The sequence below is a fragment of the Vibrio sp. ES.051 genome (genome assembly GCF_002563795.1).
Lineage (GTDB): Bacteria > Pseudomonadota > Gammaproteobacteria > Enterobacterales > Vibrionaceae > Vibrio.
In genome coordinates, this window is record NZ_PDJL01000003.1 from 807263 (window position 1) to 864933 (window position 57671).

Annotated in this window: 57 protein-coding genes, 1 tRNA gene and 3 pseudogenes (2 of these 61 running past the window's edge); 21 read left to right on the top strand and 40 right to left on the bottom strand. The window is 44.3% G+C overall.

The window, feature by feature from the left end:
- The 12 genes from ATG66_RS04320 to yhfZ all read right to left on the bottom strand — a co-directional run.
- Nucleotides 1-662 carry the 5' portion of an alpha/beta hydrolase gene (locus tag ATG66_RS04320; RefSeq protein WP_098414132.1) on the bottom strand. Its footprint begins 217 nt before the window's first position, so only the first 662 of its 879 coding nucleotides appear in the window; it begins with the start codon at nucleotides 660-662; the stop codon falls past the left edge of the window.
- A gap of 31 nt (nucleotides 663-693) precedes the next feature.
- On the bottom strand, nucleotides 694-2415 hold the full coding sequence (locus ATG66_RS04325; RefSeq protein ID WP_441351605.1) for a TonB-dependent receptor domain-containing protein: 1722 nt from the start codon (nucleotides 2413-2415) through the stop codon (nucleotides 694-696).
- Between the two features lie 19 nt (nucleotides 2416-2434).
- A complete protein-coding gene (istB, locus tag ATG66_RS04330; RefSeq protein ID WP_098414133.1) occupies nucleotides 2435-3196 on the bottom strand; it encodes an IS21-like element helper ATPase IstB in 762 nt (253 codons plus the stop codon).
- Entirely contained in the window at nucleotides 3186-4700 is a 1515-nt protein-coding gene (istA, locus tag ATG66_RS04335) for an IS21 family transposase (protein WP_143699666.1), read from the bottom strand. The genes istB and istA overlap by 11 nt, the downstream gene beginning before the upstream one ends.
- Before the next feature lie 67 nt (nucleotides 4701-4767).
- Nucleotides 4768-4971: a hypothetical protein gene (locus tag ATG66_RS04340; protein WP_257145714.1), complete on the bottom strand. Its 204-nt coding sequence runs from the start codon at nucleotides 4969-4971 to the stop codon at nucleotides 4768-4770.
- A 71-nt stretch (nucleotides 4972-5042) separates the two neighbouring features.
- The gene (locus tag ATG66_RS04345; RefSeq protein WP_098414134.1) at nucleotides 5043-6275 is read right to left on the bottom strand and encodes a phosphopentomutase; all 1233 of its coding nucleotides are present in this window, start codon (nucleotides 6273-6275) and stop codon (nucleotides 5043-5045) included.
- On the bottom strand, nucleotides 6268-7410 hold the full coding sequence (locus ATG66_RS04350) for an alanine racemase (RefSeq protein WP_098414135.1): 1143 nt from the start codon (nucleotides 7408-7410) through the stop codon (nucleotides 6268-6270). The genes ATG66_RS04345 and ATG66_RS04350 overlap by 8 nt, the downstream gene beginning before the upstream one ends.
- Before the next feature lie 149 nt (nucleotides 7411-7559).
- Nucleotides 7560-8864: a YhfT family protein gene (locus ATG66_RS04355; RefSeq protein WP_098414136.1), complete on the bottom strand. Its 1305-nt coding sequence runs from the start codon at nucleotides 8862-8864 to the stop codon at nucleotides 7560-7562.
- A gap of 2 nt (nucleotides 8865-8866) precedes the next feature.
- Nucleotides 8867-9226, bottom strand: coding sequence for a DUF2620 domain-containing protein (locus tag ATG66_RS04360; RefSeq protein WP_098414137.1), 360 nt, complete (start codon nucleotides 9224-9226; stop codon nucleotides 8867-8869).
- Between the two features lie 11 nt (nucleotides 9227-9237).
- The gene (locus tag ATG66_RS04365) at nucleotides 9238-10125 is read right to left on the bottom strand and encodes a phosphotriesterase-related protein (RefSeq protein ID WP_098414138.1); all 888 of its coding nucleotides are present in this window, start codon (nucleotides 10123-10125) and stop codon (nucleotides 9238-9240) included.
- 22 nt (nucleotides 10126-10147) lie between these two features.
- Nucleotides 10148-10501, bottom strand: coding sequence for a hypothetical protein (locus tag ATG66_RS04370; protein ID WP_098414139.1), 354 nt, complete (start codon nucleotides 10499-10501; stop codon nucleotides 10148-10150).
- A gap of 22 nt (nucleotides 10502-10523) precedes the next feature.
- Entirely contained in the window at nucleotides 10524-11420 is an 897-nt protein-coding gene (yhfZ, locus tag ATG66_RS04375; protein ID WP_179885587.1) for a GntR family transcriptional regulator YhfZ, read from the bottom strand.
- 291 nt (nucleotides 11421-11711) lie between these two features.
- Here yhfZ and ATG66_RS04380 point away from each other — a divergent pair, with 291 nt between their 5' ends.
- From ATG66_RS04380 to ATG66_RS04400, 5 genes and pseudogenes are all read left to right on the top strand, one after another.
- Nucleotides 11712-12023, top strand: coding sequence for a PTS sugar transporter subunit IIB (locus ATG66_RS04380; RefSeq protein ID WP_098414141.1), 312 nt, complete (start codon nucleotides 11712-11714; stop codon nucleotides 12021-12023).
- 12 nt (nucleotides 12024-12035) lie between these two features.
- On the top strand, nucleotides 12036-13367 hold the full coding sequence (locus ATG66_RS04385; RefSeq protein WP_098414142.1) for a PTS sugar transporter subunit IIC: 1332 nt from the start codon (nucleotides 12036-12038) through the stop codon (nucleotides 13365-13367).
- An 8-nt stretch (nucleotides 13368-13375) separates the two neighbouring features.
- Nucleotides 13376-13711: a PTS lactose/cellobiose transporter subunit IIA gene (locus tag ATG66_RS04390; RefSeq protein WP_098414143.1), complete on the top strand. Its 336-nt coding sequence runs from the start codon at nucleotides 13376-13378 to the stop codon at nucleotides 13709-13711.
- A 5-nt stretch (nucleotides 13712-13716) separates the two neighbouring features.
- Complete coding sequence (locus ATG66_RS04395) at nucleotides 13717-14607, top strand: DUF7916 family protein (protein ID WP_098414144.1); 891 nt, start codon at nucleotides 13717-13719, stop codon at nucleotides 14605-14607.
- A gap of 197 nt (nucleotides 14608-14804) precedes the next feature.
- Nucleotides 14805-15010, top strand: a pseudogene (locus ATG66_RS04400) (ATP-binding protein); the annotation flags it as partial.
- 266 nt (nucleotides 15011-15276) lie between these two features.
- On the opposite strand, the gene ATG66_RS20455 reads toward ATG66_RS04400, so the two are convergent.
- From ATG66_RS20455 to ATG66_RS04410, 3 genes are all read right to left on the bottom strand, one after another.
- Nucleotides 15277-15504, bottom strand: coding sequence for a hypothetical protein (locus ATG66_RS20455; protein WP_218925170.1), 228 nt, complete (start codon nucleotides 15502-15504; stop codon nucleotides 15277-15279).
- Between the two features lie 14 nt (nucleotides 15505-15518).
- A complete protein-coding gene (locus ATG66_RS20460; protein WP_143699670.1) occupies nucleotides 15519-15716 on the bottom strand; it encodes a hypothetical protein in 198 nt (65 codons plus the stop codon).
- 260 nt (nucleotides 15717-15976) lie between these two features.
- Nucleotides 15977-16192 carry a DUF3820 family protein gene (locus ATG66_RS04410; RefSeq protein WP_098414145.1) on the bottom strand — a complete coding sequence of 72 codons (216 nt, stop codon included), beginning with the start codon at nucleotides 16190-16192 and terminating at the stop codon, nucleotides 15977-15979.
- Nucleotides 16193-16322: 130 nt separating this feature from the next.
- Here ATG66_RS04410 and ATG66_RS04415 point away from each other — a divergent pair, with 130 nt between their 5' ends.
- Nucleotides 16323-16631, top strand: coding sequence for a cysteine-rich CWC family protein (locus ATG66_RS04415; RefSeq protein WP_098414516.1), 309 nt, complete (start codon nucleotides 16323-16325; stop codon nucleotides 16629-16631).
- Nucleotides 16632-16705: 74 nt separating this feature from the next.
- Here ATG66_RS04415 and ATG66_RS04420 read toward each other — a convergent pair whose 3' ends face one another.
- Nucleotides 16706-17044, bottom strand: coding sequence for a 4a-hydroxytetrahydrobiopterin dehydratase (locus tag ATG66_RS04420; protein ID WP_098414146.1), 339 nt, complete (start codon nucleotides 17042-17044; stop codon nucleotides 16706-16708).
- Nucleotides 17034-17828 carry a phenylalanine 4-monooxygenase gene (phhA, locus tag ATG66_RS04425; RefSeq protein ID WP_098414147.1) on the bottom strand — a complete coding sequence of 265 codons (795 nt, stop codon included), beginning with the start codon at nucleotides 17826-17828 and terminating at the stop codon, nucleotides 17034-17036. Before phhA ends, ATG66_RS04420 begins: the two co-directional genes overlap by 11 nt.
- Nucleotides 17829-18048: 220 nt before the next feature.
- On the opposite strand from phhA, the gene ATG66_RS04430 reads away from it, so the two are divergent.
- The gene (locus ATG66_RS04430; RefSeq protein WP_098414148.1) at nucleotides 18049-20028 is read left to right on the top strand and encodes an acetoacetate--CoA ligase; all 1980 of its coding nucleotides are present in this window, start codon (nucleotides 18049-18051) and stop codon (nucleotides 20026-20028) included.
- On the opposite strand, the gene cyoE is transcribed toward ATG66_RS04430, so the two are convergent.
- The 4 genes and pseudogenes from cyoE to ATG66_RS04450 all read right to left on the bottom strand — a co-directional run bounded on the left by cyoE (nucleotide 20017) and on the right by ATG66_RS04450 (nucleotide 23318).
- Entirely contained in the window at nucleotides 20017-20925 is a 909-nt protein-coding gene (gene cyoE, locus ATG66_RS04435; RefSeq protein WP_098414149.1) for a heme o synthase, read from the bottom strand. The genes ATG66_RS04430 and cyoE overlap by 12 nt on opposite strands.
- Nucleotides 20918-21937, bottom strand: coding sequence for a COX15/CtaA family protein (locus ATG66_RS04440; RefSeq protein WP_098414150.1), 1020 nt, complete (start codon nucleotides 21935-21937; stop codon nucleotides 20918-20920). The genes cyoE and ATG66_RS04440 overlap by 8 nt, the downstream gene beginning before the upstream one ends.
- A gap of 12 nt (nucleotides 21938-21949) precedes the next feature.
- Nucleotides 21950-22486, bottom strand: a complete 537-nt coding sequence (locus ATG66_RS04445) for a cytochrome oxidase biogenesis cluster protein (RefSeq protein ID WP_098414151.1) — start codon at nucleotides 22484-22486, stop codon at nucleotides 21950-21952.
- Nucleotides 22483-23318 (bottom strand): annotated as a pseudogene (locus ATG66_RS04450) (SURF1 family protein). Before ATG66_RS04450 ends, ATG66_RS04445 begins: the two are co-directional and overlap by 4 nt.
- On the opposite strand from ATG66_RS04450, the gene ATG66_RS04455 reads away from it, so the two are divergent.
- Nucleotides 23266-23502: a DUF2909 family protein gene (locus tag ATG66_RS04455; protein WP_179885589.1), complete on the top strand. Its 237-nt coding sequence runs from the start codon at nucleotides 23266-23268 to the stop codon at nucleotides 23500-23502. The pseudogene ATG66_RS04450 and the gene ATG66_RS04455 overlap by 53 nt on opposite strands.
- A 24-nt stretch (nucleotides 23503-23526) precedes the next feature.
- Here the strand turns inward: ATG66_RS04455 and ATG66_RS04460 are convergent, their stop codons facing one another.
- The 4 genes from ATG66_RS04460 to coxB are packed head-to-tail and all read right to left on the bottom strand — an operon-like array spanning nucleotide 23527 to nucleotide 27815.
- Nucleotides 23527-24411, bottom strand: coding sequence for a cytochrome c oxidase subunit 3 (locus tag ATG66_RS04460; protein WP_098414152.1), 885 nt, complete (start codon nucleotides 24409-24411; stop codon nucleotides 23527-23529).
- A 46-nt stretch (nucleotides 24412-24457) separates the two neighbouring features.
- A complete protein-coding gene (locus ATG66_RS04465) occupies nucleotides 24458-24997 on the bottom strand; it encodes a cytochrome c oxidase assembly protein (protein ID WP_098414518.1) in 540 nt (179 codons plus the stop codon).
- A gap of 20 nt (nucleotides 24998-25017) precedes the next feature.
- Complete coding sequence (ctaD, locus tag ATG66_RS04470; protein WP_098414153.1) at nucleotides 25018-26655, bottom strand: cytochrome c oxidase subunit I; 1638 nt, start codon at nucleotides 26653-26655, stop codon at nucleotides 25018-25020.
- Nucleotides 26652-27815, bottom strand: coding sequence for a cytochrome c oxidase subunit II (coxB, locus tag ATG66_RS04475; RefSeq protein WP_098414154.1), 1164 nt, complete (start codon nucleotides 27813-27815; stop codon nucleotides 26652-26654). The genes ctaD and coxB overlap by 4 nt, the downstream gene beginning before the upstream one ends.
- Before the next feature lie 328 nt (nucleotides 27816-28143).
- Here coxB and ATG66_RS04480 point away from each other — a divergent pair, with 328 nt between their 5' ends.
- Entirely contained in the window at nucleotides 28144-29838 is a 1695-nt protein-coding gene (locus ATG66_RS04480; protein WP_098414155.1) for a phospho-sugar mutase, read from the top strand.
- 98 nt (nucleotides 29839-29936) lie between these two features.
- Here ATG66_RS04480 and ATG66_RS04485 read toward each other — a convergent pair whose 3' ends face one another.
- Together ATG66_RS04485 and ATG66_RS04490 are read right to left on the bottom strand one after the other, a co-directional pair.
- The gene (locus tag ATG66_RS04485; protein ID WP_098414156.1) at nucleotides 29937-30359 is read right to left on the bottom strand and encodes a GNAT family N-acetyltransferase; all 423 of its coding nucleotides are present in this window, start codon (nucleotides 30357-30359) and stop codon (nucleotides 29937-29939) included.
- A 79-nt stretch (nucleotides 30360-30438) separates the two neighbouring features.
- Entirely contained in the window at nucleotides 30439-31071 is a 633-nt protein-coding gene (locus ATG66_RS04490; protein ID WP_098414157.1) for a LysE family translocator, read from the bottom strand.
- A gap of 229 nt (nucleotides 31072-31300) precedes the next feature.
- On the opposite strand from ATG66_RS04490, the pseudogene ATG66_RS04495 reads away from it, so the two are divergent.
- The 3 genes and pseudogenes from ATG66_RS04495 to ATG66_RS04505 form a co-directional block, all read left to right on the top strand.
- Nucleotides 31301-31456: pseudogene (locus tag ATG66_RS04495) on the top strand (AraC family ligand binding domain-containing protein); the annotation flags it as partial.
- 68 nt (nucleotides 31457-31524) lie between these two features.
- On the top strand, nucleotides 31525-32235 hold the full coding sequence (locus ATG66_RS04500) for an AzlC family ABC transporter permease (RefSeq protein ID WP_098414158.1): 711 nt from the start codon (nucleotides 31525-31527) through the stop codon (nucleotides 32233-32235).
- Nucleotides 32235-32546 (top strand): AzlD domain-containing protein, encoded by a 312-nt coding sequence (locus tag ATG66_RS04505; RefSeq protein ID WP_098414159.1) that lies wholly within the window; start codon nucleotides 32235-32237, stop codon nucleotides 32544-32546. Before ATG66_RS04500 ends, ATG66_RS04505 begins: the two co-directional genes overlap by 1 nt.
- Here ATG66_RS04505 and ATG66_RS04510 read toward each other — a convergent pair.
- Nucleotides 32543-33157: a fumarylacetoacetate hydrolase family protein gene (locus tag ATG66_RS04510; RefSeq protein ID WP_098414160.1), complete on the bottom strand. Its 615-nt coding sequence runs from the start codon at nucleotides 33155-33157 to the stop codon at nucleotides 32543-32545. The genes ATG66_RS04505 and ATG66_RS04510 overlap by 4 nt on opposite strands.
- A 333-nt stretch (nucleotides 33158-33490) precedes the next feature.
- Here ATG66_RS04510 and ATG66_RS04515 point away from each other — a divergent pair, with 333 nt between their 5' ends.
- Nucleotides 33491-34462, top strand: a complete 972-nt coding sequence (locus tag ATG66_RS04515) for a porin (protein WP_098414161.1) — start codon at nucleotides 33491-33493, stop codon at nucleotides 34460-34462.
- Nucleotides 34463-34864: 402 nt separating this feature from the next.
- Here ATG66_RS04515 and ATG66_RS04520 read toward each other — a convergent pair whose 3' ends face one another.
- Nucleotides 34865-36721, bottom strand: a complete 1857-nt coding sequence (locus ATG66_RS04520) for a DEAD/DEAH box helicase (protein WP_098414162.1) — start codon at nucleotides 36719-36721, stop codon at nucleotides 34865-34867.
- Between the two features lie 410 nt (nucleotides 36722-37131).
- Here ATG66_RS04520 and rnb point away from each other — a divergent pair, with 410 nt between their 5' ends.
- Both rnb and ATG66_RS04530 read left to right on the top strand, forming a co-directional pair.
- A complete protein-coding gene (gene rnb / locus ATG66_RS04525) occupies nucleotides 37132-39111 on the top strand; it encodes an exoribonuclease II (RefSeq protein WP_098414163.1) in 1980 nt (659 codons plus the stop codon).
- 94 nt (nucleotides 39112-39205) lie between these two features.
- Nucleotides 39206-40015: a helix-turn-helix transcriptional regulator gene (locus ATG66_RS04530; RefSeq protein WP_098414164.1), complete on the top strand. Its 810-nt coding sequence runs from the start codon at nucleotides 39206-39208 to the stop codon at nucleotides 40013-40015.
- A 44-nt stretch (nucleotides 40016-40059) separates the two neighbouring features.
- On the opposite strand, the gene ATG66_RS04535 is transcribed toward ATG66_RS04530, so the two are convergent.
- Nucleotides 40060-40413 carry a DUF3024 domain-containing protein gene (locus ATG66_RS04535; RefSeq protein WP_098414165.1) on the bottom strand — a complete coding sequence of 118 codons (354 nt, stop codon included), beginning with the start codon at nucleotides 40411-40413 and terminating at the stop codon, nucleotides 40060-40062.
- Nucleotides 40414-40654: 241 nt separating this feature from the next.
- Here ATG66_RS04535 and ATG66_RS04540 point away from each other — a divergent pair, with 241 nt between their 5' ends.
- Nucleotides 40655-41482, top strand: a complete 828-nt coding sequence (locus tag ATG66_RS04540; RefSeq protein ID WP_098414166.1) for a phosphate ABC transporter substrate-binding protein — start codon at nucleotides 40655-40657, stop codon at nucleotides 41480-41482.
- Between the two features lie 62 nt (nucleotides 41483-41544).
- Here ATG66_RS04540 and ATG66_RS04545 read toward each other — a convergent pair whose 3' ends face one another.
- The gene (locus tag ATG66_RS04545; protein WP_098414167.1) at nucleotides 41545-42225 is read right to left on the bottom strand and encodes a MaoC family dehydratase; all 681 of its coding nucleotides are present in this window, start codon (nucleotides 42223-42225) and stop codon (nucleotides 41545-41547) included.
- 330 nt (nucleotides 42226-42555) lie between these two features.
- Between ATG66_RS04545 and ATG66_RS04550 the strand changes: the two genes are divergently transcribed.
- Nucleotides 42556-42646: transfer RNA gene (locus ATG66_RS04550), tRNA-Ser, on the top strand.
- Nucleotides 42647-43208: 562 nt separating this feature from the next.
- On the opposite strand, the gene ATG66_RS04555 is transcribed toward ATG66_RS04550, so the two are convergent.
- The 6 genes from ATG66_RS04555 to ATG66_RS04585 all read right to left on the bottom strand — a co-directional run bounded on the left by ATG66_RS04555 (nucleotide 43209) and on the right by ATG66_RS04585 (nucleotide 50167).
- On the bottom strand, nucleotides 43209-43826 hold the full coding sequence (locus ATG66_RS04555; RefSeq protein ID WP_098414168.1) for a hypothetical protein: 618 nt from the start codon (nucleotides 43824-43826) through the stop codon (nucleotides 43209-43211).
- A 706-nt stretch (nucleotides 43827-44532) separates the two neighbouring features.
- The gene (locus tag ATG66_RS04565) at nucleotides 44533-45576 is read right to left on the bottom strand and encodes a GMP reductase (protein ID WP_098414169.1); all 1044 of its coding nucleotides are present in this window, start codon (nucleotides 45574-45576) and stop codon (nucleotides 44533-44535) included.
- Nucleotides 45577-46010: 434 nt separating this feature from the next.
- The gene (locus tag ATG66_RS04570) at nucleotides 46011-47552 is read right to left on the bottom strand and encodes an NAD(P)H-hydrate dehydratase (RefSeq protein WP_098414170.1); all 1542 of its coding nucleotides are present in this window, start codon (nucleotides 47550-47552) and stop codon (nucleotides 46011-46013) included.
- 89 nt (nucleotides 47553-47641) lie between these two features.
- The gene (locus ATG66_RS04575; RefSeq protein ID WP_098414171.1) at nucleotides 47642-48079 is read right to left on the bottom strand and encodes a PAS domain-containing protein; all 438 of its coding nucleotides are present in this window, start codon (nucleotides 48077-48079) and stop codon (nucleotides 47642-47644) included.
- Entirely contained in the window at nucleotides 48079-49083 is a 1005-nt protein-coding gene (locus tag ATG66_RS04580) for a response regulator (RefSeq protein ID WP_098414172.1), read from the bottom strand. The genes ATG66_RS04575 and ATG66_RS04580 overlap by 1 nt, the downstream gene beginning before the upstream one ends.
- A 175-nt stretch (nucleotides 49084-49258) precedes the next feature.
- Nucleotides 49259-50167 (bottom strand): aldo/keto reductase, encoded by a 909-nt coding sequence (locus ATG66_RS04585; RefSeq protein ID WP_098414173.1) that lies wholly within the window; start codon nucleotides 50165-50167, stop codon nucleotides 49259-49261.
- A gap of 94 nt (nucleotides 50168-50261) precedes the next feature.
- Here ATG66_RS04585 and ATG66_RS04590 point away from each other — a divergent pair, with 94 nt between their 5' ends.
- Nucleotides 50262-50669: a helix-turn-helix transcriptional regulator gene (locus ATG66_RS04590; protein ID WP_098414174.1), complete on the top strand. Its 408-nt coding sequence runs from the start codon at nucleotides 50262-50264 to the stop codon at nucleotides 50667-50669.
- On the opposite strand, the gene ATG66_RS04595 is transcribed toward ATG66_RS04590, so the two are convergent.
- Nucleotides 50656-51240: a hypothetical protein gene (locus ATG66_RS04595; protein WP_098414175.1), complete on the bottom strand. Its 585-nt coding sequence runs from the start codon at nucleotides 51238-51240 to the stop codon at nucleotides 50656-50658. The two genes, ATG66_RS04590 and ATG66_RS04595, sit on opposite strands and share 14 nt — an antisense overlap.
- Nucleotides 51241-51731: 491 nt before the next feature.
- Here ATG66_RS04595 and clcA point away from each other — a divergent pair, with 491 nt between their 5' ends.
- The gene (gene clcA / locus ATG66_RS04600) at nucleotides 51732-53135 is read left to right on the top strand and encodes a H(+)/Cl(-) exchange transporter ClcA (RefSeq protein WP_098414176.1); all 1404 of its coding nucleotides are present in this window, start codon (nucleotides 51732-51734) and stop codon (nucleotides 53133-53135) included.
- Nucleotides 53136-53404: 269 nt separating this feature from the next.
- Nucleotides 53405-54352, top strand: a complete 948-nt coding sequence (locus ATG66_RS04605; protein ID WP_179885590.1) for a TDT family transporter — start codon at nucleotides 53405-53407, stop codon at nucleotides 54350-54352.
- A gap of 48 nt (nucleotides 54353-54400) precedes the next feature.
- On the opposite strand, the gene ATG66_RS04610 is transcribed toward ATG66_RS04605, so the two are convergent.
- Nucleotides 54401-55639 carry an NRAMP family divalent metal transporter gene (locus tag ATG66_RS04610; protein WP_098414178.1) on the bottom strand — a complete coding sequence of 413 codons (1239 nt, stop codon included), beginning with the start codon at nucleotides 55637-55639 and terminating at the stop codon, nucleotides 54401-54403.
- Nucleotides 55640-55906: 267 nt separating this feature from the next.
- Nucleotides 55907-56560, bottom strand: a complete 654-nt coding sequence (gene folE / locus ATG66_RS04615; RefSeq protein WP_098414179.1) for a GTP cyclohydrolase I FolE — start codon at nucleotides 56558-56560, stop codon at nucleotides 55907-55909.
- Between the two features lie 290 nt (nucleotides 56561-56850).
- Between folE and moeA the strand changes: the two genes are divergently transcribed.
- Nucleotides 56851-57671, top strand: partial view of a molybdopterin molybdotransferase MoeA gene (moeA, locus tag ATG66_RS04620; protein WP_098414180.1) — the 5' portion only. Its footprint extends 415 nt past the window's final position; the window shows 821 of its 1236 coding nt (coding positions 1-821); its start codon is at nucleotides 56851-56853; its stop codon lies off the right edge, out of view.

Consider the following 57671-nt stretch of genomic DNA (forward strand, 5'->3'; position numbering starts at 1 on the left):
ACATAGGTTGTCGTAGATGCTTGCTTGGCAATGCTTGGAATATGACTTGGAATATCACCTAAAAAGCGAGACACCGACGATTTCTTATTGGTTTTCTTGCCGCCTTTATTACCTAACTCAAGTAAATCAGTTGGGCCGAAAAAACTCACCACGGCAGAAACCATATATTTCGGAGGATCATAGAAATCCACTTGATTGTATGCCGAGTTAGTTGCACCAATAAAGCCCGCTAAATGGCCACCTGCAGAGCGTCCCATCATCACCAAATTATCAGCTTTGATACCTAGCTTTTCAGCATTATCGTGCAAATAGTTCAGTGCATCATTGATGTCTTGTACTGGTTGAGGAAAGATCGCTTCTCCACTTAAACGATAATCGACCGACGCTAGCGCATAACCTTCATTCAATACAGATTGAAGCAATAATGGGTTCTTTTCTGGGATGGCATCTTTGCTTCCACGTTTCCATGCACCACCATGTACCCAAACCAATAACGGGTACCGAGCATTTGATTCAACCGAGGGAGTATAAAGATCGAGTTTAATCTCTCTTTCACCTACAGTTTTGAACAAGATATCTTTCTCTACATTGAACTCCCCTGCCAAACAGGTAAGAGGCATAAGTAATAGAGAGGTCATCGCAGACTTTATTTTCGTATTCATAGTTTTGTTCTTCGCCTAAAAAGTGAGTCGATTAGAAAGTCGCTTCAGCAGCTAACCAGTAACGTCGGCCATCTTCAATGTAGCCAAACTCTTCCTCAGTAGTTTGCTCATCGAACAAGTTGTAAACCGCTGCCATTAACTTCACATTCTTAGTGACACGCCAATTCGCACCGAGATCCACGTAAGTAACAGAAGGTGCTAAAGTTCTTGTACTATCGCTAGTAATGTTGTTTTTTTCTTCGCCTTGATAGTTCACACGCGCCCATGAAGCAATATCGTCACGCACAGCCCAATCACCATTAAGTGAGAAGAGATGTTCAGGTGCTTGTACAAGTGGCAAGCCATCATCATCGTCATTAGTGTTCTTTTCACTACGAGTATACGAGTAGGTCGCACTTAGTGTAATTGACTCTGTAATACCTTTAGAAACGGAACTTTCTGCACCATAGCTGATCGCATCATCAATGTTCGCGTAAGTACGGTCGCAACTTCTGCTATCAGTACAAGTCGGATCGACAAACTCACTTTCGATTTTGTCTTTGAAGTTGCTGTAAAACACAGTAATGTTTGCAGAAAGGTCTCGCTCATCAACGTAATACAGCCCCATCTCTGTATTGACTGAGGTTTCTGCTGTTAAGTCTGGATTACCGTAAATGGAACAACGCCCTCTACAGCTCTCTTGAACCCACTCTTCGTCCATTTGTGTCAGGCTAGGCGCTCGATAACCCGTAGACACACCACCTTTTAGCGTCCAACTAGGGTCAATAGACCAGACCCCATAAGCTCTTGGACTGAATTGTCCGTTAAAGATCTCATTGTCGTCATAGCGTAGGCCAATAGTCAGCGCAAAGTCATCAGTGAGATACCACTCATCTTCAGCAAATACTGCCCATTGCTTGTTTTCGGAGGTTAATGACAGTTTATTGTCAGTCAGAGCCTTTTGCTCGAAAGATACGCCCAGTGTTAAGTAGTGTGCATCAAGAGGAAGACCCCATTGCGTATTGATTTGACTATTCTCGACTTCTTTATCCGCACCGATATTTTTTACTATTTCATTACTGATAAATGAAGAAGTCGTACCCCAAGCGTAGTTACCATCGTGACCAAAACCAATAGACTGGCGTTCATATTTTCGCTCTGCAACTTGAGACTCTCGCACCACTGACTTACCTAGACTCGTCATTCGCTCTTGATTATGAGTGCTGAACTCTAAAGTGAAGGTGTCATCCGAGGTTGGCGTGAGATATAGAGATGCTCGGTAGTTATCGAGTGTCTTACCAGCATAACCACCTTCGATCTTGTCTTCTTTTCTTTCCTGATAAAGGCCAGTCAAAGAGGCACTCAACAGGCCATCAACTATTGGCCCAGCGAGGTAAAGTTGTCCTTGATAACTATTCCCAGATTTGGAGTTTTCTTGAAGCGTTGTTTCTGCACGCAAGCTACCATGCCAATTTTGATAGTCTTTCCGCGTAATAATGTTAATCACACCACCTAAAGCATCAGACCCATAAAGGGTTGACATAGGGCCACGTACAACTTCAATACGTTCAATTGCACTCAACGGGGGAAGCCAATCTTGCTCAGTAAACGTGCTGCCATTAGTTTGAGTTTCTCGACCAGACTGTTTTCTCCCATCGACGAGAATTGCCGTATATTGAGCAGGCATACCTCTAATTGAGATATCTTGTGTTAATTTGCACTTAAATCTGATCCACCATTTGCACTGAAAAGTGATCCACCTAAGTAAGTCTATTCTAGACTACATTTTTACGTTAGTTTCTATTTGGTTTTCTCCTTCGACTTCTTTTTTGATTCCTTAAAACATAGCTGTCGTTACCCGTTTCAATGATGTGACAATGATGAGTCAGCCTATCCAGCAATGCCGTTGTCATCTTTGCATCACCAAACACTTTCGACCATTCCGTGAAGTTGAGATTGGTGGTAATGACGATACTCGTACGCTCGTAGAGTTTACTGAGTAAATGGAACAGCAATGTCCCACCCGCTTGGCTAAAAGGGACATACCCAAGTTCATCTAGTATGACTAAGTCGCAGCTCACTAATCGATTAGCGAGGCGGCCCACATGACCCGCTTGCTTCTCCTGCTCTAGCGTATTGACGAGTTCTATGGTCGATAGGAACCTGACCCGCATTTGATGGTGTTGTATGGCTTGTACGCCCAACGCCGTCGCTAAGTGCGTTTTCCCTGTGCCTGGACCACCAACAAGCACGATGTTTTGGCTGTCTTTGATAAACTCACAGCGATGCAGACCTCGTATTAGATACTCATCGACTGTACTCTCGCTAAAGTCAAAACCGTATAGGTCTCGATAGACTGGGAACTTTGCCGCTTTCATTTGGTAAGCGATACTGCGTACTTCACGGTCTGCTATCTCTGCTTTTAACAAGGTTTCAAGGATGGGTTGAGCTTGTTGATAAGCAGGAGAGTTTTGAGAGGCAAGTTCAACAATACTGCTAACCATGCCGTGAAGCTTGAGTGCCTTTAATGTGCTTAATAACGCTTCATTGTGCATGACGTTTTCCTCTTAATTCGTCATATCGCGACGTATCACTGGTTGGCTCGGTAACCAGTCGCAACCCTTGAGAGACGGGGACGGGTACAACTGGAGAAGGATTGAGTAAGCGGCTTAAACAGTTTATGACGTGTTGTTTTGATGGTGTGCCTGCTTCCAGTGCCATATTAATGGCTTGCTCTACCAGCTTTTCATCGTGATGAATAACCAATGACAAGATTTCGACCATTTCCTTATCGCCGCCAAGACGCTGTAATAATATTGATTGCAGGTGCTTAAAGCTCTCAGGGAGCAAGTGAAACGGTGCGCCATTACGCAGAGAGCCTGGTTTACGTTGCGCAACCAACAGGTAATGTCGCCAGTTATAAACAATGTGTGGCGGCTCATGTTTAGGATTAAAGACTCTTTGGTGCTCTGCTATGGGCTGACCTTCTGCCACCAAAACAATACTATCGGGGTAGGCGTGCAGACTCACTCGTCGGTTTGCGTAACTTGCAGGCACGGAGTATTTATTTCTGTCGAAGTTCACCAAACAGGTAGAGGAGACTCGCTTGCTTTGCTCGATAAAACCATCAAACGGCGCTGTGACTTTCATTAATTGGGAGCGCTCACTTAGCCACGTTTGCTCTATGGTCATATCACGATATTGAGGGTGTCTACGTGACTGCCAGTCCCGTAAACATTGGGCTTCAAGCCATTGATTAAGCTCTTCTAAGGTTTTCACCTTAGGAGCGCGCTGCCAGATGATAGAACGCACATCCCGCACGTTCTTCTCGATCTGCCCCTTTTCCCAACCTGCGGCTGGGTTGCAGAAGTCGGCTTCAAACAAGTAGTGACTAACCATTGTTAAAAAGCGACGATTCACTACTCGATCTTTGCCATTTTTGACCGCATCAACCGCAGTTTTCATATTATCGTAGATCCCCCGTTCTGGAACGCCTTGGAACACGCGAAAGGCATGGTTATGGGCATCAAATAACATTTCATGACTTTGAGAATAATAGGCTCGAAGGAGGAATGCGCGGCTATGACTGAGTTTGAAGTGAGCGACCTGTAGCTTGGTTTTATGGCCATTGATATAGGCCCAATTTTCGCCCCAATCAAACTGAAAGGCTTCACCAGGGGCAAACTCTAGCGGCATATACGTTCGTTTAGACGCATCGAGTTTTTGTTCTTCGCGCCATTTACGTGCAAATGAAGCGACTCTGTCATACGAGCCGCTATAGCCTAGCGGAACGAGGTCTTGAAAAAGGTTTTTGACCGTTTTGCGCTGCTTTCTCGGTCGCTTCATTTCTCGTTTTAGCCAAGAAGTCAGTAATTCTTTAAACTCGTCTAGTTTACTCAATGAATGCCGCTTTGGATAAACAGGTTCGATAGTTTGATCTTTCAAATAACGTTTAACGGTATTTCGGGATAGTCCAGTACGTCTGGCTATTTCTCTTTGCGACATTCCTTCGCGGAAATGCCAACGACGAATAACACTTAATAATGACACGTCAATCACTCCATATTCTCCTGCTAAGACTCAGCAGGATTTAGGTTAGATGATGTGGATCAGTTTTCGGTGCAAATCAGGGGGTGAAGTGGATCAGTTCTGGATGCAATTTAACAAATACGGCTTCACCGAGCTGATATCCGACAAAGCCCCACGCGTTGGTTGAGTTGAACTGCATTTTGCGGAACATCTCAGGATCATGTGGCGTAGCGGGATTATAGATACTATCCAAGCCGAGCTTAGTGAAAAACTCATTGATTGTTGTAGGTTCAGGGATCATGCTACCTGTATTACAATCTCTGACGATACGACCAGGAGCCGTTACCTGAGCATAGTTGTAAACGGGGCTGTCTAAGTTAGAGTGTTAAGTTGAGTCAAAAATGACTTCCCATTTTCTGGCATAGGCGCACTAAAATAATCACAGACGGTCGCACCCACGTCGGAAAGCGTTTTTCTTGTGCCAATATCTTTTGTTTGCGTTAGTTTTTTGTTGTGAATCAATAACGGAACTTGTTCACGGGTATGTTTGCTGTGCCCAATGTAAGGATCGTTGCCGTGATCGGCCATGACGATCAGATAGTCGTCATTGGACATAGCATCGATAATTTGAGCGATTCGTTTGTCGGCTTTGGAGAGAATATTCCAATACTGTTGGCTATTTTGCTGATGACCAGCGAGATCGGTTTCTTGTACATTGAGACAGAAGAAACCCGTCGTATGACGAGAGATGTCAGCAAATAACTTGTCGAATAATAGATTGGTATCAACCATCGACTGGTAATTTACGCCACTTGAGTTGCTGACAATATCCGCGACTTTTCCGTACAAGTAAGTAGGAATATTTATGCTTTTTAGTTGCTGTGGTACTTGAGTCTCATGGTCGACACCATAGCCGATATGTTGAACCTGAAATCCTCGCTCATAGACACCCGATTTAGGACTATTTACCCCTATATAAGTGGGTACGCCGTTGATGGATTTGGTTTCAATGGCTTCCAACATTGCCGAACTTGTGTCGAGATAACCGCCGAATGCGATGTTGCGTCCGACTTCATTGGCGCTTCGAACAACCTTGGCAATTGAGAGTAACTTTTCAAAAGTGACCGCGCTAAGATTGGCGGTGAGGTTGTAAACTTGGCCTAAGTCCGCCTCTAGGTTGTCACCCACAACGACAGCATCTTCCACTAATAAAGCACTCAGTCCATTTTGGGTGACTTCTTGTACTCGAAAGTAGTTATTGAACAGAGCCTGCTTAATCTTTGGCAATGCATGTTGAAAGGGTATAACCAAGGGCGATTTCGGTAATGTACCCATGATCTCTTGATGTCCCATAAAGGTATCGGCCCCTTCATGCATCAAGTTGGCTCTGCCATAAACGGGTTTGTATTTCGATTCGCCGGATGCGGAAGCGTCAACAAGGTGTGTTAAACCTAAGCCCTCAATGGTGGGTAGTGAACAGTTGGTAAATTCCTTGATGAGTTTGCCAGCGGTATGGGCACCAACATCGTTGGGGCGAGTCATAGAGACATCAGCCATCTCACCGATCCCAAAACCATCGAGTACCACAACAATGAATCTACCCATGGATTGTTTCTCCAGTGCTAGTATAGATGCCTTGCAATTGGGCTTTGCCTTGGCTTAACCCCTCTATCAGCGCTACACGACTTCGAGTGGTAAACACTTGTGTTCGAAACGCCATGATCGCTGGTGTTCCAATGGGATGATGACCTTTAAGTTTGAGGTGATAATCGATGCTGTCGGTATCATCGTTGGTGACGGCGATTTTCGCCCCCTTGACGAGTGCGTGCATTAAGTTACCTCTACGGTAGTAGCCCCCACCGAACAGGTAAGAGTGGCTTTCGAACTGATGAGAGACTTCGGAAAGATACAGCATAGCGACCTTTTCAGGTTGAGAGCCTGTCTGGTTGATGGGTATGGTTCCAGTAAGTGCGTGCCCAGGTTCGCAATGTGTGCAGCCAAGTTCTCCTGAGATAGGTAGTGTCGCACTGCAGGTCAAGCTAGGCGCGTTGATATAGTGATTATCAAAACCGACTTGAGTTAAGTAATCACTTGCCTTGAGTAGCGTCGATAGGTTATTGGTTTTGGCAACCGCCTCTCCGTGCGCGAGAAAACATGGAAAATGCGTCACGCCACCGATTTCGATGTTTGGTAGCATCGAAATTTTTTGCACAACCTCTTGAATATCACCTATCTGGAACCCAGCTTCTTGGTTGGTATATAAATGATCTTTTTGATCGCAGAACTTAAGCAGTATTTTCTGGCAGTGTTCGTGCTTTTGTGCCCAATACGATAGACGCTGCGCTTTCTCGAAACTGTAAATAGTGACAACTTCTGGCCTAATATCTGAGACAATCGACTCTAACATTGCTTCAGGTGGCTGAACTAAATGACCAACATGCGCAACTTTTATGCCTGCAGAATGAAGTGACAGAGCTTCATAATAGTCGACAGCAACAATACCCTCATAGCCTATTTCGATGAGTTTATTTGCAAGGTAAGGATTTCGACCAACTTGCTTAGTCATACCGTAAAGCTTGATGCCTATTCTATCTGCCTGCTTTTTTAGTTGTGTCGCATTATCTATAAACGTGTCGACATCAATTACATAAGTATCGGGATATAGAGTACGCTCATGATGCATCTGTAGTGTTGCATCAATTAACGCAGAATTTTGTTTTATTAAAGCGTCAAGGAACATATTTACTCCTATTACAATGCCTTTTTAAATATGAACTCAGTTAACAACTTTATTTTTGGGGTATATTACAGGCGTAATGAACCTCTGGAATATATTCCCAGTTATGAATTAAATGGTTTCTTGAGTTTGGTTGGTTTAGTTAATTAAGTTTATGCTGGTACAAACATACCCATAAAGAAGAGTATATTGAGTAATACACCGGTAAATATGGCTGCTACGGCTGGTGCCGCAATTTTAAGCACTGGACGGCCCATAACTTCGTTTAAGAAATAGAACAGAACAAATATGCTTAAGCCTGTTGTCGAACCCATTTTCATTACTGCCAGCACACCACCAATTAACAGCGCAAACTCCATCAAGGTGTTCATGCTATTGCGAATATTGTCAGAAGCATTTCGGATCGATGGGAATTGCTCTAAAAAACGCCCAACAGCGCGAAGCATCATAATCTCAGCACAAATGGTAACGGCGCCCAGTGCTGCAGCAACTGGCACATTAGGTGCTAGGTAACCAGCGATGAACACGAAGGTGAAACCTACGACGCCAAAAACACCCGTGGCCAGTGCAGTGGTGGCAATAAGCGGAATAAAGCCTAAACCGCGCATAAACTCAGAGAGAGAGACTTGAGAAATAGCTTCGCTTCGTGCTACAGGATCGTCAATTTTATAAGCTTCAGCCAGAGAGTAGATAGAGACTTCTGAGCCGGCGAAAATTCCCGAAGCCGCTGCAGAGGAGATTAGCGCGCCGACAACCGCAAGATAAGGCATATTTTTCATGATACGCTTGGTACGCTCTTCGAATAAACTCTGCATGCTACTCATATCCGATGGCATGATTCCAGCAGCTTTGTCTTTGATGTCTTTGTGAATCGCAATCCCTACCAACATCACCATACCGACAAAGATTTGAATCGACTCAGGATAGATACCTGTATACTTAATGGTTAGCAGTCGAGAGAGGAGTATGATTACGCCCGCCACTAACCCTGCTTTCCAGTTAAATTGGTAAAAGATGGCCAGTAAGGGGAAGAGGGCAAATGCGGTAATAACAGGTGTACCCAGCTCGCCCAGAGCACCTAGCGCATCAATAGGTAGTCCCGTGAGAATCGCATTAACACCAGCTAAACTGGTGACCACTAACATACCCCACAAGCCACCGCCAACGACAGCTATAAGTCGGCTGCCAGCAAGTACGCCGATGATATCGGTTGGCAAAAACAATAGCCAAGGATTGAGTAGGCCTGTTGATAAGGTAAACGAAATGCCCACCGAGGCAACAAACCCAATCGACAGCCCAAACGCGACAGAGCCAGCGTCTCTGCGTTTCATGTTACCTTCAATCAGCTGTGGCAATATGGGACGGATCCCGTCGTGGAATACGGCGGCACTCATATGTGCAACCAGAGCGGTCATTGCGCATAGTGCGGCAATAAGTAATGTGTTATACAGCTCCATAGCTACGCCTCCACCAGTTGTCTAGTTAATAGGGGAATAGCATGCTCAATATGTTCAATAGACAGTCCATAGGCTTTTTTACCTGAAGAGACAAATTGCTGAACCTCATCTTCTTTCGCACGAATAGACGGTTTGGCAATGGTGCAACTCTCGTTAAAGCCGATAATCGCAATTGCCATGCTAATTGCCGCACCAGCGCCGGTGTTACAGGCACCAATATAGTAGTCAAGTTCCCCGGATTTGACCTTCATGGCTGCATCCATGTCATTTAAAATGTGGCATTCGAAATGACCTGGGGCGGTCAGTTCGATCTGCTCTCTGATTTGCTCACGCTGAAGACCAGCGATTCCGATCTTTTTCATTGTTATAATCCTTACTGCTGTGTGAAAAATTGGGCAGGATTTATTCTCAACATTGTCTCAATGTCTATGTCGGATATGTCATGTGCTTTTAACATTGGAACAAAGCTGTCGATTAAATAGCAAAAACCTAAACCTCCATTTTTGCTTAGGTGCGAACGCCGAGTGACATCCATGCTAAGCATGATTTGTCGTGCGTAACCCCTATCTATTAGCATTTTAAGTGTTTGCGCTCGCTTGCTATCGGGGTAGTAACTGTTCTTTCCAATGGTGTCGAACTGAATGTTGCAACCGGCATCTAGTAGCCAGAGTAAATCATCAAAGTGATCGCGTAGATCGCAATGACCGATCGAAATGCAAGTCATGTCGATGTTATATTTCGACAATAGTTTGACTTGATCTCTGCCCATGGTGCTAAAGCTAGTGTGCGTTGATATAGGGGCTCCGGTTTCCTTGTGTGCTATGGCAGCAGCCCGAAACACTTTCTGCTCTGTTGGTGTAAACTCATTCTTACTGCTGCCAATTTCCCCTATCACCGACGCCTTGTGAGTGGTTCCATCCATGCCTAAAGTCAGTTCATCTACCATGGTTTTGGCAATCTCGTTTACATTCATGTCGTAAAGCTTTGATGGGAAAAAACCTTCGATATAATAGCCAGTAGACATCAATACATTAATACCCGTGGCTTGCATGAGTTTATTAACAAACTCAACATCTCGATGAATATACTTATTAGTTACTTCTACAATATTGTGAACTCCACGTTTTTTAAGTTCTGTTAATTCTTCACAAAGTAGTGAAAATTCATTTAAAAAACAGTCTTCATCATTTTTTTGTGGCGATAAATTTATATGTAGATGCTCATGGCAATAGGTATAATAACCAGGATCGAATTTAGCCATTGATAACCCAACCTTTTGATAGTCAAAGTAGCGATAGCGAATATAAGTTACTTAATAAAAATGAATTTTCTTCTCTGGGTACAGAAACCAGTCCAACTAATTGACAGAGTGTATCGTTGAATTGGTTAATGCAATTAAAACTGTCATCACTTTGTATCTCTTCTAATATATCTTCGTTGAGGCCATTGGTAATAGGAGTTCCATTTTTTATACGCATGGCCGCATTTGCTAAATGCACCATCGCCATACTTAGTTGTTCTAAATCTGTAGGCAAACTATATTTATCACAGATCATTTCACTGGCTTTTAATACGCCGACTCGCGTGTCATGATCGATTATCCCCGCCTCAAAGAGGATTTTTAGTTTTTCTTCCATGTTCATAACCTCAAGTTTTAAACTAATATGATGGTAAGATTACTTTTTCACAAACAGCTGCTTGATGTGCCAATAATTTGCTTGTATCCAGAATATTGATCAGATAATTTTTTAGGAAAATATCCTCTTTACGAATTAATATCACTGCACTTGACAACTCTTGTTTGTGTGGGTGGTCGATTAACTCACTTTGCAAGTCGAGTAGTTCGAGTAAAGCAATGTCTTTGACCTCCCATACCATGGCGTCGATGGCGTGATTCTGAATCGACGTTAAGCCATCGTTATAGTTGATTTCAATAAATTCCACGCTCTGCTCGGCAAACAGCATTTTCGTGAGAATCATTTGATCGGGAGATTCTGGATCGACCCCAACCTTTTTAACCGCACTTTTTTCATCTTTTCGGTAAATTAATCGGTGACCAACGGTGTAACTGTGAGGCCCTAAGTTGACGGCCACTTCTGTATCGCTTTTTTCAATGACCGATTTTGCCGCCAGTTCAGACATGATCGCCATATCATAGACGCCATTAGCCAGGCACTCGCCACGCAAGGTCGCCCCTTTCATGTAGGCAAAGTACACATCGTCGAGCTGCGCTTTTATCGCACTGGACAACCCCTCATATTTTTTCGTGTAAGGCAAAGGCATCGAGCAAATCAGTTTGCTCAGTCCAGACATCTCAAATAGCGTACGATGATCCTTAGCCAATAAGACAGTTCCGTTTCGCCCCCCTTTACTAACGGTAATTGCCGCGTTTTTCTCCATAGTTTTTAGCGCACGTGACGCATACCCAATAGAGATATCAAAATCCTCAGCCAGCTCTTCCACGGTTTTTAGTTTTGTGCCCTCTTCAGTGGCAAGCAGATAACGAGACATCGCAACCAGAGATTGGCCCTCTTTACTTAGGTATTTGTCTAACACTTTATTCTTCATTATTTTGTGGATTTAGTTCTAGTTATATCCATGGTAGTTCAATTTACAACCGAAAACTACGCTTCTTTCGATTGAATTCAAATTTTTGAATATTTAATTCCACTAAAATTAATGCATTTTTTACTTTAAAAAACATAAGCTTAAATCTATTTTTATGAGATGAAAAATTCTCTGCTTTGGATTGGGATATATCACAAGTGTGACTTTGCGCATATATTTTCAAAATTTTGAAACTTATGCTAATCGAGTAATCTTTAACCATGTTTATGGAGAATTTGTATGAACATATTTTTGTGTTGCTCTGCGGGAATGTCCACCAGCATGCTGGTGAACAAAATGAAGCAAGCAGCAGAACAACAAGGGCTAACGTGCCAAATCAATGCCTATTCCATTACGGAATTCGAAGAACGTCTGTCGCAAAATGACGTGTGTTTAGTTGCCCCTCAAGTCAAGTTTAAGTTTGAGCAATTCAAGCAACGAGCCGAGGAAGAGGGAAAAGCGTGCGGTCTAATCGAAATGCTTGATTACGGAATGATGAAAGGCGACGTCATTCTTGAGCAAGCGTTAAAACTTTATCAATCACTTAAGTAAAAGGAGGTCACTATGAGTGTTATGACGAAGATAACCAGCACCGTAGAGAAGGTCATCACGCCAGTCGCATATCGCGTATCTACGCAGCCACACATCAATGCCGTCAAAGACGGTTTCGTAGCAACAATGCCGTTCTTGATTGTTGGTTCATTGCTATTGGTACTTGCGTTCCCACCGGGTACAGGCAACGCTTTCCTCGCTGGCTGGCAGAGTGTGGTTGACGCCATTGGTATGAGTAACATCTTAGCTGGTTTTCAAATTAGTATGGGGATATTTGCTCTCTATGCAGCGTTTGGAATCGGTTTTAGCTTGGCAGAGCATTATAAGTTGAGAGCGCTCAACTCTGGTATGTTGTCGATGTTTACCTTCCTTTTAGCGGTTGCTCCCGTTCAGTTTATCGACGTGCATGGCGGCATTATGCCAATCGCGCACATGGGTGGTGCAGGTGCATTTACGGCTATACTTTGTGGTTTGTTTGTTCCTGAGTTCCAACGTTTGCTGCTTAAATACAACATCCGTCTAAGACTGCCTGAAGCTGTACCACCAAAGATTTCAGCGTCATTCGATCTACTTATCCCTATCGTATTTTTGACCATTATCGTTGTCGCGCTGAATGTGACGCTAGGTCAAAATAACCTTAGTATTCCAACAGCCGTTATGGAGCTGTTTAAGCCTATCGTTGCAGCGTCGGACTCGTTCTTTGCATGTTTGCTGGCGGTCATTCTTATCCAGTTGCTTTGGTTTGCTGGTATCCATGGCTCTCAAGTAGTGGTTGTCGGTATCCTATACCCAATTCTTATTGTTAACCTCGGCTTAAACCAAGACGCTCTAGCAGCAGGTCAAGAGTTGCCAAAAATCTTTGTTAACCCTGTACTCGATTTCTTCATCTTCGTAGGTGGCGCAGGTGGTACTTGGGGCTTTGTTGTCCTAATGATGCGCTCTAGAGCGACTCACCTGAAAACGATTGGTCGTATGTCTATTATCCCGGGGACGTTTAACATTAACGAGCCTGTGATCTTTGGTACACCGATTGTAATGAACGTTAACTACTTCATTCCTTGGATGCTCTCGCCAATGGTGAACACGTGTATTGTGTGGTTGGCATTCAAAACAGAGTTCATTTCTAAAGTGGTTGCCCTTCCACCTTGGACGATGCCAGCACCAATCGGTGCGGTAATGGCCACCAACTCGTCTCTAGCGGCAGTTGTGGTTGTGGTATGTGTGTTGGTGAGCATGGCGATCTTCTACCCATTCTTTAAGGCGCATGAGAAACAGCTACTTGAAGAAGAAAATCGTTCAGCAAAAGACGAAAAATCTGAAGACCTCGTTGAGACTACGGTGTAGGAGTAAACATGACGCACGAAATTAAGAAAGCAAGTGATATCGATGAGGCGTTTTTGATGACGCTTCTGTGCGAGGTTGGCGAAGCGCGTTCACTGTTTATGCAAGCGCTTTTAGAAGCTCGTCAACAAAATTTAGAGTTGGTACAGGAGTTGCTGGCACAAGGTGATGCTGTGCTTACCAATGTGCATAAAAGCCAAACCAGTTTAATAGGGTTTGATGAAGGCATAGGTAAAGTACAGATGACGTTGATTTTGACTCATATTCAAGATCACATCATGACCACTATGCTATGTCGCGACCTAGCGATTGAAATTATTGAACTACGAAAAGAGCTGAAAGGGTAATCGTCATGAAAAAACGAATCTTCGACTTAACCAAAGCTGATATTGCAACCATGACTCGCACTGATTTGGTTGAATGCATTCGGATCTCAGAAGGTCGATCCATGATGGTTGAAAACGTGGTTTCCGCAGAGCCACCGTTTGATTTGGTGTCAGGTGCCGAAATTGCAGCAAGCCTTGGCGCAGACTTTATTACCTTGAACTGTCTTGATGTGTTCGATGCGAAAGCCAATGTCAATGGCGCCGCGAATCACGGTGTCAAAGACCACTTTACCATTGATGAGATCAAGGAGTTGAGTGGTCGACTCATCGGCTGCAACCTAGAACCCGTTCCCGCGGACTTTACTGACATTCCTTTAGGTCGCGCTGTGACCCGAGAGAGTGTCGAGCAAGCGGTACGTCTTGGTCTGGATTACGTCATGTTAACGGGCAACCCTGGCATGTTAGTGTCGCAAGAAACCATCCTTGATGCGATCACCTTAGTGCGTCAGGTATCTGAGGACATTCTTATTATCGCCGGTAAAATGCATGGTGGTGGTGTCGGCAATGATTACAACTTGGATATCATCAAGGGCTTTGCCGAAGCGGGTGCTGATGTGGTGATGTTCCCTGCGCCATACACCACGCCGGGTGTCACACCCGAGATGGCTTACCAAATGATGCAAGCAGTACACGCTAATAACTTGCTAGGTTTGTTGGCAATCGGTACATCTCAAGAAGGAGCCAGTGAGCACTTTATTGAGCAGGTTGCGATGGCCTCTAAAGCCGCTGGCGCGGATATTGTGCACATTGGTGATGGCGGTTATGGCGGATTGGCTGTACCAGAGAACATCTTGCGCATGGGCATGACGATTCGTGGCCGTAGGCACCAGTTCAAGCGTATGGCGAATCGCCGCTAATGAGCAATATCTTGACCTGAAACCAACCACTTACTGTAGGTGATAATCCTAGTCACGTTATCGTTCCCCCTGAGTAAGTGGTTGTCTTTCCGACACTCATTAGAAAATCAGCTGTTAGAAATCAAACTCTCTACCAAATTGTAGATACACGGTTTGATTGATGCCATTAGCACCAAAGCCAATGAGAAGCCTATGTAGGTGAAACACTTTTGTTTCACTTGTTGAGTAAACTTTATGAGCAAACCAGTGTCGTGACCACCACAAATCTCAATTTCACTGAATGGTCAAAGGTCTTCGGTGATGCCAAGATGACAACCGCACTGCTAGATAGGTTACTCGTCACTATCAAATCATTGAAACTGGCAACGACCGTTATCGCTATAAAGGGCCCAAAAAGAAATAAACAGAAAAGAGGCAATTTTCGTGTTACTTGCCCCGTCAGTAATGTTCTGGACAAAAGTACAAGTGCTTATAGGATCCGCCCCGTGGGTTCATGGAGAGGATACTGTTAATATGCCCCGAAACAAGAATCTAATTACTTTCTAATAAGCATATGTGATTAAACATTAAAAGTTGCATCTCATTCCAACAGTTACGGCTTGGATCTCTAAGTCTACACCATCAAACTCAGCAGCTCTGTATCTATAACCAACGGAAACATCAATATCATTAAACATATACAACCTCCAAGCCCGCTTGATAAGAAAACTTAAAATCAGACTCTGATACCCCAAAGATATTGGTTTCACCCTGTAGCGATCCGACACCTAGGATAAGTGCGCTGTATAAATTGCTGCCTTTCTCCATAAATATAGGACGAGCATTGATATAAAATGCCTTTCCTTCAACACTAACACTTTCAGCAAACTCGGCCTCGCCAAAGTGTTGGTACTCCAATTCCACACCCAAATCTACATTTGGATGAACAGCAAAGCTATAACCAACAAAAACCCCGTGCCCAAGTCATTACTTGCATCAATAGAAGCAAAGCCTGCATCTAATTCAGTATTGTGGCCTAATAGCAAATTGCCACCTACATACAAATGGTCGGTGCCAGCAGCGGCTGAAGCATTGGCGCTTAATAGCGCGATCAACACAAATTTTTTCAATTCAAAACTCATAAACCGCTGTTAAAAAACGGATTATGCCCTTTGCTAAGTATCAATTCTATTAAGCATAGTCTTCTTATTGGTGTATACCGTGGCTGCATATGAACTTGTAGCATTAGCAAATATTGGTCAATATTATCGTGCCTGTTTAGTGAAGAGCCCCAACTCTAAGCAGGAATTGGGGCAGCCTGACGGTCTGACTCTTTTGAATGAAAACACATGGTATCGGGGAAAAGTTTAGGGGGGAAGGTTGTGGCTGGTTACATCCGCTTCAAAGGCTTCACGACACTATCTAAACCTTCAATCTTTAGGGCTAAGCAAAGCTTAAGTAAATCGCCCAGTTCACCGCCCGGCCATCCTTTTTTATCGAACCACAAGAGATATTCCTCAGGGAGGTCGATCAACACTCGCCCTGCGTATTTACCAAAAGGCATTTGTATTCTAGCGAGCTTAATGAGGTTTTCTTTTTCTAGCATAAATAAGTGAATTTCATTTCAGATGTCTGGCCCAAGAGTACCACTCCAGATGTTTCCTCACCAGTTTAATACTGCTTTAGCCCGCTCTATGCTAGAGTACGCGACATTCAAAAATCACTATGAGAATACTATGAAATCACCTTGCTTGGCCGCGTGTAAAAACAGTGGCGGAATATGTTCAGGTTGTCATCGAACCATGGATGAAATTATCCAATGGAAAGATAAAACCGATGAGCAACGGGAGAACATCATAGACCAGATCACAGGTATAAATGCAACGCATCACTGCCCCGAGTGTAGAACTCAAGCATACTGTGATATTGCAGCGGGTAAAGAGACCTGCTGGTGCTTTACTATCGAAACTCGTGACTTGCCCAAACCCAACTCTACTCAGCTGTGTTTATGTCGTAAATGCTTGGAAAAAAAGCCAATATTATAGACAACCATCATACATCTGTTCAGAGGCTTACCAAATTACACGTCCATCCACGTTCAATCATTGACCGATCATTGCTATATATATAAAAACCATGCATCACACTTAGAGGCGCAGATAAAGTCGTTTTTATGTAAACCTTTGAGCGAGTGACTCCACCACGTTACAGTAACTTCGCCCCACTCTAGTAAAATAGCAGGATGATGAAACTCATCTTCTGCGAGTTCAGCAATCTTGTTACTGAACGCCCACGCTTGTTTGAAGTTCTTAAACTGGTAAGCCTTTTCTAGTTGAGGAATTCCGTCCCTTTCAATGATCTGCCAATCAGACAATTGCAGCAGCAGAGCTTGTCGCTCCTCTTTGCTAAGTGCAATGGCATCAATACTACAAGCTTCACATTTTTGTTCATTCAACATGGGCAGACTCCTTGAGTTCGAAAAGCGGCGGAAGCAGTCCAGCTTCAATCGCTAGATCGACTTGTTTTAATAAATTCAGCTGACTGATTGTGAAAAGTTGGGAAAAACTCTCAATCACGAAATACTTAGGTTGCATGATGTCAATTCGATACGGCGTTCTCAATACCGTATGTAAGTCAAAGGAGTCACGAATCGCGATATCACTCTCCAGCGCATAAATGGTTTCCGCCGGAGAAGAGAGGATACCGCCGCCATAAATTTTGGGTTTATGCCCTTGTTTCACCAAACCAAACTCAACCGTAAACCAATAGAGTCGTGCCAAATAGGCTCTTTGCTTCGGTGTGGCAGCTTGTCCAAGTTGACCGTAGAACTCAGTAAAAGCGGCAAAATCGTGGTTGGTTAACATCGCGCAATGACCAAATATCTCATGGAAGAAATCCGGTTCCTGTAAATAATTGAATTCTTCTCGAGTGCGTAAGAACGTGGCGACAGGGAAGCGTTTACTCCCTAATAACTTGAAAAATCTATCAAAGTCGATAAGCGCTGGCACAGGTTCAACTTGCCAACCCGTTGCTTTCAGCAATACACGGTTAATTTCCGGTAACTGAGGGACGCGGTCTTGTGGTAAATCGAGCAGCGTTAAGCCATGCAGATAAGCGTCACAAGCTCGGTCTTGAATAACGCTCATTTGTCGTGTCATTAAGTCTCGCCAAATGGCATCTTCTTCATGGCTCCATTCAACCTTGCCATCTTGATTAATGGGTCTAGAACGATACTGAGTCATGGCACATCTCAATCAACAATTCATTTACACTAAGCCTATCCGTAGTCTTAAAAGCTTCCAGTTCTGACGCAACTTTACCAAACAGCTTCTGATGTAAGACATTATTTACAATAAATCTCAAGATATTGATTTGTAAAGATTAATATATAGTTCAAAGGTTTGACTTTATTGCACATCCCTCTCAAACTTAATATGTTACCACCTTGTTGTAGAGGGACCCATGCGTGAGAGCAGTAAAATATGGCAACCGAGCGCAAGTCGCATCGAAGCCGCCAACGTTACACAGTTTATAGAACACATCAATCGCCAAGGAAACGACTTAAAAAGCTTTGCCGAGTTGCATCAATGGTCACTCGATAATGTAGAGTCATTTTGGCAAGAGGTGTGGCTATTCTGCGACGTAATTGGCACTCAAGGAGAAGTGATAAAAGAGCAAACTGACAGCCGTTGGCAACAACCCGTTGTTAATCGCGATACACTTTGGTTTCCACAAGCGCTTATTAACTATGCAGAAAATTTATTAACCTTTGCTTGCCACCAACCTGACGATATCGCAATTTGGTTTGAAAATGAGAACGCACAAAGGCAAACCTATACATGGCAACAACTGTGTGAAGAAGTTTCGAGTGTCCAGCAGTGGCTAAAAGAGTGCGGGATCAAGCAAGGTGATGTGGTCGCAGGCTTTTTGCCTCACCTCCCTCAAACCGTTATCGCCATGCTAGCAACCACCAGTTTAGGGGCCATATGGACATCCACGTCTCCTGATTTTGGGATCGAAAGCGTTTTGGAACGTTTTGGCCAAGTAAAACCTAAAATTCTATTTACTTGTGATGGTTATACCTTCAATGGCAAAAGCTTCGATATATCAGAAAAGAATCAGCATATTGCCGATCACCTCGATGGGCTCAAACAGGTTTGTCAAATTAGCTATCTTAAGCCGCAGGTTGTTGAGTGCGACGTATGTACCCAAGACTGGCAAAACATTCTTAATCAATACACTCCTGAAGCGCTGTCTTTCACGCGTGTCAATTTTAACGACCCGTTATTTGTCCTCTACTCGTCAGGTACTACTGGTAAACCAAAGTGCATTGTACATTCTGTCGGGGGAACAATTCTGAACCATGTCAAAGAACACCAGCTACATTGTGATATTCAACCGAATGAACGAATCTTTTATTACACTACCTGCGGTTGGATGATGTGGAACTGGCATGTATCTGCTTTAGCCAGCGGTGCATGCTTAGTCATTTTTGACGGTAGCCCTGTTTACCCAGCTCATAATGTTCTCTGGGACCTAGCCCAACGAGCCGAAGTCACCCTTTTTGGCGCTTCTGCTAAATATCTGGAAGCGCTAGAAAAAGCCAGCTTTTCACCGCAGCAAAGTGATCCACTTCCGAACCTGAAAACCATCTGTTCAACGGGGTCTGTTCTTTATCCTGAGCAATTCGATTATGTTTATCAGCATATCAAAGAGGATGTGCATTTGGCGTCCATCTCTGGCGGAACGGATATCTGCGGTTGTTTTGTATTAGGCAACCCGATTTCTCCTGTTTACCGAGGAGAATGCCAGTCCGCTGGATTAGGTGTCGATGTAAGAGTGTTTAACCCACAGGGAAAAAGCGTGGTTGGAGAGCGCGGAGAATTGGTCTGTGCTAACGCATTACCTAATTTCCCTTGCGGCTTTTGGAATGATACCGGAGAACGTTATCACCGTGCCTATTGGGATAAGTTCGACAATGTTTGGCACCATGGTGACGATGTCGAAAAGAGTGAAGTAGGTGGTTACGTTTTTTATGGCCGAAGTGATACCACGCTCAATCCTAGTGGCGTCAGAATTGGTACTGCTGAAATCTATCAGCAAGTGAATGCTATTGATGGCATTGTGGACTCCATTGCAGTCGGGAAAGAAGTCGACCGAAACGAACAAATATGGTTATTTGTTCAGTTAGTGAATGGGATAAAATTAAACGATGATCTTATCGCATCCATCAAAGCACAGCTTAAATCTGCGTGTTCTCCTCGACATGTCCCCAGTGCAATCTATGCCATCAGTGACATTCCTAAAACGCGTTCAGGCAAGTTAGTAGAATTAGCGGTAAAACAAATGGTAAACCACCGCGACGTTGAAAATATCGGCGCGATAGCTAACCCTGAAGCGTTAGAAGAAATACGTGCTGTTCTACCCAAGTTATATGGGTAGAACCCCAATATAGTAGTCAGCGAGTAGTGCGATAAACAAAGCAAAAAGGTGATAAATAGAGAATTTAAACGTTTCCATCGCGCTGTTTGCCTCTGGCGCGTATTTAAGCTTCCAAGCGTGGTACATAAAACCTGCATTGAGCAACAGAGACGCAAACAGATAAACCAAGCCGACCATCCCGACCAACACGGGCATGACGCACACTAACGTCAGTAATACTGTATACAACAAAATAGAGGTTTTGGTGTACTCAATACCATGAGTGACCGGCAACATTGGAATATCAACCTTACGATAATCCTCCACGCGATGAATCGCGAGCGCCCAAAAGTGCGGTGGTGTCCAAATAAAGATGATCATCACTAGCAGCCAAGCATTAGCATGCAGTTCACCTGTCACGGCCGTCCACCCCAAAAGGGGCGGCATCGCACCGGCAATCCCAGCAATAACGATATTTTGCGGTGTTGCACGCTTTAGGTACATGGTGTACACCATCGCGTAACCCAGTAAACTCATAAAAGTCAGCCACGCCGTGAGCGAGTTAACCCAAGTATACAAAAGAATAAAACCGAGCAAACCCAACACAGTTGCGAAAACCATTACCGAGAATGGATTGGTGTCGCCTGACGGCAGTGGACGTCTATGCGTACGTGCCATTTTTGCGTCAACACGCCTATCAATCAGATGATTAAATGCGGCCGCAGAGCCTGCCATCAAGCCGATGCCAATTAAACCTACCATCGCTTGTAACCAAGGAAAGTCCATCACAGGCGCTAAACTCATCCCCACCAGCGCAGTAACCAGCATTAACGCCACCACTTTAGGTTTCGTCAGCTTAAAATAAACGGAACTCAGTCGCTTTTGACTGCTCAACGATAGCGCGATTTCTTTACTCATAGCGAACTCCTTTCGCGGTGTAACTCCAATCCGTTTTCCCCTGCCACAAATAAAACTGGCTTACACAAACGAGACTCAACATAATCGCAGCGCCGAGGTTATGCGCGACAGCCACATAAATAGGGAGTTGAAATACGACATTACTTACTCCCAACATAAGTTGGCAAGCAAGTACAAACATTAACCACCCTCCAATTCTTTGAGAATAATGTGAGTCCTGCTTCATTAACATAACGCAATAAATCAATACCAACGCAGCAGTAACGATAGCACCGATGCGATGCGTGACATGTATGGTCATTCTTGCCGGGTACTCCAACACTCCAAACTCATAATTGTCGAACCCGCTTTGCCAGAAAGAAAACGCCTCTTTCCATGAGAGATAACTCATCCAGTCTCCCTCACAAATCGGCAGCGTGGTACACATCAACGCGGCATAGTTTGACGAAGTCCATCCTCCAAGGAGTACCTGCATAAATACGACCAGAAAAACCAGTAATGAGAAACCTCGCAGCGAGCGGGAAGATGGAGAAAAGTAGAGCGTATTTTGCGCTTTTAACTGACAATAAAAGACCGCTTGCAAAGCAAGCAAAGTAAAACCACCCAGCAAGTGAAGCATGACGATGACTGGCATTAATTTGAGCGTGACGGTCCACATCCCCAACAACGCCTGCCCGACCACCAATACACTGAGCAATATTGGCATCGTGGGATTCACTCGCTCAGATCTCATTGATATCACGGCCATTGCAAAAATAACTAAACCTAGCGTTCCTGCAAAATAGCGATGAATCATTTCAAGCCATGCTTTCTCATGCTCTACCGCGCGCTCTGGAAAATTGGTGTTGGCGCGTATTACGTCTTCCTCTTGATGAGGTACGGTTAAATGTCCGTAACAACCCGGCCAATCCGGGCAACCTAAGCCAGCGTCAGCAAGACGAGTGTAGGCCCCTAGCATGATCACCACTAAGGTAAGGAGTAAACTGAATCTAACTAAGTGAGTTAAGTTCATATGTGCGCCTCCCTAACCGACTCGTGACAGTTTTAAGAGTTTGCGTAAATCCGCCAGCATACCTTTGTTGAACGAAACTAAATCTTCATTCGGTTTCGGCGTATAAGACATCACCAATTGCCCCAAAGGGTCAACGATTAACATTTGTCCGGGTTTCACTTTGGCGGTAACCGATTCATTCATTTGCATTGCCGTCATCGATATATCTACGGTATCTGACAGCTCCGTCTGCCAAAGTACCGGCACCACTCGTTCTTGATATTTTCCTAAAGCAACATGGCTTTGCTGAAGCAGGTAAAGCTGCTGCCTACATTGCTCTGTGCACTCATTAGGTAAAACATAAGCGAGTTGCCACCCGTGTTCCCTAAGTGGCGAGTCTTGGCCAAGCTGGTCGAGTGTCGTATATGGCTCAACTAACACGCCTCGATTGGTCACACCGCTTTGGTACCATCCTTGGGAGAGAATAACTTTAGCGATGACGGCAGGAAGCGCAAACATACACACCAACGCAATCAACATTAGCCGCCCTTTGGTTACTTTAGATGTCATGCTTCACCTCCATGTGACGCAACTTTCTTTGCCAACGAACAAAAACAATTAAGGTCAATAATAAGAAAACGCCCGCCATCGAAAACCATTGAATCGAATAGCCGAAATGTTTGGCGCTGTTGAGCGGCAATGGGTTCCAAGGAAAGTCGTAAGGCCAATTTTTCAGATTGTCTGGCTGCAAGACTGCGGGCATAAGTTCAATATTCAGTAGCTGATTCAATTGCGCGATGTTCAGGTTCTGCACGCGAATGGCATCGCCAACTTCCGGCATTAATTCTGAGCTCAGCGGGTTGGCAGATTTTCGGTACAGGCGTCCCGTGATAAAGGTTGGCGCATCGAGTTTTGTGACTTTTGGTAACAAAGAGCGGTCCGACGTTCCTTCAACGAACCCCAGCTCCAATAACGCATACGTGCTGGGCTCTTCAACAATCGATACCACCTGAAACGCCAAATACCCTACGCTCCCTTGGTACGTTTGGTTATCTAGCAAAATCACTGGCAACGGCTCGGGAATAACGTCTGCTTTCACTTTTGTTCCGATAATACTGCCTTCGCGCCAGTCGTTCTCTTCAAGAACCACGCCTAACCTTTGATAGGCATTATCTGCTCGCGCGAGAATGGCTTGTTCCAACGCCTGCTTTTCTTCTCCTCTCTCGAGTTGCCAAAAACCCAATTTGACCAATAGAGAAAACACAACCACAGTTAAGCAAGTCGCGATCCACAACCATTTCGATAACCATAACCGTTTCGAACACAACCACGATGAAACCGGAGATGTTATGTCCACCGTCTTTCTGTTCAAACTGACGCTCGTCCTTTTGCTACTTTTCATTATCTTCAACCTCGCCAAAGCGCTTATCGAAATGGTTCGTGAAGACCCAGATCACCCAGAAAAAAGAAACAAACCGATGAGTCATTATTTAGGTCGACGCGTCATGTTTTCCGCTTTGGTTGTTATCCTTCTGCTTATTGCGCTCAGTTCTGGCTGGTTGGCTCCTAACCCCCGCCCTTACTAGTTTTATGAGTCTAAAAACAACGCACTACAGCACATAAACAAACACAAACAGACACAGCCAAACCACATCCACAAAGTGCCAATACCAACTGCCCGCTTGGAAGGCGAAATGGTTATTCGGCGAAAAGTGATCTTTGGCGACTCTCAGCAACAAAACGATTAAGAAAATGGTTCCCAGACACACATGCAAACCATGAAAGCCAGTCAACATAAAGAAAGTATTGCCATAAATCCCTGACTGTAACGTTAACCCTATCTCTTGATAAGCATGGGCATACTCAACCGCTTGGTAGTAGAGGAAAAAGCCTGCTAGCACGATCGTCATTTCTAACCAAACTATCAATGCTGTTCTTTTGTCTTTTTCAAGGCTAATGTGCGCCATATGTAGCGTGATCGACGATAATAACAACAAAATGGTATTGGTAAGAGGAATGCCCTGCCATGGCATTGCCTGCGTCGTTTCACCACTTGGCGTGATCGTGAGCGGCCAAATCGCTTCGAATGTTGGCCACAACACCTCGTTAGTCATAAGGTTGTTGTCTGCCCCTCCCAGCCAAGGCACAGAGATCATTCTGGCGTAAAATAACGCACCAAAAAAGGCACCAAAGAACATCACTTCCGAAAAAATAAACCAGCTCATCCCTTGGCGAAAAGAGCGGGTAATCTGCGAGCTGTACTTTCCACTCAGTGACTCGGTGATCACGTTGCTAAACCACCCCGCTAGCATGTATAGCAAAAACAAAAAACCAACAGCGAGGACAATTGCACCAATGGTTCCGACAGCCCCTTCACTTTGTGTGCCCTGTACGGTCATACCAGCCCCGACCGCGACTAAAAATAGAGCAAACGCACCGATGATTGGCCAACTACTTTGAGCGGGAACGTAATAGGTTCCTGGTTTGTTACTCATGATTTCTCTCCTTAGAGACGCTCTTTGGTCTGCTCTCCCTGAGTGGCTAAGTACCCGAAGGAGGAGGAAGTTTATAGAGTGTGTAAGACAGCGTTAACGTGTGTATCGACTCCGGTAAGTCCGGTTCGATATAAAAAATCAACGGCATTTGCGCTTGCTGTTTGCCGTCTAAAGGCTGTTGGTTAAAACAAAAGCACTCAATCTTATTGAAATAGGCAGCCCCATTTCCCGGAGATACAGAGGGCACCGCCTGCCCCACCAGCTTTTGCCCACTCTGATTAAAAGCAAGGTATTCGGTTTGCATCACTTCACCGGGGTGAACATCCATCGAGATGACTTTGGGTTTAAACTCCCAAGGCATATCAGGGCTCACATGAGCCATAAATTCAACGCGAATGGTTCGGCTCATATCTGGCTGCATGCCGGTTGGTTGAATTGCGGCCACTTCACTTGTTTTTCCGTTGATCCCCAGTGCGTCGCACATCACGTCATACAATGGGACAAGTGCGTAGCCAAAGCCAAACATCAATAGGGTCGCCAAAAGCAACTTCACTGTGAGCTTTTTGTTTGATGGATTCGGTTTCATCTCACTCATCCCGTTCGCTTCTAATCGACTTTAGGCGGTGTAGTAAACGTATGATGTGGCGCAGGGCTTGGTACTGTCCATTCTAGGCCTTCGGCGCGCTCCCACGGTTTTGCTGACGCTTTTTCACCACCACGTATACACTTGACCACCAACCATAAAAAGATTAATTGAGATAAGCCAAATGCAAACCCACCAATCGAAACGATTTGATTCACATCAGCAAATTGAATGGCGTAATCCGGGATTCGCCTTGGCATCCCCGCAAGACCTAGGAAGTGCATGGGGAAGAACAGGACATTGACGGAAATAATCGAGCACCAGAAATGCCACAAACTCAGCTTATGGTCGTACATATTGCCTGTCCACTTAGGTAGCCAGTAGTAGGCCGCTGCCATGATGGAGAACACCGCACCAGACACTAAAACATAGTGGAAATGCGCCACAACAAAGTAGGTATCGTGATATTGGAAATCCGCAGGCACAATCGCCAACATTAATCCCGAGAAACCCCCAATCGTAAAGAGCACAATAAAGGCAATGGCAAACAACATTGGCGTTTCAAAGGTTAGCGCCCCTCGCCACATGGTGGCGACCCAGTTAAAGACCTTCACCCCTGTCGGCACTGCAATCAACATGGTGCAATACATAAAGAAGAGCTCAGCAAAAACCGGCATGCCGGTGGTAAACATATGGTGCGCCCAAACCAGAAAAGACAACAACGCAATGCTGCACGTCGCGTAAACCATCGAATGATAACCAAACAGCTTTTTACCACTGAATGCTGGGAGGATGGCAGAGATGATGCCAAACGACGGTAAAATCATGATGTACACTTCTGGATGACCAAAGAACCAGAAGATGTGTTGGAACATTACCGGATCGCCACCACCAGCGGCATCAAAGAAGCTAGTCCCGAAATATTTGTCGGTCAGAACCATGGTCACCGCACCCGCTAATACCGGCATCACCGCGATCAACAGGAAGGCGGTGATTAACCACGTCCAAACAAACATTGGTAACTTGAACCACGTCATTCCTGGAGCGCGCATATTGACGATCGTCACGATAATGTTGATCGCCCCCATGATGGAGCTGATCCCCATGATATGCACAGAGAACACAAACAACGCCGTGCTATCAGGACCATACGTCGTAGACAGTGGTGCATAAAACGTCCAGCCAAAATCAGGGCCGCCGCCAGGTAAAAACAACGAGCTCAACAAAATAAGAAATGCAAAAGGTAGAATCCAAAAGCTCAGGTTATTCATACGAGGCAACGCCATATCTGGTGCGCCGATCATCATTGGGATCATCCAGTTCGCAAGGCCGGTAAACGCAGGCATCACGGCACCAAACACCATCACTAAACCGTGCACCGTGGTCATTTGGTTGAAAAACTGCGGATCAACCAGTTGTAGTCCTGGCTGGAACAATTCGGCACGAATGACCATTGCCATTGCACCACCGGTCAGAAACATCGCAAAGCTAAACCAAAGGTACAGAGTACCGATGTCTTTGTGGTTGGTGGAATACAACCAACGAGTGATGCCTTTTGGAGCGTGATGATCATGGGCATCATCAATTACAATGGTACTGTTCGCACTGGCTTGTGCTTCGGCTGGCGCAGACTTCACCGCCTTCTCTATTGGCTTACTCATATTTCCTCCTTGGCACTGCCTTGTGCCTTAAAGGCATTCACGTCGGAGGCTTGCACCGTATCACCAGTGTCGTTGCCCCACGCGTTTCGTTGATACGTAATCACCGCGGCGATTTCTTTATCACTCAACTGATTAGCAAAAGCCTGCATCGCTGTCCCAGCTTTACCATTCACGATAACATCAATGTGTTCGGAAACCTCGCCCGTCGCGACAGGGCTACCTTTGATAGCCGGAAATGCGCCCGGAATCCCCTCACCATTGGCCTGATGACACACAGCGCAACGCGCCGTATAAACCGCTTCACCTTGCGACATTAACTCATCCATCGACAAGTCTTGAGACAGTGCCTCTTGTGCAGCGGCTTTTTGAAATGCGATGGCTTCTTTCTTCGTCGCGAGCCATTGATCGAACTTATCTTCTTCCATCGCATGCACCACCACTGGCATAAACCCGTGAGCACGACCGCATAACTCCGCACATTGACCGCGATATACCCCTGGCTCATCAATTCTGGTCCATGCTTCATTAATAAAACCTGGGATGGTGTCTTTCTTGACGGCGAAATCCGGCACCCACCAAGAATGGATCACATCGTCTGAGGTCATCAAAAAACGCACTTTGCGGTTAACGGGTAGGACCAACGGATTGTCTACTTCCAGTAAGTAATGCGCGCCTTTTGCCTCAATACCATCGATTTGCTTCTGACTGGTGGCAAGTAAACTGAAGAACTCAACATCTTCACCAAAGTAACTGTAATGCCATTTCCATTGCGACCCTGTGATCTTAACCGTGATATCCGATTGGCTTGTATCTTCCATTGCGACTAAAGTTTTCGTAGCGGGGATCGCCATGGCAACAAGAATGATGATGGGTATGACCGTCCAAATAATCTCCACTTTTGTACTTTCGTGGAAATGTGCGGCAACAGACCCTTTTGACTTGCGATGGCGAATGATCGAATAGAACATAACGCCAAATACAATCAAGGCAATAGCACAGCAGATATAGAAAATCAGCATATGTAATTCATACACTTGCCCGCTTATCGCTGTGACCCCTTTGGTCATGTTGTAATCATTGTCTTTTGACCAACTGTAAGTAGAAAACGTGATAAATATCACGTTCAGTAATAAGGCTAGAGTAGTCGTTAATCTTCTCAAAAGATCTCTCCTCTGCTCAGCCGCTACGCTTGAGCGAGCTTCCTTGCTGTCCGATACAAATATCGAACAAACTTACGAAAAATCACATAAACTACGATTTCAATACGATTTGTTATATTTATGTTAAAGGCTAGTTATAGTTCAAAGGTTCTTCAAGAAATTAAATGTGATTAAATTTTGTGCACACAACAAAGAATAAATTCGTTTTATCGATTGCCCTCTTTGCAACGTAATTGAGAACCATTTACATTAATTAAATGAAAACATTGAGATACTTTTAGACAAAGTGTCCTAACCAGTAGGCTTCCCCTACTAAGGAATAACTGATATGACCGCTCTAATTACGCAATGGTTAACTCGAGATCCTGACCCTAAAACTCGTGAAGAACTACAACACCTCGTCGATACTAACAACGAACAAGAACTCTCTAATCGCTTTGGGTCTCGTCTCGCTTTTGGTACCGCAGGACTTCGTGGAAAAGTAGGGGCGGGTCCAAACCGAATGAATCGTTTGGTAATTCAAGAAACTGCCACTGGCCTAGGTCATTACTTGCTTGAGCAAGTGAAAGACACTGCAAGTCGTGGTGTTGTGATTGGTTATGACGGTCGTCCTGATTCGAAACAATTCGCGCATGACACCGCCTCCGTACTGACTGCGCTGGGTATCAAGGTGTACTTAACGTACGACGTTGCAGCGACCCCAATTGTTGCGTTTGGTGTCCGTACATTGAATGCTGCGGCCGCAGTTGTCGTTACCGCCAGCCACAACCCACCAGAATACAATGGCTTTAAAGTATATTGGGAGAACGGCGCACAAATCATTCCTCCACACGATTCTGGAATCGCAGCAAAAATTGATGACGCAACAACGAAGCCATTACCTTTAATGTCTCTTGATGATGCAAAACAACAGGGTTTATTCGTTTGGTTAGAAGACGACTACTACCAAACTTACCGTAAGGCAATGAACGAAAACACGCTGCTTACTCCTGATAACAATACCGATATCTCTATTGCGTACACTGCGATGCATGGCGTTGGCGCGAATATGGCGGAAACGCTACTTGCCGACGCTGGCTTTAAAAAAGTGGCAAGTGTTAAGGAACAGAGAGAACCTGATGGCAGCTTCCCAACCGTCAACTTCCCAAACCCTGAAGAAGCGGGCGCAATGGATATGGTGATGGCATTGGGGAAATCTGTCGATGCTGACATCGCTTGTGCCAACGACCCAGACGCTGACCGTTTCGCTGCTGCCGCTAAAAAAACCAACGGAGAATACCAAATGTTGACGGGCGACCAAGTCGGCTCACTGTTTGGCGATTACTTGCTAGAGCAGCAGCCTAACTCTCTGGTTGGCAACACCATCGTGTCGTCACGAATGCTGAGTAGCATCGCCAAAGCGCATGGCGCCCAATACTACCAAACACTCACCGGCTTTAAATGGCTCACTAACGTTGCTATGGAGCAAGAGACAGAAGCCAATCCATTCTTGTTTGCTTATGAAGAAGCGCTCGGTTATACCGTGGGTAACAAGGTGTGGGATAAAGATGGTTTGTCCGCAATCGTCGCGTTTGCCCAGTTAACCGGCAAACTTAAAGCTCAAGGCAAAACATTGTGGGACAAACTGGAAGAGCTGTACCGCGAGCACGGTTTCTACTTTAACGCGCAACGCAGCATCGCCTTAGATCCAAACTCCCCATCAATCGGCGACAAACTCCGTGCTCACCCACCAACAGAGATTGCTGGTAAAAAAGTCGCAATCACAGAAGACTTAAAAGCATCGGTCCGCACGTTTGATGACGGCTTACAAGAATCTATTGATTTACCAGCCAGTGATGTGTTGATTTATCACCTAGAAGATCAATCTCGTGTGATCGTTCGCCCATCGGGTACTGAGCCGAAGCTAAAGTGTTACTACGAAGTCATCAACGACTTTCCTGCTGACATGAACTACGAACAAGCACAGCAAGCAGCCGAAGCGAAGATGAACGAGCTTATCGACGCACATCAGAAAAGCTTGTAAGTCAAAGAAAACATAAATATTTGATACAGCAAGAGGCGCAAATTCGCGCCTCTTTTTTGATTTGGACTAAAACAAGTCAAGCTAACCAGTGCTTTTCCCTAGCTTACAATTTCCTTTTGTAGAAAGTACTTGTGGATGCCCTCTGCAGGATAGCCTGAGTACTGCCCCACTTTTTCAAAACCCAATTTAAGATAAAAATCAAGAGCTTGGAAGCTGTAGGTATCCAAATAAACATGGGTAACCCCGTGAGGCTTTACTTTTTGTTCTAGCATCGACATTAACTGGCTACCGAGACCAGATGTTCGACTTTCAGCGTCTACCCACAAAAACTCAACAAACACCGTATTTTTAAACATTTCGCCAGTCAAGCCACCCATGATCTTGCCATTCTCATCTTTTGCGAAACAGCCCACAGCATGCACTTCCCCCTCAGGCAAATGCAGTCGGTTATAAGATCGAATACCTTCACGAACAAAATCAAGGTCTGTTTGATCTGGATTTAAACAAAATTCAAGCTTCATATATCCTCTCCTTAGGAAACACCAATATCCTAAAACAAAAAGCCAGCAATTGCTGGCTTTCTGATGGAATAGGATAACTTTATAAGGCGAAACTGCTCAGCATCCACAACGCGAGAATAACAAACACTAAACCCATTAGTTTATGTTGGTACGTGCGAAATTTTTCGTTCTCAAGCAACCCTTTGCCTAACGTACCTGCCAGCGCAACAAGCAATAGATTGAATGACAAGCCAAGGACGTTCAACAGTAACCCTAGTGCCAGCATCTGCTCACCAGAAGACGCCGTGATATTGCTTGAGACAAACTGCGGCAAAAACATAACAAAAAATACCAACGCTTTAGGGTTAAGCAAATTACTCATCAAAGCACGTTGATAATAAGTCGATGCCATTTTGTTTTGATTATCAAGTTCTGGAGCCGCTGATGCCTCAGCTCTTAAGCAGTCCCACCCCATTTTTAGCAAGTATGCACCACCTAATAGATGAAGGACTTTAAGGGCGATTGGGCTCATTGCTATCAAGGTTGATACCCCCATCGCAGCAAGCAAAGTAAGAATAACACCAGACGTCGCATTGCCTAAGCTAGCAAACAGACCGACCTTCTTACCGTAACTCATACTAGAGCTCGCGATCAGCAACATATCGGGCCCTGGTAACAGCAACAAAGCCACTACTGCGGTGAGATAAACAGGAAGTACAGATAAATCAATCATGATGGAACCGCTTTTCTACAACAAAGCGGCGAATGTTATACCAACAAAATAACAACAGCCAGCCCAAAATCACCAAGATGATTCAGAAAATAAAAATCATAGTTCGCTAGATTGCAAAATAACAATCAATTCGCCTATTTATAAAAATCGAATAGCAATTTTGTACAAAAATAAGCACGATGAATCCGTTACACTTCTAAGATGACTTTCTTGAGCAGACCGGATAAAGATGAAAGAAAAGAATAAGGAAATCGCTACCTTCAAGATAGCTCAAGAGCTCGGCGGTTTAGAACTTCTCGATGCAAAGTATGAGAAGCAGAATTTCTCACGCCATAGTCACGAGGGTTACACTATTGGCGTCATCGAGAAGGGAGCACAGCAATATTGTACAAGGCGTTATGCCGCTACCACGTTACCTTGATAGCCTGATTTTGGAACAACTAAGAATAAACTATGGACCACACTTTGCCGCTAAAAGAAGAATCAAAAGCTGCGTTATTTTGGCAAGGCACACTTGCGATGATGCCACTGAGTATCGCGGTGTTACCTTGGGGTTTGCTCGCAGGCTCATTCGCGATTGATACTGGGCTTCACCCTTTGGAAGGACAAGCACTATCCGCCATTCTGTTCGCCGGTTCTGCGCAGCTCGTCGCGATGGGGATGATTAAATCGGGGGCAGGCTTGGTGACCATGTTACTAACAACGTTTTTTATCACCTCTCGACACTTCCTCTATAGTGTATCGATGCGCAGTAAAATTGCGCCGCTTCCTCTTAAATGGCGACTGTCACTCGGATTCTTACTCACTGATGAGCTGTTTGCGATTGTAGGTCATCATTCCGATAAACAATTTAATCGCTGGTATGCGCTTGGGGCTGGTTTGAGTTTTTACCTGTTTTGGAATATCGCGACACTGACGGGCATTATTGCCGGAAGCCTGCTCCCTGAACTTAACGAAATGGGTTTGGAGTTTGCTGTGGCCGCGACTTTTATCGCAATTGTAGTTCCGACTATTAAAAATATGGCGGTGCTAGCGAGTGTTGTCGTGGCGTTAGTGAGCTCGGTCGCCCTCACCTATTACCAAGTGGAAGGAAGTTTGATGATTTCGAGCATTTTAGCCATGCTTACAGGCTACTTTGTGGAACAAGTGCAGGAGAAACGTTAATGACCATGTTGTCTATTTTGCTGATGACTGCACTTGTTTTCACCAGCCGCTACTTGTTTTTAGAACCTAAGCTACCTCTGCGATTAGGGACACGTACACAAAAAGTACTCAACTACGCCAGCCCTGCGGTACTTACTGCGATCTGGGCACCTATCGTTTTCATTCCCGATGGGGCACTCGGCGTGAATGTGCAAAACCCATTTTTATTGGCTGCTTTGCTGGCTGCGTTAATCGCGTACTTTACTAAAAATGTTCTTTTAACGACGGTGATCAGCATGGTGGTATTTCTCATTCTGCGAATTTGGCTTTAATCCGCCACCCACTCAATCTCCAACAGGGTGACATCACCACACTTTAATCGCCCAAGAAAGATGTCACCTTGATGCACCTCACCAACACCTTTTGGTGTGCCTGTCATTACCACATCGCCATCTTGAAGTGTTGTGTAACTCGTTAATTCATCCAAGATGGTTAGCGGCGGATAGAGCATCTGGCTAACATGACCTTTTTGTACACGAACGCAGTTAATCAAGAGCTCGAGATTAAGATCATTAATATCAATATTGTCCAAAGAGATAAACCGACTAAACACAGCAGAGCCATCAAACGCTTTAGCGCGCTCCCAAGGCAACCCTTGTTTTTTAAGCGAAGACTGCAAACCACGCTTGGTCAGATCCAATCCCAAACCGACCGCTGAATAACGTCCACCTTTAATCAAAAAACAGATTTCAGCCTCGTAATGAAGGGGCTCTTGATGAAATGAACGCAGAGTTGTTGATACAGAGGTCGCGGGTTTATTAAATACTACCATTTGCTCTGGTATGGCATTATCAAGCTCATGAATATGTTCAACGTAATTTCGCCCAACACAAAGCACTTTACCCACTGCTACTTTCTTTTCTTCAACTTGAATAACGCTCATCGCTCTTCCCTGCAAAACAAAAGCCTCATCATAATCTAACCTATTGACTTGACGACACTAAATCCCGCCATCCAGTGTGAAAAATAAGACACTCACCCCGTTTTGAGTTTTGTATCATCTAATTGAAGCATCAAGCTATTTAACGATGTCATGCACTCAAAAAGCTAACACTTTTCTTGGCATCATAACCTTAAAGGACTCTTTTACTTCCATAAATAAAAATGCAATAAAATCATAATGCAATAGACATCTATCTTTCATTTTCACTGTTTATCTTAACGTCATCAACACATCGGGCAGAGCGCCTATCGATTACAACTAGGGTAATAAAAAATGAAAAAAGCAGCACTAACTACTGCAATTTTAACAGCATTGGTATCAACACCATCTTTCTCAGCGACAGTATATACAGATGACGATACAGAATTAAAAGTTGGAGGCCGCGTTGAGTTTCGTGGTGATTTTATCGGGTCAGGCGGTGCAGAAGTTGAAGGTTCTATGGAAGACAAAAGCCGCGCTCGTCTGAACCTCAAAGGTAACACTGATATCGGTAACGGCCTTTCAGCATTCGGGGTTTACGAAGCAGAACAAAAAACGGGCAAGAGTGAATTCAAAAATCGCTACATGTACGCAGGTGTTGACTCTGATGTCGGGGCTTTCTCTGTAGGCCGTCAAGACATGGCGGCAGTCATCATCTCTGACATGACGGATATCACGGAATTTTCAGGCGTTCAACAAGTTATCGATTCATCTTCAGATAAGCAAGACAGTATATTTGCCTACCGTGGTGAGTTTGATGCATTACAACTTCAAGCCACTTACCAAGCAAATTCTAATGATAACCAAGACAAATACGGCATCTCTGGTATGTACTCTCTACCCATGGGCCTAGACTTAGGTCTTGCTTACTCTGGTGGTGATGTCGATAAAGACAATTCTGAAGACCAAATTCTAGGTGGTATCGCTTATTCAATGGATAACCTATACCTAGCAGGTACATATTCTCAAGGCTCACTTACTGATGCTGAAGACTTTACGGCTTACGAGTTAGTGGCAAGCTACAAAGTGGCAAGCAAGTTTACACTTGCTGCGCTATATACAGCTCAAGAGAACGATCCAAACAACGGAACAAAATACGACACTACTGAAGGTATCGAACTGGTTGGTTACTACAAACTAAATAGTAACTTCCGTACTTACCTGTCTTACTACATTAATCAACTTGATGAAGAGAAAGACCCAGCAACGAATTTGATTACTGAAGGCGAAGATACATTGCGCTTAGGTGTTCGCTACGATTTCTAGTTCACTCTATCCGAAGAACGAGTCAACATGGTCGACACCTATGTCGGCCATTTTTCCACTAAGCTTTCCCTCATAATCTGCCCTCTTTTGATGCACTGTATCTCTGAGTTAGTGCGTTTCCTTTAACTCTTAAATACTATAAAAAGGAAAGTCATTATTAATCAACCACTTATTTTGTTGGCACGTTAGCTGCGATACTATATATGCAAATGCATGGCAGCGTTTGTACTTCTCGTTCTTTGTTCCTGTTATGTCAGGTACATCCTTTTAATTGGTAATGTCGCCTCCTTCTGGGAGGCATTTTTTTGTTCATCACCTTGATATTTTAACCCGTAATAAACAAAAAAAGCCGAGCATTTCGCTCAGCTTTTCAGATATCAAATATTATTACAACACGCTAGATTATGCGTCTGGTGTGCGACGACCACGACCACTATGACCACGTTCACCACGGTAATTACCACGATGATCACCACCACGGTTACGATCGAAACGACGTTCACCACCTTCACGGCGAGCACCATCACGATTACCGTCGCGGTTGCCACGGAAGCCACCATCACGACGACCACCGCCACCATCACGGCGACCACCACGAGACTCGCGGAAATCATCAAAGTCACATACAACAGCACCGACATCTTGTTGACGGATACGTAGCTTACTTAGCTTGTTGGCTGCGTCAGACGTCATTGCTTTTGGCAGCTGAACAAATGTATGACCTTGAGCTAGCTTAATCGCACCGATAGAACCTTTGCCGAGACCAAGTTCGTTTGCTAGAGCGCCAACGATGTCTTTAACTTGAACACCTTGCTCACGACCAACTTGTAGCTGGTAAGTATCCCAATCTTGATTGTTAGTGCTACGACCGCTACCGCCACCTTCGCGACGATCTTTACGACGCTGTTTATCACGCTCAATCGCTTCAACCATCGGATCTTCGCCAATGTAGAACAGAGGACGTTTTCCTTGTTGACGCTTAAGAAGCATTGCAGCAAGCATTGTAGGGTCGATATCTAAAGACGTTTGTAGCTTCTCTACAAGGTCAGTAAATTTGTCTAGCGCTTTGTGCTCTTTCTCAGCTTCAAGTTCAGCACCTAATTTTGCAAGACGAGCTTCCGCGACTTGGTCACGTAAAGGAAGCTGGAGTTCTTCCATTGATGACTTAGTGACACGCTCGATAGTGCGAAGCATGCGAATTTGGTTAGTGCGAACTAGAAGGATTGCTTTACCTTTACGTCCAGCACGACCAGTACGACCGATACGGTGAATGTATGATTCAACATCAAACGGGATATCGTAGTTAAATACGTGAGTAATACGTGAAACGTCAAGACCACGTGCAACAACATCAGTTGCTACTAAGATGTCAATAACACCTTGTTTAAGGTGATCAACAGTACGTTCACGTAGAGACTGAGGAATATCACCATGCAATGCCGCCGCTTTAAAGCCACGTGCAGATAACCAGTCAGCTAGGCGCTCGGTATCTTGACGAGTACGTACGAATACGATTGACGCATCCGTTTCTTCAGTTTCAAGAAGACGAGACATTGCTTCATCTTTCTCTACACCTTTCACTACCCAGAACTGCTGTTGAACTTTATCTACTGTGTGGTTTTTACCAGCAACATCAACCATGACAGGATCACGGAGGAAACGCTCAACAATCTTTTTAAGCATCGGAGGCATAGTTGCAGAGAACAAAACACGTTGTGCAGAAGAAGGAGCATGCTCCATGATCGCGGTGACGTCTTCAACGAAACCCATGTTAAGCATTTCATCCGCTTCATCGAGTACGAATGTGTGTACTTCATCTAGGTGTAGACGTTCACGATTGATTAGATCTTGAACCCGGCCAGGTGTACCAACAATAACTTGTGCACCACTCTTGAGCGCACGCATTTGATCAACGATAGAAGCACCACCGTAAATCTCTAAAACTTTAAGACCTTTGATATTTTTACCAAGGTTCTTCATTTCTGCTGCAACTTGAATCGCTAGCTCACGAGTTGGAGCAAGTACGATTGCTTGCGGTTTACGTTGGTTGAAATCGATCTTGTTTAGCAGAGGCAGAGAGAACGCTGCCGTTTTACCTGTACCTGTTTGTGCTTTGCCCAGCGCGTCAGCACCTTCCAATAGGTGTGGAATTGCCGCAGCCTGAATTGGAGTTGGAGACACGAAACCCATTCCGTCTAGAGCAGAAAGGATAGAATCATTCAGAGATAAATCACTGAATTGAATAACAGAATCTTGCATTGGGATCCTACTTAATTAAACTAAAAAACAGCCCCATATGCTCTTCCAATTCGATACTGATCCATCCAGTGACTGATTCCATTCAGACGGGAAACAGCACAGTACACAACCGCGATAAGCCATTAGGGACGACTAAGGGTGCGGATTATTCCCTAAAAGCACAAAAAAAGCCAGAAAAAATTGAATTGCATCACAATTTATTCTCAATATTGACATTTTTAGCATGTTTTTCCGCCACCCCACCACTTCCTGCAGAAAATATAACCAACCGCTAAGCCATTTATCAAAAAAACCATCTTCGTTGAGCGGCTAAGTTAGGCAAAATTCATAGCGAAATTGAACTCCACAGGTAGTAATAATAGCTCGCAATGATTATAGTGTGTGCAATTCCATTGGTAAGTTAAGAAAAGATGTTTCAAGATAACCCACTACTAGCTCAGCTTAAGCAGCAAATCCAAGAACACCTACCTAAAAAAGAAGGTTCAATCAAAGCAACAGATAGAGGCTTTGGCTTTTTAGAAGTGGACAGTAAGACCAGCTTCTTCATCCCACCAACGTACATGAAAAAGTGCATCCACGGTGACAAAGTTGTCGCTATTATCCGTACTGAAAACGAACGTGAAGTCGCAGAACCACAAGAATTGTTAGAACAGTCACTCACGCGCTTTATCGGTCGAGTGAAAATGTTTAAAGGCAAACTAAACGTTGCACCTGATCACCCTCAGCTCAAAAAGTTGTCTTTAAAAGCAAAACTTAGAAAAGGCTTGAAACCTGACGAGTTCGCCGAAGGTGACTGGGTTGTTGCTCATTTGATTCGTCACCCACTAAAAGGTGATAACACTTTTTTCGTTGAAATATCTGAAAAAATTACCGATGCAAATGACAAAATCGCACCTTGGTGGGTAACACTTGCACAAAATGACCTACCGAACTCCGAGCCAGCAGGCATCGAACACTGGGAGCTAAAAGACGACGCCGCATTAGAACGGGTTGACATGACCCATGTTCCTTTTGTGACTGTCGATGGCGAATCAACCAAGGATATGGATGATGCGCTGTATGCGAAAAAAACAGAATCTGGTGACTTCGAACTGACGATCGCGATTGCTGACCCAACTGCTTATATCACACCTGAAGATGAGATGGATAAAGTAGCGCGCGAGCGTGGTTACACTATTTACTTACCGGGTCGTAACATCCCGATGCTACCGCGAGATCTCGCTGATGACCTTTGTTCTTTGATTGAAGGCGAAGTTCGCCCTGCCCTTTGCTGTACAGTTACTGTAAGTAAAGACGGCGTGGTTGGTGACGACATCAATTTCTTTGCTGCAAACATCAAGTCTCACGCTCGTCTTACCTACAATAACGTCTCTGATTGGCTAGAGAACGGTAGCTCAAACGTATGGCAACCATCAGAAGAAATCGCAACTATCGTGCGCGACCTGTACGACTTCTCCCTAGCTCGGGCTAACTGGCGTGAGAAGAATGCTGTTGTGTTCCCAGATCGCCCAGACTACCGATTTGAACTGAGTGAAGACAACGACGTGATCGCAATTCATGCAGACATGCGCCGCAGTGCAAACCGTCTGGTTGAAGAATCGATGATCACAGCAAACATCTGTGCAGGCCGTATACTACGCGACAAGTTCAAAACCGGTGTATTCAATACTCATGCTGGCCTAAAAACTGAAAAGATTGAAGAAGTTGTGCAGTTGGTTAACCCTGAAGGTACTCTAGAATTCACTGCAGAGTCGCTCGCTACATTAGAAGGCTTTGCAGCGCTACGTCGTTGGTTGGCGCTACAAGAAACGTCTTACCTTGATAACCGTATTCGCAAGTTCCAAACATACAGTGAAGTTGGTAACCAGCCGCTTCCTCATTACGCTATGGGTCTGGATATTTATGCGACTTGGACATCACCGATTCGTAAGTACGGCGATATGATCAACCACCGCATGTTAAAAGCAGTTGTTTTGGACAAAGAGCCAGTACAAAAACCGGACGATCAAGTTGGTGAAGAGCTTGCTTTGCATCGTAAGCACCACAAAATTGCAGAACGAAATGTTTCTGATTGGCTATATGCGCGTACACTTGCAGATGAGCCGAGCAAGCAAACTTGTTTCACCGGTGAGATTTTCGATATTAATCGTGCAGGTGCACGTGTCCGACTTCTCGAAAATGGCGCTGCAGCCTTTATTCCTGGTGCACTAATTCTTGATAATAAAGAAAGGATCGAGTGCAATGGCGACAACGGTACCATCTCCATCGATAAAGAGGTGATATACAAACTCGGTGACACCTTGGAAATCGTCTTAGCAGACGTAAACCAAGAGAACCGTAGTTTAGTTGCAAAGCCAACTCAGGTATTTGCTGAACAACCAGCGACATAAGCAGAACAAACTGTAAGTGAATAATACCGAATGAAGTGAAAGGCGCTCTTATGAGCGCCTTTTTTATTTGTCATATAACAACGAAAGAACGACTATGCCGAACATTGAGATCATTCGCTTTAATCACTTTACTGCGCGTAAAAGTGAACGTTATCCAGCAACACATAATGGCATATATGCCGTAGAAGCAGGCACCTTATTAGTTCAGCAACCTAGTGGAGAGCTATTCGAACTAAAAGCAGGGTACTTTACTCTTTATAATTCAGAAGACTTACGCAGTGCCGAAGCGATTTCCGGTAACCATGGTTTTAAAGCAGTGGCATTGGTATTTGACCCAAGCCTATTCTGTGACTTCAAGAAAGCGCATCCGCTACTGCGTTCTGAAGCGGAACAAAGACGCTTTTATCCGTTTTCACTCCAATCTAATCGTGAAATGGCGCAGCTCAAGAGTACACTGATAGAACTTGCGAGTCGTAATGCACCTGACTACACGCAAAAACACGTTGCAATGGCGTTGATATCTTTAATGGTTGAGGTTGAGCCGAATATCCTCTCGATCATTGATGATGCAAGCAGTCTTAGTGACTCTCAAAAAGCCATTAAGTACATCGAGAACAATATCGATAAAGATGTCACTCTGGAAGGGTTAGCGGCTCACATGAATATGTCTATCGCTACTTTAAAACGTCGACTCGCTGCGGAAAACCTGTCGTTTTCTCAAATATTAAAAGTAAAACGGATCAACCATGCTGCAACGCTGTTACGCCTGTCACAGAGGTCTATTACAGAGATAGCGTTTGAATCTGGCTTTAAGAGTGCTGCTCATTTTAGTACCGCTTTTAAATCGATTTACGAGATCACACCAAAAGACTTTAGAAACCAGATAGTTAAACCAAAAACCTAACATTAACTAGAGAATCAAAATGGTGTCGTTCGAATCAGGTCTCACTATTCCCAAAAACACGCTTGGGGATCATTCTCAAGTTCGGTAAAAAAGTCTTCTAGCTTTTTACTATGTGGTAACGGCTTATAGGGAATCCATCTCAGCAGATCATAACGGTAAGTCGGCACATAGAAATACCAACGTTGGGTGCTAGCATCAAATAAGATCTTAGCAATAGGAGAAGTATATTCACTATGTTGAGAGTCCAAGAGGAAATGTGCTCGATAAAGTTCAACGCCGTTTTCAACAAGCTCATAAAGACACTTTCCCTGTTCGACTGGCAAATTAACATTACGCGTGGAACAGAACGACTGAACTAATTTGTATAAACGGCTAGTCGCCATTTGAGACACTGACATCAACGCTCTCCTGATCGTTAGTTGTTAGTATACACCCTAGCTCCGATAAAAGCGGAGCACTTACTCGCATTCTCACCTCTAGGCAGGTTATCATCTCATCCATATCGGAAACGCTACACACATCACCCATTTGCCTTGCTATTAATTAATGCAATGTCTGAAATGACGCCCCTATATTCACAAAAGTGTAACTTCAACACCATATCATAAACGCTGTTTTATACTGTATATGGAGTTCAATATGTTACGTTTTATTGTGGCAACCTTACTGACCATTGTTGTTTCCCTTTCTTCTGTTGTTGCAAAAGAAATTAACATTTCGGGCTCAACCTCAGTTGCCCACGTAATGGATGTACTCGCAGAGGAATACAATAAAACACACCCAGATGATTACATTGCAGTTCAAGGTATCGGCTCTAGTGCTGGTATTACACTGGTAAACAAAGGTGTGGCGGAGATAGGGATGAGCTCTCGTTACCTTACAGAAAGTGAAAAAGGTGAAGACCTTAACGTTTTGCCTATCGCGTATGATGGCTTAGCTATTGTTGTAAACCGTACAAACTTTGTAGAAAACCTATCCCAACAACAACTGTTCGATATCTATAAAGGCAACATCAAAAACTGGAAAGAAGTTGGCGGTGCAGATCAACCCATCGCAGTAGTCACTCGTGAAACGTCTTCTGGCTCACGTTACAGTTTCGAAAGCTTAATGGGACTCACTAAAATCGTAAACAATCGTTTAGTGTCTGATATCAGCCCCAACAATTTAGTCGTGAATAGCAATAGCATGGTGAAAACCATCGTAAATCATAATACCCGCGCTATCGGGTTTATTTCGGTCGGTTCGGTTGATCACTCAGTAAAAGCGATTCATTTTGATGATATTGAGCCAACCTCAGCCAACATCGCAAATCATAAGTATAAATTGGCTCGTCCGTTCTTAGTTTTTTACAAAGTGAATAAGATTGGTAAAGCAGGTAAAAGCTTCCTCGCTTTCCTAAGATCAGAGCAAGGCCAAAAAGCAATTGCTGATTACGGCTACACTCCCGTCAAGAGCTTTAATCAATAGACACAAAAAAGAGAGCACTTTGATGCTCTCTTTTCGATCCATTCGGTTACGTCATTGCATGTTTAGAAATGCAGTTGAATTACGGATATCACAACGGCCCCCGGTCGACGTATACCTTCAATTTCCACTTTAATTTCACGCTCAATTTCTAAACCTTTCTTAATGGGCGTTACTTTTGTCAGCGTGCTCACTGCGCGAACGTTATTACCCGCCTTCACTGGGTAAGGAAATCGAACTTGATTCAACCCCAAGTTCACAACGAGCTTCGCTGTCGGGAACATTGGCTTGTCAGGATCAACCGAGTCGGTCAACTTAGGCAATAACGCTAACGTTAAAAAGCCATGGGCAATTGTCGTTTTAAATGGAGATTCTACCGAAGCGCGCTCAGGGTCAGTATGAATCCATTGCATATCTTCTGTCACAGCACCAAACTGGTTTATACGCTCTTGAGACACATGAACCCATTCACCTGTATGAATGACTTCGCCGATCTTTTCACTTAATTCTGCATAAAGTTTTTGAGCTTCTGGTGCCATTACGATCGGTGCAGGTTGAGGTCCAACTTCCTCGTTAACCGCTGGTAGTTGATAATCACGAATCTTTGAGAAAAGAAAGCTACTTTGAGCCTTTCCCAAAAAGTCACTCCAATAATCACGTAGCGTTGGAGACATCCAATTCATAAACTCTGATTGATGAGCAGAAATCGCATCAACTTTGTTTTTAAATAGATTTGTGACCTTCATAAGTACCCTTAAAAATTTAAGCACAACTGGCTATACCAGTTAATTTTGAATTAGTTCACAAACTGTTGCAAATACTTTCGGGCGAACACATGTATTCTCAAAGGTGATATTTACTTAAATTTCAAAAACATAGGAATAAAACACCATTTTATTGATTAACCTCATGATAAAGTAAAAGCTCTACCTATTTATATTTATATCGTTGGCTGTATTTTTCTCTATCTCCACACTGTTCAGCGCCTCCCCGATTACAAAATAAGCAAACAACACTTCTATTCCTAATCAGTACTTTACATGACCGGTAACAGTCACTATTATACTTTCCACAATGGAGAGATGGCTGAGTGGTTGAAAGCACCGGTCTTGAAAACCGGCGTACGTTAATAGCGTACCTAGGGTTCAAATCCCTATCTCTCCGCCAATTTTAAGCCCTTGATTTATCAAGGGTTTTCTCATTTTAGAACCAGCCAAATGTCACCTCACACAAGTAAGTGATATATATTTAATAAGACTAGATTCTGGCGTGTTTTATACACGTATTCCTACCCCAATTTCATTACAAAAGTCTCTTGGTTATCCGCAAGAAGTTCGCTACTCATTGTGAATTAAATATTTAGTCATCAGTAACTTTGATACTTCACTATCTTGGTCAATAACGGCAGTGCTACGAAGTAATTTTTTGATGACCTCTTTCTCAACATCTCCAGCTTCTTCATATTTCTGCAAAGCCACTTGCTGAAGCTGTTAGTCGTAAACTCTGTATTGTTATAGGTACCATCTACAAATGGATATAATTCAAAAATCATCTTTTATATACTTCTTTGAAATCCCATTAAATGAGTTTTATTCGCACCGTTCCTTTGATAATTGATAAACACGCCGTTCACGTAAAATATTTTCACTTTATCTACGTTTTCCTCACAGGATGCTGCGTAAGAAGAGCGAATAAAAAAGTGTGATAAATATTGATGCTAATCCTTTATTCATTTTGAAACCCCTTCTAAGAAGTTATCACAATCAATTTCAGTCACTACTGGGTCATTCCCTTGTAACGATTTATAGAGCTTGGTAGAAGCTTCTCTTTTCGCAATCGCACGATCTAAAGTGTCAAAGTACAAATCAATTGGATTTAAAAACTCTGGGTTTTCCATCTTATAGACATCAATACAGTACTGTAGAACAATACCATTCGTTACCATTAGTTGTGCATCTTCAACGGTGATTTCAATGTCATTTTCACTAAACTCAAGTAATTTTCCAAACTCCCTACCTGCTTGAGTTGCTAATGCAATTTCTTTCGATTCCGTGTAGCTTTCCTCAATGGTAACGGCATAATCATCTCGTAGGCCATCCCCATCAGTGTCTTCCCCAATAATGTTTGTATCATCTGGGTCAGGGGTTGGCGTTGGCTTTACTATAGTATTGATATCTAAGCGCTGCCACTCTGAAGAGGTGTTAGGAATTGCATTAGTATTCCACCATTTAGCAATATCACCAGATTCATAAACTGCATTCTTATCCCACTCATCTGCAGAGTAAGCAAACGTGGGCATGAGAACAATCGCAATGAACGATATGATTGCTATTAATTTTGTTTTCATAAGTTCCCTTTAAAAGTATATTTCTACGTTTTCTTTTGAAGATGAATCACTGACCTCATCAATTTTGACCTCATATTTATTGAGTATTCGAACGGTATCCTTGAATTGTTTAAAGTTACCTTTGAATTAATTGTATGTAAGAAGGTTTGATTGGCTTCGAGCGTTATGTGAACTACTTTATTTTTCATAGCGGCGTCTTGGGTAATCATTTTTCCATCAAAGCGTTGACCCATATTTTTGATCTTGATGGTTTCATTGCCTGAATCGATTCCAATAGGATTAGGTAGCAACGATTCAATTCTTAAATTAGGGGTACCAAATTGAACCGGAGAGTTAGGAACATAAGTGTGACGCTTCCCGTTGATAAAATATCAAAATCGAATCGGTTGAGCACAAAATCAAACAATACTTGGCTCAAAATCAAAATGATAGCAAGCATCATACTCTAGAGTAGACTCTACCGTGATCCTCTTTCCCATCTTTGCACTTGCAAAGCGATGAGTATTCTTTCCACGAGATTTCGTTAGGTTGCGAGCGGGCGTATCAAATGCATGCTCTAAAGCAGAAATAGTCATTGCCGAGAGCGTTAGTAGGATGGACATAAAATTGCCTCCGCACGGAAGTGTCGTAAACTTACAGAAGTCTAAACCATGCAGAGGCAATATAAATTTATTTTTGTATCAACAAGTTACAACATTCAATTGATTTATTCTTTACCGAAAACGTTGTTCTCTTGTTCTTGTACACGAATGAACGTGGTGCGCTTGGTGAGCTCTTTAAGCTTTGCAGCGCCTACATACGTGCAGGTTGAGCGAACGCCGCCAAGGATGTCTTGAATCGTGGCGTGAACACTACCTCGGTATGGCAATAACACGGTTTTACCTTCCGCGGCGCGATAGCCTGCAACACCACCAGAGTGTTTGTTCATCGCATTCTTAGAAGACATGCCGTAGAACTTCATGAATCTTTCACCGTCTTTCTCGACGACTTCACCACCAGACTCTTCGTGACCAGCCAGCATACCGCCAAGCATGACGAAATCTGCACCACCACCGAACGCTTTAGACACATCACCCGCACATGAACAACCGCCATCACCGATGATCATACCACCAAGGCCGTGAGCTGCATCACCACACTCGATGATTGCAGAGAGCTGAGGGTAACCAACGCCGGTTTTCACACGGGTTGTACAAACCGAACCAGGGCCAATACCCACTTTAACGATGTCTGCACCAGCAAGGATAAGCTCTTCACACATGTCACCAGTGACAACATTACCCGCAGCGATAACTTTATCTGGGAACTCTGTACGGACACGCTCTACATACTCGACCAGATGCTCCGAATAACCGTTCGCGATGTCTACACAAATGAAAATAAACTCCTCCGAAAGCGCCATGATGTCTTTCGTTTTTTGAAAGTCTGCGTCAGACGTACCAGTCGATACCATTACGTTGTTTAGGGTTGCCTTATCCGCTGTTTTTGCAAACTCTGCCCAATCCTCTACTGTGTAGTGTTTGTGCACTGCCGTCATTACACCGTGCTCTGCCAGCGCTTTTGCCATTGCAAAGCTACCAACCGAATCCATATTTGCTGCGATTACTGGCACACCAGACCATTGACGGCCACTATGCTTGAATGTAAACTCGCGGGTTAAATTTACTTGAGAACGGCTTTTCAGGGTAGAACGTTTCGGGCGAAACAGTACATCTTTAAAACCTAACTTAAGTTCTTGTTCGATACGCATTGTGTAATTCCTTGATTCATATGTACATGTGTTAACTCAAAGTGCGTTGTGAAACCGTTGGCAGACGAGTTCACTGTTCTTCGGACACAAAAAAACCGGAGCGTTGGCAGACGCTCCGGTTTTCAGCATTATAGGCTGTGATTTCTTTCCTACAAGTCTGATATTTGATTTTTTTTTGTGTTACCATTTTGACAATCGCATATCAAAAACACCTTCCAAACTGTTAATTCATCTTATTAACTATAATTTTCAATCACTTAATAGACTAATCGAATAGCCCTATCGCGCAAACCTTTGCGTGATAATAAAAGATCCTAAACGTACCACCTCTCAAATATATTGAAAAGTTCCTCATTTAAGCTCAAAACACGCTGATTATTCACAGAAAAATATAAAAAAATCGACTTACTTTCGCCAAAATTTCCACATTCTACCTAAATTTTATTACGGCTCGGGTTTAACACAGTACGGAGCGTGTTAACAACATCGCTTGCCAACAACCCTATTTGACCGTATTGCCTCGCGTTAAGATCTGCTGAGTGGCTTTGAATCATCACTCCCAATCGCGCAGCAATAGAAATCGGTAACCCTTTTGCTAGCAATGCTCCGATCACCCCAGACAATATATCTCCCATTCCCCCAGAGGCCATTCCGGGGTTGCCAGCAAGGCATACGTACATTCTCGTTCCGTCGTAAATGAGAGTTCCTGCGCCTTTTAAAACAACAACGCCGCCATAACGATCCTGTAGTTGTCTAGCCGCAAAGTACCGGTCACTTTCTATTTCTTGAGTGGTGACATTAAGTAATCTCGCTGCCTCTCCTGGATGTGGCGTAATGACGCGCTGATGGTCACATACCAAAGTGCCATCACACCGTTGATTCAACATCGCCAGAATATTGAGCCCATCAGCATCCAGAACTTTCGGCTTTGGCTCCTGAGTGAGATATTGGTACGCTTGATAGCCCCATGCATCGTCACCCAAGCCGGGGCCAAATACCAACACATCCGCCCAGCGAATGCGCTTGGTTAAATCGTTTTCCGTCTCTCTAAGTAAGTCTGAAGTAATGCTGTGACTCATCACTTCTGGGCACGCTACCTGCAGAGGGACCAGGCTGCTTGCATGGGTAATACATGCGATGAGGCCGGCCCCAGAACGAGCTGCCGCTGAGGCACACAATCGAATGGCCCCCGACATCCCTTGGTTACCCCCAACACAAAGTAACTTACCATTATCGCCTTTATGTGCGGTCGGTTTTTGCTTAGGCATTAACCTTGAAATGATTTGATGGTTAATGCCTAACGCGCTCTCTTCTTCAATCGCGTCAAATTCGGCCTCTACGCCTAAGCCATCAAAATGCAATTCACCGACTCTGTCCCTTGCCTGCCCAGTACATAATCCTTGCTTAACGCCGATAAAAGTAACCGTATGAGCAGCGTGGACTGCATCACCTAATACCATGCCGGTATTGGCACACAAACCAGAGGGAATGTCGACCGCTATTACTGGGGTATGGATTTGGTTAATTTTTTCAATGCAGCGACGATATTCTTGCCGCACCTCACCACTCAACCCCGTTCCCAGCATCGCATCAATGATCACATTGGCTTCAAGTAGTGCTGTATTCCACTCATCCCAATCACTATTTTGACCATTGATAGATTGCCAGTCTTGATACGCGCGCAATGCGTCACCTTTAAGCGAATTAACGTCACCAAGCTGGAAAACCTGCACATTAAGTTGAGCTTGCTTCGCGAGAGAGGCAAATACATATCCATCTCCACCATTATTGCCTTTGCCGCAAATGATTAAGACATTTCTCGATTTTGGGTATAAATTCAGAAAGCGCTCATATACGGCCATACCAGCTCGCTGCATTAAGCTATACATGGAAACGCCAGCCATTTGAGCGGCCGTCGCTTCAGCGTTTTTTACTTGCTCTGCGGTATAGAGTTTCAAGGCGAGATTAAAGTCCATATTTACGTTCTGCACATTGGAAAACACAACTATCAGTATACAAAAAAGCCAGAGTGACCCCTGGCTTTTCTTGATTGTTTTTTAGACCGTTAATTTTTTTGCGACATCAGCGCTTCGTTGGTTGCGTCTTGTATCGACAAGAATAGCGAGTTGATCTTCCCCGTTGGCGTACGCATCGGGTTTAGCGTGACATTCTGATACATGAACTCGGCTTGTTGCGTAACCGGACGGACATTTCGACAACGGAATAAGTAAGAACGCTGGCGCCAAGTAATAAAGCTACGACAACCAAGGTCATACACGGGCTTTGTTTTTAACTTGAACCATTCCTGCGGAATTTCAGGGAAGATATCGAAGATCGAACGGCCAATAGCCTGATGTGATTGAAGACCACTATGGTGAGTCATAAAGCCATTCCACACTTGAACATTATAATCTCTATCTATCACCACCAGCCCCATGTCGACGTTTTGTACCATGTCGACCATCCAATGAAACTGTTCAAACTCTGCTGGCAAATTCAACATTAGAACGCCTCCATTAGGTAAGACAGCTTATTGTCGAGTAACGGTAAAGACTCATCCACAAACATAAACAAAAGATCACAACGAATTGAGGTTCCTTCAATGTTATAGCTGACTTCGAATGTCATTGTACGACTGAAAGCACCAGTATTGGATTCAATGAGGGAATCAATAGAAATATGCTGACCAAGCAGCACTGGTGGACTTTGGAAAAAACGAACTTCCGATTGCTCTCCTAAACCATTTAAGAAAGATCCAACTAAAATATTGGAAATATCCATGAGTAGCTCAAGCTCTTCAAGCTCTTCATTATCAGCGGAGATATTCATCAATTTTTTCAGATCAGAAACACTGGAGTCACTCAAAATCACCAATGCTTCACCAGCAATTCCCTCGCCACAGAAGCCTTGACACACCCCAGAAACGTTATTTTGGGATGCTAAATCACGAAGCGCCATATGAAGCTCACTCACTTCAAATATATTGACGTTAGGCAGAGGTAACTGAACAAACACATCAAAATGTCGTGCCAGTGCATCCGCTGCACGCCCCATCGATACATTGGCGACTTCCATGTAAATATCACGACGACGCAAAATCGGCAACTCGACAGACGTTGGGATGACTCTCTGCGGGCGAGGTGCAGGTTCGATCAACGCTTTTAACGCGTTCTTCAACTCATCTTTATCGATCGGTTTTTGAATAAATACTTTCGCACCTAGTGCGAACACACGCTCTTTGGCTTTAGGTTGGATATCCCCCGAGACCACAACCACAGGCGTTTTATTCCCTAAACGCTGCATATTTTCTAATGCTTCAAAACCATCCATTTCTGGCATAGTCAAATCCAGAAACATCAATTTGAATTCTTTTTGCGCGAGTTCTTCTAGTGCATTTTTTCCGTGGATAGCAAACGTAATATCGGCATTCAATACTGCTGACAGTGATCTCGCCATCTGTTTGCGTGCTAACGCTGAATCATCACAGATGAGTACAGGAAAAGACATTAAAACACCTTTTTATGTTCCACTATTTTCGCAGGAGTCTAACAGATGGTTACAGCATGTAACACGAGAAATCTGACGAGTTTTTTGTATTTTTTGCTCCAAATATGAAAGCATAAAATGAAACAAGGCTCCCCATAGGAAGCCTTGAAAAATCATTCGTCAAGTGATGCGCTTTCTATGGCACACCGTGGCCTTTAGAAACCACCCAAACGCGGTACCATTGCTCACGAGTTAACTCAATGTTTAGTGCATTCACTGCTGCTTGAACACGTTCAATCTTACCGGAACCAATGATTGGAAGTGGTTTAGACGGCAAGCGGCGTACCCAAGCATAAATTACTTGGTCAATGCTAGTTGCTCCTACTTCCTCTCGAATGACTTCCAATTCGTTACGAACGCGAATAGCTTGTTCACTGTCACCATTGAAGATGGCACCACCGCCGAGACAAGACCACGCCATTGGACGTGTGCGTAACATTTGCATTTGATCAAGCGTACCATCATGCGCTACTTCGAAGTTAAGCGGATTGATTTCCACTTGGTTAGTGACAAGAGGCTTACTTAAGCGCGATTGCAGCAATTCAAACTGGCTTGGCGTGAAATTAGACACACCAAAATGTTTTACTTTACCGACTTTGTGCAACTCTGAGAACGCTGCTGCGACTTCATCTGCATCCATAAGTACGTCAGGACGGTGAATCAATAGCACATCGATCTCATTTACGTTGAGACGTTCAAGTGAGTTATTCACCGACTGATAAATATGCGCAGAGCTAGTATCGTAATGATTGATTTTTCGCTCTGGTGTTTTATCTCCGCATAGATTGATATCACACTTAGTGACGATTTGAATTTGCTCACGGACGCTCTTATCCAGAGCCAACGCTTCACCAAACAATTTTTCACATTCGTAGTTACCGTAAATATCAGCGTGATCTACTGTAGTAATGCCTAACTCAATATGTTGCTTTAGGAACGACAAACGCTCTTGAGCTGTCATGTTCCAATCTACTGCACGCCAATATCCTTGAACCAGCTCTGAGAACTCAGGGCCTTTTGGTGCAGTCACAACTTTTGCAACCATGGGTTTCTCCTTCAATTGATCTTTATCCATCGTAGTCTTGTTTTCACCTTGGCTCAACGGGTAAACTTTCGCAATTCGAACTGGAGTACGAAATATGTCTTTTGCCCACCGTTTAGCGACTTTAATTGGTGAAGAAAGCATCAGCGGGTTTGCGCGACGCGTCGATGTATCGGAAGCCTTAGTCCGAAAATATTTAAAAGGTAGTGAACCGAGCTTAACCAAAGCGAACCAGATCGCGATGCGAGCCAACTGCTCTCTTGAATGGCTCGCGACGGGCTGTGGCTACCTATATCGTCGCGCTGAGGTTGTTGACATGGAAGCTTATAAACTTTCATTTCAACACGTCATGAATCAAAGCATTACAAAAGATGACGAGGAGTCACATCGTAAGCTTATCGCTGGTTACCAGTATCTGCGAGCTCATAAAAAGTCAGATGGATTTCTCGATGAATCTGCAATGGTAACGTTTCTCTCTCTACATCATGAAGCTAAAAGCGAATAACTTGTAACTCAATCATTTCGCCGTCACTGCGCAAGACAACTTCCAAGTTCGGTGATGGCATTTCAAACTCATTAGCCCTAACCCAAAACATGGTTTGTGTCGCTTCTGGTGGGTAACGATTCATTAGTAAGATAACGTCTTTGTCCACCTCTTCGGTTGTTTTCTTTTCTAACGCGGCCACCACATCGTAACGCTCTTCCTCCATGACTACGCTGCGTAACACTAACCCATCTTTCCTTAAATTGAGGATCAAGTCGTTGAGTTTATGCCATTGGTATTCCGTCAAGAAAGAGAAGCGCGCCCTTTCGGTATGCAGAGAAAGCTCACCATAGAGGTGCTGATGATAATATTGAAAGTCATCCAGGCAATAACTCCTCACCCGTTCGGTGTTCGCCATAACATTTTGCCCTGTATCGCATTGATACCAAGTTCCTTCAGTATGTATAACGTTTTTCAGTTTGTTGAAAGGCAGTTCTGATAGCGTACTTTGCCACCAAGCGTCCATCGCGAGCGAAGGATTTATAATTAAAAAACAGAAAACGGAGAGAAAAACTGCGCAATGACGAGACATATGATTTTAACCTTAGCCAGCCTGAGTAAAGTCGAAACCTTACCTTGAGATAAGGATATATCAAGAAAAATGGGGTAACTTCGATTTACGTCGCCGCAAATTAAGAAGGCGCACAGTGCGTGCGCCTCTACCTCGTTACTCAATCGTGAGTTTGCGTATCGGGAAGTCTATTGATGCATCCCAAACTTAAAACGAGGACTTACTGTAGGGTTTGAATCCATCCAAATTGTATGTAAAACCTCATATCCCTCCTTCTGAAGCAGTCATGTTGCTTTACATTTAAAGTATTGTTCATTTCGCTCAGAACACAAGCCTGACCAAGAAAAAAACGCTAAATACGAGAGCAATAGCACAGTTGCCAATAATGAATAATATTGTGATGTCGAGCATTCAATAGTGAAAAGCTAAATTGCATCTTTATCGATTAGGTCTAAGCTCTTCGAAGCGTATACTTCTCCTGTTCCTTCCACGAGTAACCGGAGAGTTTGTTAATGACCAAACGAGAGAGAATTGTGAAATCTGTGTTAGCGCATGTACCAAAAGATGCGATTAACCAGTTTGTCTCTCGAGGGTCAACACCATTTTCTGTTCTATTAATGGCCGCTATTGTCGGTACATTAGCCGGTTTGGTCGGTACCTATTTCGAGCTTGCTGTCCACTTTGTATCAGAGACCCGCACCGAATGGTTAAGAAGTGAGATCGGTAATGTTCTTCCACTTTGGTTGGCGGCCGTGCTCATTAGCGCGCTTTTAGCTTTTATTGGCTACTTCCTCGTACACCGTTTCGCTCCCGAGGCTGCTGGTTCGGGCATTCCTGAGATCGAAGGCGCGATGGACAATATCCGCCCTGTGCGATGGTGGCGTGTGCTTCCGGTCAAGTTTTTTGGTGGTATGGGGGCGTTAGGCTCCGGCATGGTGCTCGGTCGTGAAGGTCCAACGGTGCAAATGGGGGGGGCGGTTGGTCGTCTGGTCACCGACATTTTCCGCGTAAAAGATGATGACACTCGTCACTCTTTGCTTGCCGCTGGTGCCGCTGGCGGTTTGGCTGCCGCATTTAACGCACCGCTAGCGGGGATAATGTTTGTGGTTGAGGAAATGCGGCCTCAGTTTCGCTATTCTCTCATTTCTATTCGTGCGGTGATCATTTCTGCCATTATGGCCAATATTGTGTTTCGCGCTATTAATGGGCAAGACGCGGTGATCACCATGCCGCAATACCAATCACCAGAACTGCAATCTCTGTGGCTATTCTTACTGCTTGGTGCCTTGTTTGGTTTATTTGGCGCTATCTTCAATAAACTTATCACTGTTGCACAAGACAGTTTTGTCGTGATTCACAAGAACGACCGTAAACGCTATTTAATCATGGGTTCACTGCTTGGCGGTGTATTTGGTTTGCTTCTCTTGTATGTACCGCAACTCACTGGTGGCGGCATTGGTCTCATTCCTGATATTACCAACGGCAATTACTCGGTTTCGGTTTTAGTGCTGCTGTTTTTTGGCCGCATAGTGACCACTCTGCTTTGTTTTGGCTCTGGTGCTCCGGGTGGTATCTTTGCTCCGATGCTTGCTCTAGGCACTCTTTTTGGCTATGCATTTGGGGCAAGTGCAGATGTATTACTTCCTTCGTTCGAAATTGAACCAGGGGTATTTGCAATCGCGGGGATGGGTGCGTTATTCGCCGCGACGGTACGTGCACCAATCACGGGGATTTTGCTGGTGATTGAAATGACCAACAACTACTACTTGATCCTACCGCTCATCATCACTTGTTTAGGTGCCGTGATCATCGCTCAATTGCTTGGTGGCCAGCCCATTTACAGCCAGCTACTTCGTCGCACAATCAAAAATGACAAATTGCGCCAACAAGATCTGCCAGAAAACCTACCCACTTAAGCATATTAGGCTCCTCGAGTATCACTCCCAAACATATTAATCACCGTTATTTGGGGCTATAAACCCTACATTTTTACATCTTTCCTAAAACCTGCGCTACCAAACTCACAAAATCATCATTCTCTACTCTTTGCTTGCCACCTTTATGAGTAACGCCTCGTTAAACTTGCTAATATTTTCTAAGAAAAAACAGAGTATTTCATCTACATCATCACCTTTAGTGAATTCAGGCAAAATCAAACGGAGTCAATTTGAACTGGAGAAGACTTGTGCAGTTTTCTAATGTGCCACCATCTCAAGCAGGCTTGGCACTAGGAATGATCGGATTAGGCCAAGCATGGGCACTGTATGCCCCCGAAATTGGCGAGCAGATACGTCCATTTCTAGCATCATTTGGCGCACTTTTACTCGCCCCTGTTCTCATAAAATATGCCACCAATCCACGCCTGTTTATGCTAGACATTCGTCATCCATTAAGTGGCAGTCTAATGGCTCCGATGAGTATGGCATTGTTAATCCTTGCAGATTACCTCGCGTCTGTTGCTCCAATTATCGCTTATCCACTTTGGTTTATGGCGATTTTTCTGCATTTTTCAATGATGGTGTTATTTTTTGGCTTTCAGCTGATGAACTTCAAAATGTCGAATATTGTACCCAGCTGGTTTCTTTATCCAGTAGGACTGATCAGCAGCTCATTAGCGGGCTCCCAATTTGGGCATAACCTGTTTTCAGAAACCTTGGCGATGATGTGTATCGGTATCTATTTTTTCATGTTGCCGCTGGTACTTTACCGCTTAGTATTCTTTGGCTCACTGCCAAAACAAGCAAGACCCACACTCGCGATCATGGCAGCTCCGGTTAACCTATCATTAGCAGCGTATTTGGTGAATTTCCCTCAGCCAGATCCAATCTTAACAGGCGCACTTGCAGGAATCGCCATTACAATGACATTACTAATCTATCTCTGCTATTTCCGTTTGCTTCGCTTGAAATTCCAACCATCTATTGCGGCTGTCACCTTTCCATCTGTCATTAGTGCCATTGCGATGCATCGGTTAACTTCATTTTTTTCAGAATCACATCCGCGTTGGCATTGGCTACATGACTTTGGTTTCTTAGAGCTCAGCATTGCGACGATATTAGTCGTTTGGGTCTCCGCAGGTTACGTAAAAATGTACTGGCCGGAAATCATGAGAACACCACCGAAACAAACATAAAAAAACGGCCTCAGATGAGGCCATGGCTTTATTACGCTCAAGAAAGCATCAAACCGTAAACTTCGTCATGAAGTTACCGATGTTCGTCAGGCTGGAAGCGACCATCACGATAACAATCGCTGCACCTGTTAAGGTTAGATACATCGGGTGTTGGTAGTCACCCACGATATCTTTACGCTTCGTTGCAACCAATACCGTCCCCAGAACGATAGGAAGAATGATGCTGTTCACGAGGCCTGCTAACATCAGCAGAAGAATTGGCATGTTCATTGTGACTGTACCTAGCGAGGTTAGGATAATGAAGCCGATACACCACGCTTTTTCGTTTCGAGCCACAACGGGGAAAAGCGTCTTAATTAATGAGATAGCCATGTAAGAGTTGCCGACTACTGACGTAATTGATGCAACAAACAATACCAAACCAAAGATGAAGTAACCTAATTGCCCCGCTCCTTGACGGAAAGCATCAGCAGCTGGGTTCGCCGTATCCAACGTGGTACCTGCCGCGATAACGCCAAACACTGCCAAGAACATTAAGATTCGGATAATCACCGCAATAGAAATGCCTGCCCACGCCGTTGAGGTGATGGAAGAGACGTTTTCTTTACCGTTTAAGCCAATATCAACCAAACGTTGGGCGCCTGTGTAATAGCCGCCGACTGCACCACCCACGATGGTCAGCGTAGGAAGCAGCAAGCTGTCAATGTCCGAAGGCATGACCGCAGCACTCAGTGTTTCACCCATCGGAGGTAAACTCGTCATTGCGACGTATGCAATCAGCACAATCATGAATAAGCCAAGGTAGCGGGCCATTTGGTCCATTCGCTTCGACGCGTTATGAACCACAAACAACAAACAGCCAACCACACCGGTAAACAGTGCGCCCCATGTTGTGTCCACGCCCGTTAGCACATTGATGCCTAACGCTGCGCCACTTACGTTGCCAAAGTTAAACGCCACCGCACCAAGCGCAAGGAGAATACCGACACCATAACCCATGCCTGGAGCCACTTTATTTGCAATGTCTTGGATACGCATGCCAGAGACGCCGACGATGCGCCACAAATTCATCACTATACCAAAAGTGATAAAGATTGATGCCAAAACAGGAAATGCCATGTCGACTTTGTAGATATTCGTGAAGACTGCAGTTTGAGTTAGAAAGCCAGGACCAACTGAGGTCGTCGCCATTAAAAACGCGACACTTAACATGGCTTTCTTTTGCCAACTGGTTTCGGTTACCGGAGCGGAAATGGAGGAAGTGTTGATGGTACTTTGTGTAGTCATGCCGAGTCTCAAATTTGTTGTCTTTCTATTAATAAAAAATAGAAAGACAACTGACCGAGATCAGCTGAACTTAGAGAAATATCTCTTTTTAAAACAAGCGATTACAATATCATAACCGCTCACTGGGCGCATATACTAAGAGTATCGGTTGTGGCTGTCAACACACAATTGTATAAATACTTTTTATTGCGACGCACTGCCCTATCAAACGGACACAAAAAAGGATGGCAACGCTCCATCCTCTCTCAATTTTATTTGTCGATTTGATTAACGCAGGCCATGCAGAAATTCAGCACGGGTCGCAGGATTGCTCTTAAAAATGCCACCTAATGCTGTGGTCGTCGTTTCGCTGGTGGCATCCATTACACCGCGTGATTTTACGCAGTAGTGCGTCGCATCGATGGTTACCGCTACATCGTCAGACTCAAGCAATGTTTGCAAAGCAACAAGGATTTGTTGGGTCATGCGCTCTTGAACTTGAGGGCGTTGCGCGAAGAAACGAACAATACGGTTGATCTTAGACAGGCCAATGATCTTACCGCGAGGAATATAAGCAACAGCGGCTTTACCGTCGATCGTCACAAGATGATGTTCACACGTGCTAGTTACGGTGATGTCTTTCACGCGAACCATTTCGCTCACGTTCATCTTGTTTTCGATAACTGTGATTTTTGGGAAGTTGGCGTAATCCAAACCAGAGAAAATCTCGTCCACGTACATTTTTGCAATGCGGTGTGGCGTTTCCTCTAGGCTATCATCCGTAAGGTCGAGCTGAAGCAGACCAAGAATCTCACGCATGTGGTATTCGATCTTTTCCTTCTTCTCTTCACGGCTAACGGCATTAGGGCGCATTGGTGTTTCTAATCCGCGTTGCTCTAGCGCTTCTTTTACTAACTTCGCTGACTCGCTAAGACCTGACATTCCACTTCCTCTTTTGTCACTACTACTCTCGGCGTGAAATACAATCATCGTGTTTTCATACCGTTAGCGTAAAAGTCGCTCAGTTCGATGTTTATAACGCCAAGGCAGATAACAAGAATACACTGAGCTATTTTTTTCATGTTCCGTTAGAACTTTACCCCTTTCGGATGGGTGACAAGGATACTCGGGTTTTTGAATAATTACATCCATATTTTATTGATGGTCATTCTTACTCGGTCCCCTTTTTATGGTAAAGTTGCCACAAAACAAAAGAACATAGGATTATCTCAATGGGCTGCTGCGACGCTCCTGGCTTGATGCCAATTGAAGAGGCAATGGACAAAATGCTATCGCGAATCAAACCTATCCAAACAACCCTTTCCCTTCCTCTTTCCGACGCTTTAGGTTGGGTATTGGCGGAAGACGTTTTATCACCGATCCATGTGCCACCTTTCGATAACTCAGCGATGGACGGTTATGCCATTCGAATTCAAGATCTAGAAACGTCAACAGTATTACCGTTGGTTGGTAAATCCTTTGCAGGTCAGCCTTTTGAAGGTGAATGGCCTCAAGGTTCTTGCATTCGGATCATGACGGGTGCAAAAGTCCCACAAGGCTGTGACGCAGTTATCATGCAAGAAAACACCGAAGTGACCGATGCGGGTATCCAGTTCAATCAAACCGAAGTGAAGCCGCAAAACAACATCCGCCCGACTGGTGATGACATCAGACAAGGCGATATTGTGTTAGCAAAAGGGGCACGCTTGACCCCTCGTGATATTCCAATGATTGCGACTCTTGGCATAAGCCATGTCACCGTCGTACGTAAGCCTAAAGTGGCATTTTTCTCAACGGGTGACGAGCTTAAACCATTAGGTGAGCCACTAAAAGCAGGTCAAATCTACGACAGTAACCGTTACGGCATTAAGCCTCTCATCGAAAACTTTGGTTGTGAAGCGATTGATCTTGGCATTATCCCCGACTGCCCAGAAACACTAAAAGCGACATTTGAAAAAGCACAAACTTTGGCAGACGTGGTTGTCACTTCTGGCGGTGTGAGCGTTGGTGAAGCGGATTACACCAAAGACATTCTTGAAGAGCTTGGTGAAAT

Coding starts and splice junctions, on each gene's coding strand:
- istB (WP_098414133.1), bottom strand. CDS start 3,196: ATGCACAATGAAGCGTTATTAAGCACATTAAAGGCACTCAAGCTTCAC.
- ATG66_RS04340 (WP_257145714.1), bottom strand. CDS start 4,971: ATGATCCCTGAACCTACAACAATCAATGAGTTTTTCACTAAGCTCGGC.
- ATG66_RS04345 (WP_098414134.1), bottom strand. CDS start 6,275: ATGGGTAGATTCATTGTTGTGGTACTCGATGGTTTTGGGATCGGTGAG.
- ATG66_RS04350 (WP_098414135.1), bottom strand. CDS start 7,410: ATGTTCCTTGACGCTTTAATAAAACAAAATTCTGCGTTAATTGATGCA.
- ATG66_RS04355 (WP_098414136.1), bottom strand. CDS start 8,864: ATGGAGCTGTATAACACATTACTTATTGCCGCACTATGCGCAATGACC.
- ATG66_RS04360 (WP_098414137.1), bottom strand. CDS start 9,226: ATGAAAAAGATCGGAATCGCTGGTCTTCAGCGTGAGCAAATCAGAGAG.
- ATG66_RS04365 (WP_098414138.1), bottom strand. CDS start 10,125: ATGGCTAAATTCGATCCTGGTTATTATACCTATTGCCATGAGCATCTA.
- ATG66_RS04370 (WP_098414139.1), bottom strand. CDS start 10,501: ATGGAAGAAAAACTAAAAATCCTCTTTGAGGCGGGGATAATCGATCAT.
- ATG66_RS04380 (WP_098414141.1), top strand. CDS start 11,712: ATGAACATATTTTTGTGTTGCTCTGCGGGAATGTCCACCAGCATGCTG.
- ATG66_RS04385 (WP_098414142.1), top strand. CDS start 12,036: ATGAGTGTTATGACGAAGATAACCAGCACCGTAGAGAAGGTCATCACG.
- ATG66_RS04390 (WP_098414143.1), top strand. CDS start 13,376: ATGACGCACGAAATTAAGAAAGCAAGTGATATCGATGAGGCGTTTTTG.
- ATG66_RS04395 (WP_098414144.1), top strand. CDS start 13,717: ATGAAAAAACGAATCTTCGACTTAACCAAAGCTGATATTGCAACCATG.
- ATG66_RS04410 (WP_098414145.1), bottom strand. CDS start 16,192: ATGCTAGAAAAAGAAAACCTCATTAAGCTCGCTAGAATACAAATGCCT.
- ATG66_RS04415 (WP_098414516.1), top strand. CDS start 16,323: ATGAAATCACCTTGCTTGGCCGCGTGTAAAAACAGTGGCGGAATATGT.
- ATG66_RS04420 (WP_098414146.1), bottom strand. CDS start 17,044: ATGTTGAATGAACAAAAATGTGAAGCTTGTAGTATTGATGCCATTGCA.
- phhA (WP_098414147.1), bottom strand. CDS start 17,828: ATGACTCAGTATCGTTCTAGACCCATTAATCAAGATGGCAAGGTTGAA.
- ATG66_RS04430 (WP_098414148.1), top strand. CDS start 18,049: ATGCGTGAGAGCAGTAAAATATGGCAACCGAGCGCAAGTCGCATCGAA.
- cyoE (WP_098414149.1), bottom strand. CDS start 20,925: ATGAGTAAAGAAATCGCGCTATCGTTGAGCAGTCAAAAGCGACTGAGT.
- ATG66_RS04440 (WP_098414150.1), bottom strand. CDS start 21,937: ATGAACTTAACTCACTTAGTTAGATTCAGTTTACTCCTTACCTTAGTG.
- ATG66_RS04445 (WP_098414151.1), bottom strand. CDS start 22,486: ATGACATCTAAAGTAACCAAAGGGCGGCTAATGTTGATTGCGTTGGTG.
- ATG66_RS04455 (WP_179885589.1), top strand. CDS start 23,266: ATGTCCACCGTCTTTCTGTTCAAACTGACGCTCGTCCTTTTGCTACTT.
- ATG66_RS04460 (WP_098414152.1), bottom strand. CDS start 24,411: ATGAGTAACAAACCAGGAACCTATTACGTTCCCGCTCAAAGTAGTTGG.
- ATG66_RS04465 (WP_098414518.1), bottom strand. CDS start 24,997: ATGAAACCGAATCCATCAAACAAAAAGCTCACAGTGAAGTTGCTTTTG.
- ctaD (WP_098414153.1), bottom strand. CDS start 26,655: ATGAGTAAGCCAATAGAGAAGGCGGTGAAGTCTGCGCCAGCCGAAGCA.
- ATG66_RS04480 (WP_098414155.1), top strand. CDS start 28,144: ATGACCGCTCTAATTACGCAATGGTTAACTCGAGATCCTGACCCTAAA.
- ATG66_RS04485 (WP_098414156.1), bottom strand. CDS start 30,359: ATGAAGCTTGAATTTTGTTTAAATCCAGATCAAACAGACCTTGATTTT.
- ATG66_RS04490 (WP_098414157.1), bottom strand. CDS start 31,071: ATGATTGATTTATCTGTACTTCCTGTTTATCTCACCGCAGTAGTGGCT.
- ATG66_RS04500 (WP_098414158.1), top strand. CDS start 31,525: ATGGACCACACTTTGCCGCTAAAAGAAGAATCAAAAGCTGCGTTATTT.
- ATG66_RS04505 (WP_098414159.1), top strand. CDS start 32,235: ATGACCATGTTGTCTATTTTGCTGATGACTGCACTTGTTTTCACCAGC.
- ATG66_RS04510 (WP_098414160.1), bottom strand. CDS start 33,157: ATGAGCGTTATTCAAGTTGAAGAAAAGAAAGTAGCAGTGGGTAAAGTG.
- ATG66_RS04515 (WP_098414161.1), top strand. CDS start 33,491: ATGAAAAAAGCAGCACTAACTACTGCAATTTTAACAGCATTGGTATCA.
- ATG66_RS04520 (WP_098414162.1), bottom strand. CDS start 36,721: ATGCAAGATTCTGTTATTCAATTCAGTGATTTATCTCTGAATGATTCT.
- rnb (WP_098414163.1), top strand. CDS start 37,132: ATGTTTCAAGATAACCCACTACTAGCTCAGCTTAAGCAGCAAATCCAA.
- ATG66_RS04530 (WP_098414164.1), top strand. CDS start 39,206: ATGCCGAACATTGAGATCATTCGCTTTAATCACTTTACTGCGCGTAAA.
- ATG66_RS04535 (WP_098414165.1), bottom strand. CDS start 40,413: ATGTCAGTGTCTCAAATGGCGACTAGCCGTTTATACAAATTAGTTCAG.
- ATG66_RS04540 (WP_098414166.1), top strand. CDS start 40,655: ATGTTACGTTTTATTGTGGCAACCTTACTGACCATTGTTGTTTCCCTT.
- ATG66_RS04545 (WP_098414167.1), bottom strand. CDS start 42,225: ATGAAGGTCACAAATCTATTTAAAAACAAAGTTGATGCGATTTCTGCT.
- ATG66_RS04555 (WP_098414168.1), bottom strand. CDS start 43,826: ATGAAAACAAAATTAATAGCAATCATATCGTTCATTGCGATTGTTCTC.
- ATG66_RS04565 (WP_098414169.1), bottom strand. CDS start 45,576: ATGCGTATCGAACAAGAACTTAAGTTAGGTTTTAAAGATGTACTGTTT.
- ATG66_RS04570 (WP_098414170.1), bottom strand. CDS start 47,552: ATGGACTTTAATCTCGCCTTGAAACTCTATACCGCAGAGCAAGTAAAA.
- ATG66_RS04575 (WP_098414171.1), bottom strand. CDS start 48,079: ATGTTGAATTTGCCAGCAGAGTTTGAACAGTTTCATTGGATGGTCGAC.
- ATG66_RS04580 (WP_098414172.1), bottom strand. CDS start 49,083: ATGTCTTTTCCTGTACTCATCTGTGATGATTCAGCGTTAGCACGCAAA.
- ATG66_RS04585 (WP_098414173.1), bottom strand. CDS start 50,167: ATGGTTGCAAAAGTTGTGACTGCACCAAAAGGCCCTGAGTTCTCAGAG.
- ATG66_RS04590 (WP_098414174.1), top strand. CDS start 50,262: ATGTCTTTTGCCCACCGTTTAGCGACTTTAATTGGTGAAGAAAGCATC.
- ATG66_RS04595 (WP_098414175.1), bottom strand. CDS start 51,240: ATGTCTCGTCATTGCGCAGTTTTTCTCTCCGTTTTCTGTTTTTTAATT.
- clcA (WP_098414176.1), top strand. CDS start 51,732: ATGACCAAACGAGAGAGAATTGTGAAATCTGTGTTAGCGCATGTACCA.
- ATG66_RS04610 (WP_098414178.1), bottom strand. CDS start 55,639: ATGACTACACAAAGTACCATCAACACTTCCTCCATTTCCGCTCCGGTA.
- folE (WP_098414179.1), bottom strand. CDS start 56,560: ATGTCAGGTCTTAGCGAGTCAGCGAAGTTAGTAAAAGAAGCGCTAGAG.